Here is a 40,468-nt window from a genome sequence, read left to right on the forward strand (position 1 = left end):
CAAGGTGAAGAACGCGTCGATAGCGAAAGCGATCGGGACGAATCTCAAACGGGCCTCACGATTCCTTGAATCGGAGGCCCAGCGGAAGCAATCGGCGGAATAAACAGGCAGAGAATCGGTTTTTGTCGATGTAGCGGATGGAGAGCGAAGCATTTGGCCTGCGTATGAAACCACTGTTGGAGATGAGCTAGACATCTTGTTCGGGGTGTTCCCGGCGGAACACCCCTTTCTCCTGCGCCCTCAGAGGATGTAATCACCAGTCACAGCACGAGGACAAGGTGGAGTACACCGAGTAGAGACGCGCCGAAAATCCAGACCCTCGAGAACCAGCTATCGAACGCAATCAGCGAGTGGTTCCGGAGACCGAAGTGCAAGACCCCGTGGACGATTGCAAACGAATCGATGACCAGCCGAAACGCTGACGACTCCAGGTATACCAGTACGACGACGAACAACGGCGCGTGCAAAGTGGTGAATATCCGATACGCGGTTTCGTCACGGACCGTCACCGGTGCGAAAAAGAACCGCCACTCGCGCTGGCGTATCGCATCGAGCTCGTGTACCAACAGGAACGAGACCACACCCAGGAACAGGATCTCCGGCGTCGTTACCATGGCATGGTCTTCCGATACCGGATACGAAATGATTTTGGAGACTACCGACAGCGGTTCCCATTTCCGCTTTCGCGCGTCGTGTTCGCACGACCGGTGTAAACCTGTCCCCGGCTGGGAATTTCGACATAGCCACCCTTCAACCGTTATTATCGACCGGTGCGTCGTTCACGGGTATGACGACTGTTTCGGACCGCTGGGGCGGTGAAGGCGACACTCACACGGTCCGGCGCGGGAGCGTCGTCGCCGGCGTCGGGATACTCCTGTTTACTGCGCTGGCCCTGTACGGAGACTTCGTCGTATTGGGTGGAATCGTGACTCCCGGTGATGCCAGCCAGACGGCCGACGCAGTCACGAACGCAGAGGGGACGTTCCACATCGGCGTCTTGAGTCTGTTCCTGGTGGCTATCCTCGACGTGTTCGTCGCGTGGGGGCTCTATCTGGTCTTCTCGCCGGAGAGCCGACGCCTCTCGCAGTTGGCGGCGTGGTTTCGAATCGTCTACGCCGGCATCTTCGTGGTCGCCATCAGTAATCTCCTCAGTGTCGTCCGCCTGCTGAATCGCCCCGAGTACCTGACCGTGTACAGTGACCAGCAACTCCAGGCCCTGGCGCTCCAGCGGTACGAGACGTTCAACGACGTCTGGAGCGCCGGGCTCCTGGTGTTCGGCGTCCACCTGGTCGTGCTCGGGTACCTGGCGTATCGTGCTGACTACGTCCCGACTGTCCTGGGCGCGCTGCTCGTCATCGCGGGGCTCGGCTACGCATTCGATTCGGTCGTGGACGCGCTGGCCCTCGGCCTCCCCTTCCAGGTCTCGTTGATTACCTTCGTCGGCGAGATCGCGTTGCTCGGCTGGTTGCTGCTCCGCGGTCGTCGCATCGAACTTGACGCAGAGGAGACCGCGGCGGCGGGGTGATCGCCCGGGAACGGCGGACACAAGTTCATTTTCATCTTCTACTCCGGGATCATTCCAGTGAAGTATCGAGGATGTCATCTCCTGGTCGATTCGCGCCCTCTCTTCAGCACGAGCAGCGAAACCCCCCACCGTCTGATAATTTCGACGGAGCCGACTACTCTGCCATTCGGCAAGCCTAAACACTTCCAGTCCGAACCGTCGGTCATGAGCGTCGACGCAAAACCGGAGACGAGCGACGAGCAGGCCGTCCCCGAACGATTGGCGACCGAACTCGGCGAGGCGATAGCGGAGATGGCCGAATACCAGCAGTTCGAGGAGGCGAAATCGGCGGTCGAGAGCGACGAGACCGCACAGGAGAAGGTTCGGGAGTTCGAGCAACTCAGACAGGAGTTCATGCTCGCACGACAGACCGGCGAGGCCACCCAGGAAGACGTGGCGAAAGTACAGGACGCCCAGCAGGAACTCCACTCGCTCCCCGTCATGGAAGAGTACCTCGAAGCGCAGGACGCGCTTTCGGCCCGACTCGAAGACCTCAATCGCGCCGTCTCCGACCCCCTGGCCGTGGACTTCGGCCAGCAGGCGGGCGGTTGCTGTCAGGACGAGTAGTCCGACCTCACTCTCGAAATCCGCTTTCGAAACGCGACGACCCCGACGAGCGTTCGGTCAGCCACCCGATTCCACCCAAGCAGTGAAGGGGCTCGCAGTCGTGCGTGGTCTATGGTCGATACGGGCTGTGTCGCGGTGGTTCACTTCGTCGGCCGTCTCGAAGACGGGTCGACGTTCGACACGACGGACGTGGACGTGGCGCTCGACGAGGGCATCTATCACGACCACCGCGATTACAAGCCACTGGAGTTCAGGGTGGGGGAGGACAAGGTCATCCCCGGACTCGACGAGGCGGTACAGGAGATGGACGTCGGCGAGACGCGTACCGTCGAGGTCGAACCGAAACGAGCGTTCGGCGAGCATCGAGACGAGCAGGTGGTTGAACTTCCCCGCGACGAACTGGAGGCACGGAGCGACGTGACCGCCGAGGAAGGCGAACTCGTGCAGAGCGAGACGGGCGAGACGGGATGGATAGTCGACGTCGCCGACGAGACGGTGACGGTCGATTTCAACCACGAACTCGCCGGCGAGCAGATAGAACTCGAGATTCGCGTGCTGGAAGCTCACGGCGGTGGTGGCGACAGCGGAGCGGACAGAAAGGAAGCGAGCGACGATTAGGAACCGCTAGTTGCTACCGTCGGTCGTGGTCGTCCCGCTGGTCGTTTCGGTCGTCCCGCTCGTCGTTTCGGTCGTCGTGGTGGTCGTCCCGCTGGTCGTTTCGGTCGTCGTCCCGCCCTGGCCGCCGCCGCCGTCACCCTGCTGGACGGTGACGGTCACCCCCAGCGGTTCGTAGGCCGTCGCGCCGTACCCGTCGACGTTCCACGGATACTTGTCGTCGGTGATGGCCTGGAGCCCTTCTTCGGGGTTCGAGATGGTCGCCGGTTGCGTGCGGTCCTGCTCGTCCGTCGCCCGCGAGTAGACGGTGTACTCGCCCGGACTCGGATTCTGCCAGACGTAACGGAACTGCCGCCACGAGAACGGCCCCATCGCCGGGCCGAAGAACTCGGCGTCGTTCCACGACTCGCCGCCATCGGTCGACACCTCGACGGACTCCACGCGGTCGTCGCCCGCCCAGGCGACGCCGACGACCTCTATCTGGTTCCCGGCGCCCGGTGAGACGGTCGCGCCCTCGCCCGGATAACCGATGATGGATTTCACCATCTGGTCGTACAGGTATGGTTGTCCGATCTCCTCGACGTCCATCTGGTCTTGTGTGTCGAAGGTGTCGATGGTTCTGTTCTGTTGGAGGTCTTCGTCCTCCGGAATGATGCGGTAGGAGTACTGTTGCCAGTGGGTGTACAGTTGCTGGTCGCCTTCCTCCCACTCGTCGCCGAACACCATCATCTCCATGACGTGCATCCGGTCGACCCACTTCACGTTGTTGTTGCCGAACCAGCCCGGAACGAGCAGTCTCACCGGGAAGCCGTGGTCGTCGTTCATCGGCCGCCCGTTCATCTCGTAGGCCAACAGGCAGTCTTCCATCACCTTCTGCATCGGAATCGACCGCGTGAAGATGTCCTCACCTTCTGGTGCCTCGCCGCCCATGACCGACAGCCACATCCCATCATCCGTGTTCGCACCGTACCGCTCCAGAATCTCGCTGATGGGCGTCCCCGTCCAGACGGTGTTGCCGACGGCACCGAACGTCCACTGGTTGCCCCCGACCTGCGGGTCGAAGTACGACCGTCCGTTGCCCGAACACTGCATCGTGTGCGTGACCGTCTGCGTCGAGTAGTCGTTGCGTATCTCGTCCATCGACAATTCGACTTCTTCGCCCACCATCCCCGTCAACGAAATCGTCCACTCGCTCTCGTCGATGGTCGGCGTCGGATAGTGGTTGCGGATGTAGTGCTCTTCGCGCGGCGTGACGAAACTCTCGTAGGTGCTGCGACTCGCGGCCTCGGCGTTCTCCGGTTCCGGCGAGAGGATTCGCAAGCCCGGATACTGCTCTTCGAGCGGTGGTTCCCCCTGGCCTCCTTGCTGGGTCGTGGTGGTCGTCTGCTGTGCCCCGGCGTCACCCGAGACCACGCCCACGCCCGCCAGCGTCCCGGCGGCCATCAGGTACCGGCGTCGGCTCAGATAACGGTTCCTCGCAGTGTCTTGTCGTTCCCCATCCCCCGACATACTCGGAGAGAATCGATACGAATTGGCATAAAACTCCGCCTCACGTCGAAACATCGACGTTCTTAATAGAATGATGACGAAAAGGGAACTATTCCGTCACGGTGACGGTACCGACCATCCCCTGGTCGGCGTGCGGTTCGCACACGTACACGTACTCGCCGGGAACCGTGAACGTGTGTTCGTAGGTCGTCCCGACCTCGTTGATGGAGTAGTGGGCGTCGCCTTCGTAGGAACCGAAGGGTTCTGCGTTCTCCGGGATGCTGATTTTCTCGGACGCGCCCGGCTTCGCGGTCACGTTGTGGCCCGCACTCTCGAACGTCCAGCGAACCGTCCCGCCGACGGGTATCTCTACCTCCTCCGGGTCGAACCGTAACCGACCCTGCGGCCCGACGGCCACGTCGACCGTCTCGCCGGACGTTCCGCCGGTCGTCTCTTCTGTCGTCGTCTCGGTGGTCGTCTCCTCTGTCGTCTCTCCAGTCGGTTCCTCCGTCGTCGCGTCGGTCGTCTCGGTGAACGGCCGTTCGGTCGTCTCCTCGTCGACCGGTGCCTCGGGAGCTCCCGGACATCCGGCCAGCGACGTGACTCCTGCGACGCTCGCGTAGGTCAGAAACGTTCGTCTGTGCATTTCCCCACCCGAAAACCTGTTCAGCGTACGGAAGAATAAGAACTCCGACGCGGTTCACGTCGATGGTACGTGAAGAAATCCGGAGTCGATACGGCGTCAACTCGGTGCCACGTCGTCGACCAGTCCCGACGGAGCCGGTTCGGTAACACGGGTCAGTTCAGCCGCCAGAGTTCGTAGTTCAGCAGCGTCGCGAAACTCACCCAGAGGAGGTACGGAACGAGCAGGACGGCGGCCCGGCGGTCGACGCGGGCGAACGCGAAGAGCGTCGCCACGATAGCGACCAGCAGGGCGAAAATGACGACGAGCCCACCTGCGGGCCAGCGCATCCCGAAGAAGACGAGCGTCCACGCCGCGTTGAGCGCGAGTTGCACCGCGAAGACGGCGAGCGCGAACCGGTTTCCACGCCGCCAGACGAGAAAAAGCGCGATACCCATCAACAGGTAGAGCGTCGTCCAGACCGGTCCGAACAGCCACCCTGGTGGCGTGAACGCTGGTTTCGAGAGCGTGGGATACCACGTCGCCACGTCGTTCGCGGTGAGGATGGACGGGACGATACCTGCAAGTTCGCAGACGGCGACACTCGCGAGGAGGGCGGGGAGATCTTCGCGCGAGAACGACGGTCGCTTTACTGTCTCCATAGGTGACCTATGGCCCGAAAAAGCGTCGTCTTTTCGGTGGATTCGCCGTCCGCGTCTCCGGGTCGCTCGGCGGTCGACTCCTCCGAGAATCGGCGGTCGATTACTCCGTGTCGTCTACCTGCACCGTCTCCTCGACGATGAGCGTCGGCCCCGCGTCTACGTCGATGAACTCGGCGGCGTCGGCCATCACGCGCTCGCCCTGTTCCGAGTCGAAGGCGGCTTTCATGTCGGCCGTCGAGTCGAAGTACAGTTCGAGGACGCCGTCGTAGCCCGCTTTCTCGGGGTCTTTCGAGACCGAGGTGACGTACTTGCGCAGGCCGGGGAGGTCTTTGGCGAGTTCCGAGTGTTCGTTCAGCCAGTAGTCTTCGAACTCTTGGTGGCTCGTCCCGTCTTTGCGTACCAGCAGATCGACCATCTTCATCATGGCACCTGAATCCGCGTTCGCTGCCATCTTTGTTGTATCGACTGGCGACCAGCGCGTTTTCCGTGAGAATCGTGGCTCGCTGCTCCGACGGGGTGTGGCGTTCGAACGACGGTTCGTCGGTCGTCAGTTCTGCCTGAACTCCCCCGTGAATCGCGTTCGCCCGAGTCGGATACCACCGATCGCGTCGAAGAGGGCGTCCCTGGTTGCTCCCGCCCCGAGACTCGGACTCCGTTCGAGCAGGTACAGCGTGAACCGATAGGTGTGCGGGCCATCGCCCGTCGGCGGGCACGGGCCGGTGTAGCCAAGATTCCCCGCGTCGTTTTGCCCCTGTCTCGCCCCGCCGAGTTCCTCGATGACCTCCATCTGTGGCACGTCCGGCGGAATCTCCGTCGTGTCCGCAGGCACGTCCCACAGGAGCCAGTGCGTGAAGGTTCCCCCCGGAGCGTCGGGGTCGTCGACGACGACGGCGAGCGATGCTACCTCGTCGGCTACGGCCTCGATTTCGAGGAGCGGCGAGACGTTTCGCCCCTCGCAGGTGAACCGTGACGGAATCCGCGCCCCGTCCTCGAACGCGGGCGTGCCGAAAGCAGCCGCGGTCTCTCTCGTGGTCGTTTCTGTCTGTATCTCTTTCCCCTGGAACGTCGCACACCCCGACACCCCGACGCTACCCCCACCTATCACCCGGAGGAACGTTCGTCTCCCGAGCATCCCGTGACGGTTCGACGTGCGCAGTAAAATGCCCTGTTGCCGTTTACTTAAGTAGCTTCACGCCTTTCTCTCTCCTCGATGGCGGAACTCAACCGGCCCGACCGACGGCGATGCACGCGGTGTGGACGCGAGGACAAATGGGACGAGCAGAACCACAACTGGACGATTGCTGGCGGCGAAGGCAGACCCTTCTGCATCCACGAGTGGGACATCAACGGGACACACACCCCGATAGTGGAGTGAGATGCCGACGGCGTACATCACCGCGCCGCCGGACGCGGCCGACACGCTCGCGGAACTGCTGGTCGAAACGCGACTGGCAGCCTGTGTGAACCGGTTTCCGTGTACGTCGGTGTATCGCTGGGAGGGCGACGTGGTTCGGGACGAGGAGGTCGTCTTGCTGGCGAAAACGACCGACGAGCGGTGGGACGAGTTGGTCGCGCGAGTCGAGACGGAACATCCCTACGAGGTGCCCTGTATCGAACGGTTCGACGAGACCACGGCACTAGAATCGTTCGACGCGTGGCTCCGCGAGGTGGTCGACTAATGAAACGAGAGGACGACGGCCGACGAGACGAGGCGAAACGGCAGAACGACCGACAGACTGGTCCCTGGGCGGTGGCGCTCGGCGTGCTGGCAATCGGTGTCGGTGCAGTGCTCCGTGAGGTACGACGGAATCGAGGCGAGAGATCGCCCGAGAAGACTGGCGGAGACGGCGCGAGCGAGGAAGACGACGCCTGATTCGGTCGGCATCTTCCAGTTCGTTTTTCGGTCGAACGGTACCCTCGACCGTCACACATCGAGGCGACCGACTGCGGGCACCACAGCCGTCAGTCCTCGGATCGCTCTGCCACGAGCACCCCGACTTGTTCGTGGACGCGCTCTACCGCGGTCAACGAGAAGCCGTTGTCGGTCAACACGTCCGCCAGGTGGCCGACCGTGGAGGGGTCGTCCACTTCGGGGCTGTAGAACGGCTCGTCGGGGTCGGGCGTACCGAAGAACATCACGTCGCCCAGGACGAACTTGCGAGGACCGAGTGCCGCGATGACCTCGATTGCCTCGCGCTTTTCTCCGTCCGAGAGGTGGTGCATGGCGAAATTGGAGACGACGATGTCGACGTCCTCGTCGACGTTCGGGTCCCGAAAGCTCCCGGTCCCGAAGACCACGTTTTCCAGTCCTCGCTCTTTTGCTTTCGTTCGGGCCTGTTCCAGCATGCCCTCGCTGATGTCGCGTCCGACGACGCGCCTGGCGTCCGGGGCGAGCGCCAGGGCGATAGCTCCCGTTCCCGTCCCCAGGTCGAGTACGGTATCGGCCGCAGTCGGGTCGGCGAACTCGATGACGAGACCTGCACAGGCGCGGTACTCCTCGCTGTCCTGTGAGTCGTCGTAATCGCTGGCGATGGCAGAAAAGCGGTCTGCGTGTTCCTCAAGCGTCTTCTTCATACCGTCCACGTTTCACGCCGGGTGCAATGAAATCGTCGGACTGACGCTCCCGATTTCGCTCCGCGAGGCGGCCCCACTCGCGGAGGCCGTCCTCGATTTGTCCGTTCGTGAACCCGATCCTCTCACCCACCGCCAGCAGTTCGCGCGGGCCACGTAACTGGAGGTGCGAGGACGGGTCGGCGCTGACGACGAACGGCGCGTCGTACTTCGTGACGAGTTCGCGGAGCTTTCGGAGGTCCTGGATGGCCTGCACTCGCTGTCCACCGTCGGCCCGAAGGACGCGAGAGAGGTTGAACTCGACCCGAACACCGTTCTCGGCGGCGGCTTTCGCCAACACGTGGTTGAAGTCGCCGCGTCCACGCATGGGGTGGGCGAGCACGTCGATTCGCCCTTCTTCGACCGCGAAGCGATTGAGTTTCGCAGTTCCGCCGTGGAGCAAGAGGATGGTCGTCTTGGGACGGTAGTTACCGACGTGACCACTGGCCTGCGAGGGGTCGTCGGCCCGTATTTCGAGCCCCGCTACGACGTCCACGTCGTACGCCTCACGTACTTTCTCGGCGTCGAACTCGGCCCGCGAATCGCCGTGATTGCGGACGACGATACCGTCGAACCCGTACTCGGCCGCCGTGGCGGCGAAGCGTGCGACGGTGCTCTCCCCGTCGGGGACTGCGTGGACGCTCTCGTGCATCGTTCGTCTTCGAATCGGGTGCCGCGAGACTTGGCGTTTCCGACTCTCGACGTCGCTCTCGGGGAGCACAACAAGTCGGAACAGATTAATCCCTCGACGCAGACACGACAGGTAAGCCCAAGGGGTTTTGCCGATTCAGCCCGAAGAGCCGGAAGGTTCAGTATTAGAATGGATAGCTATCAATCGACTCCTGCGATCACCGACGACCTGTCCCAGGCCGACCTCGACTGGTGTCATCGGGCAGTGCAGGGGGTCTCTCGCACCTTCGCCATCACTATCGACTTACTCGACGAACCGATGGCAGACACGATCTGTGTCGGGTACCTTCTCTGTCGCGTCGCAGATACGATAGAGGATGCGGGACACATCCCGCCCGAAGAACAGGCCGCCCGCCTCCGGCAGTACAACGACGCGCTTGACCCGGACGACCCGACGACCGTCTCCGAGTTTCGTTCGGCCGCCGACGAGTGGATTCCCGCCGACGGTGGCGACGATTGGGCGGTCGTCGCGAACGCTCCCCGCGTAGTCGATACGTTCACCTCGTTCCCACGACACGTTCAGCGAGCAGTCCTCCCGCCCGTCCGCGAACTCGTCGACGGGATGGCGATGTTCGTCGAACGCTACGCCGACACGGGCGGGCTTCGAATCCAGACGCGACCCGAACTGGAAGAGTACTGTTACTACGTCGCCGGGACGGTCGGCGAACTCATCACGAATCTCGTCTGCTCGGACGTCGAGTCGGAGCGTGCCAGGCGCCTTCGGGACACCGCCGAATCGTTCGCGCTCTTGCTCCAACTCGTCAACGTCTCGAAGGACGTGTACGTCGACTACCACGACGAAAACAACGTCTATCTCCCCGAGACGTGGCTCGACGCCGAGGGGGTCCCCCAAGACGAACTCTGTGACCCCGAACACCACGACGAGGTTGCGAACGTCGTCGCCCGGACCGCAGACCACGCCCACAGTTTCGCCGACGACGCACAGGCGTACCTCGAAATGATGCCGCGGGGACGCGGAAACCGACTCGTCGCATGGACCGTCCCCTACCTGCTCGCCGTCGGCACCCTCCGTGAAGTACGCAAACGTCCCGAGGACGCGCTTCGGCGCGCCGGCGTCAAGATTTCTCGCGAGGAAGTACACGCCGTCCTCACGTCGCTCTCGGGTGGCGTCGAGCGCGATACGCTCGGCGACCTGCGACGGACGATCGCGAAGCGTCCCTTTCACCAGGCCTGAGTCGTCTGTCGCCTCGGGCGAGGCGGAAGGAGACGGGTCGGAAGTGAAAGAAAAGAGAACTGTCCGTTCAGTACTCGTAGAATCCTTTCCCGGTCTTCTTGCCCAGGTCACCTGCGTCGACCTTGCGTTTTAGCAGGTAGGCGGGCTTGTATCGGTCGCCTAACTCCTCGAAGAGCGTCTCGCTTGCGTCGAGACAGATGTCCAGGCCGATGTGGTCGGCGAGCGTGAGAGGCCCCATCGGGACGTTCGTACCGAGGGTCATTCCCTTGTCGATGTCCTCTTTGTTCGCCACGCCTTCGTCGTAAGCCCGGATGCCCTCGTTTATCCACGGCATGAGAATGCGGTTGGTGACGAAGCCGGGTTTGTCGTCGGATTCCCACGTCTCCTTGCCGAGTTCTTTCGCGAGGTCGTGTGCGAGGTCGACCACGTCGCGGTCGGTCTTCTCGCCGACGACCAGTTCGACGCCCTTCATCACCGGGACCGGATTCATGAAGTGGAGGCCAACGACGAGTTCTTCGCGGTCGGTCACGCTGGCGATGGTCGTAATCGAGAGCGTACTCGTGTTCGTAGCGAGCACCACGTCCTCGGGGAGGATGTCGTCCAGGTCCTCGAAGATGTCCTGTTTGATGTCCATGTCCTCGACTGCGGCCTCGACCACCAGGTCGCAGTCAGCGAGGTCGGAGAGGTTCGTCGTCCCCGTGATTCGGGAGACGACCGCCTCTGCTTCGTCGTCAGTCATCTTCTCTTTGGCGACGAAGCGGTCGAGGCTGTCCTCGATGATGGCGAACCCGTTCTCGACGAACGATTCTTCGATGTCGCGCATGACAACGTCGAATCCGTTCGCGGCGGCGACCTGCGCGATGCCACTGCCCATGGTGCCTGCGCCGACTACGCCGATAGTGTCGATGTCGTCCAGTGAACGCATGCCTGGCAGTGCTCGGGGACCGATTGTAAGGATAGCGAAGTGGTGGACGAGTCTCGTCGTATAGGCCGAACCTGTCACGAAACGAAACTTCCCTGCGAAAAGTTCAAGAATAACGCGTGTGAGAAAGAAACTAGCCGGTGAGACCGTGACCGAAAACGATACAGATGGGGCGGAACGGGGTGAAGTGCACGCGACCGACGTGCAGTTCGTCGGGCCAGCGACGGCAGCGGTCATCGAGGACGCGACGTTCGACGCAGAGGACATTCTCCGGCGGAACGTCTCCTACGAGATGTTGCGCGAGGCGGGCGTGAATCCGGGGGTCGCGGGACGCCTGCGCAGAGAACACTCTCTGTCGTGGTCGTTCGGTGGGTCGGGCGACGACCTCACCGACCGCTCGAACCAGATTCGTGGCCTCAAAGACGAAGAGCGCGCGTGGATTGCCGCGAGTTCCGGGGACTGGGAGGCCACGTCGGTCACGACGGACGGCAGTGGTGACGCCCAGGCGGAGGAGGCGGCGTGGCGCGAGCGAAGCAGTCCCGACCCCGTGACCGACGTCCCGGAAATCGACGAGGAGTCGGCGTCGAGACTCGCGGAGGGCGGCATCAACTCCGTCCGGAGCATGGCGACCGCCGACCCCGAGCGGGTGGCAGACTCTCTGGGTCTCGACCGCGAACGGGTCACCGAGTGGTGCGACGCCGCCAACGAACTGTTGTAGATTTACTACTATCGTAGTTTTCAAATCGCTCAATAGGACTATCGAGAGCAACGAAAACGGGTGTTTCGACTCACTCGGGACCAGTAGACTCATATATTTCGTCGGTGCAGTTTTGAACGATGATTCCGCTGAGTGACTCACCAGTGACTCGGGACGATAAAGCACTCATTCTCGCGATGGACCACGGGTTGGAACACGGACCGACCGCCGACTTTAGCTCCGTGCCGGACACGCTGAACCCCGAGAAGATATTCAACATCGCCACCCACGACGCGGTGACGTGCCTCGCCGTCCAGAAAGGTGTCGCCGAGACATACTACCCCTCCTACGACGACTCGGTGAACCTGCTCGCCAAGTTGAATGGGACGAGCAACCTCTGGATGGGCGAACCCTACTCGCCGAAGAACTGGACGGTCGATTACGCCGCCGAACTCGGTGCCGACGCGGTCGGATACACCGTCTACTCCGGGTCGAACCACGAGACAAAGATGTACGAGGACTTCCGCGACGTACAGGAGCGAGCACACCGCGAACACGGCCTGCCGGTCGTGATGTGGTCGTACCCGCGCGGGCAGGGTCTCAAAAACGACACCAAAGAGAGCACCATCGCCTACGCGACTCGCATCGCGCTGGAGATCGGCGCGGACATGGCGAAAGTCAAGTACCCCGGCACCCGCGAATCGATGGAGTGGGCCGTCAAATCCGCCGCAGACATGCCAGTCGTCATGAGTGGCGGGTCGAAGACCAGCGACTACGACTTCCTCTCCAGCGTCGAAGCCGTGATGAAAGCAGGCGGTTCCGGACTTGCGGTCGGTCGGAACGTCTGGCAGCGCGAGAACCCCGAGCGAATCCTCGACGCGCTCGAAAAGGTCATCTTCGAGGGCGCAACCGCGGAAGAAGCGCTCGAATGATGGACACCGTCGACCAGATTATCGAGACCGTCGCGTCGGCAGCGCCCGAGATTCGTGGCGGTCTCACGGGTCGCCGCCGGAAAGCAGACGAGGAAAATCCAAGCGGCGAGACCCAGATGGCGGCGGACCTGTGGGCCGACGAACATCTCGAAGCCGAGTTGACGACCATCGACGGCGTCGGCGAGTACGCAAGCGAAGAGCGTGAAGAGAGCGTCGACTGCGGCGACGGCCTCGCGGTCGCTATCGACCCGCTCGATGGCTCGTCGAACCTCACGTCGAACAACTCGATGGGCACCATCGTCGGCGTCTACGACGCTCCCTTGCCCGCCTCGGGACGAGACCTCGTCGCGGCGGCGTACGTCCTGTTCGGACCGATTACGACGATGATGGTCGCCCGCGAGAAGACCGTGACCGAGTACGTCGTGGAAGACGGCGAGATGCGAACCGTCGAGGAGGACGTGTCCCTCCCCGACGACCCCGTCGTCTACGGTTTCGGCGGTCGCGTTCCGAACTGGACGGCGGCGTTCACCGAGTACGCCCGCCAGATCGAAGACGAACTCAAACTTCGGTACGGTGGAGCGATGATCGGCGACGTGAACCAGGTAATGACCTACGGCGGTGTGTTCGCGTATCCGGGACTCCAGTCGCGACCCGAGGGTAAACTCCGCCTGCAGTTCGAGGGCAACCCGATAGCGTACATCGTCGAGTCCGCAGGGGGACGGTCCTCGGACGGCGAGCGCTCGCTTCTCGACGTGGAACCGGAGGGACTCCACCAGCGAGTTCCGCTTCACGTCGGAAACGCAGAGCTCATCGACCGACTGGAATCGACGCTGTAATCGCCTACATTTTGGGTTCGAGCGACCGACCCCGTCGGCGGTGACGCGAACTTACCCAGGCCGTGTCGTTCCGACGGTCGGTAGCCGAATCGTCTCGCCAGCGGTCGTCGTCACCGTCGCTTGCGTCGTGGGGGGTTGTGTCGCCGGTTCCGCCGGCGGTTGTGTCACCGGTTGCGTCGTCATCTGCATCGTCGGCGGTGCGGTCGTCTGTTCGCCGATTTGCTCCTGGTCGATACACGCCTGGACGTCGTCCTGTTCGGCGGTTGCGACGACCTGTCCGTCCGCGTCGAAAATCGTCGCGTTGACGAAGACGAATCCTTCGACGTCGAGGTCGGTCGTATTGTTCGTCCACGTTACATTTCCGTCCGGTGACTGCTCGAAGTCCGCGGCTGGTATCGTCCGTTCCACCAACACCCCCGCTTCCGGGTTCGAAGCGTCGACAAGCAAGGCGGTTACCTGATAGTCGGCCGCTTGCGTCGTTTCGACCGTAATCGCAGTACAGTTCACTTCGGCCGAGAGCGGTGCCGGTCCCGCCGTCGGAGTGGTCGTAGTCGTAGCTGTGGTCGTAGTCGTCGTGGCATTTTCCGTCGTCGCCGGTGGCTGAACCATGGCGTTCTCCGTCGTCGTGGTCTCCGTAGTGACGTTTGCTGTGGTGGTGTTCGGTGTCTCCGGCGGCGTCGTCGCTGGTGGTGTCGTCTCCGTCTCGGTCGGCGGCGCGGTTGGCGTTTCGGGTGTCGTCGTGGGCGTCACCGCGGTGACGTTCGGCGTCGTCGTTGGCGTGACGAGCATCGTCGTGGTCTCCGGCGTGTCCGTCGGGGTAGTGGTCGTCTGGGGTGTGGCCGTGGGTGCCGGCGCAGTCGTCGTCACTGGTGGCTGGGTCGTGGTCGTCGTTGGCGTAATCTCCTCGATTCGTTCGGCCTCGTCCTGTGCGACGGACCGAACCGCCTCTGGTTCGACGTCCTCGTCCGTCGTCAGTCGCTCGGCTGCCTGTGCAGTGCCCTCACGGGCGGCCTGTGTGATCTGGGTCGCGTCGTTCACGTTCTCTCGTGCGGCGGCCTGCGCCGCGCCTGCGGACGCCCCCACCGACGCAGCCTGAACCTGGGTCACGCTGGCCTGCTGAATCTGGGTGATGCTCCCCGCTGCCGCTCCCTGCGAGGCGGCCTGAATCTGGACGATGCTAGCCTGCTGGCTCTGGGCGACTGCACCCGTTGCAGCACCTCGTGTGGCTGCTTGCACCTGCTGAACGTCGGCTCGCTGACGTTGACTCGCTTTCACCCCACCCGTCGCAGCACCCTGGGCGGCGGCCTGCACCTGGGTGACACTCGCCTGCTGGCTCTGGGTGACCGCCCCCGAGGCAGCACCGATACAGGCGACCTGTATCTGCCGGATTCGAACCGTCTGTACCTGCGTGATGCCACCCCGTGCCGCACCCGTCGCCGCGGCCTGCACCTGCCGAACCTCGACGACCTGTTTCTGGACGGCACCCTGCACGGCCCCCTGTGCCGCACCCTGCGCGACGATTTGAATCTGGACGACGTTCACTATCTGAATCTGGACGACGCTCAGCGCGCCGATCGCCGCACCGCGACAGGCCGCCTGCACCTGCCGTATCGTCGCTTGCTGGAACTGTTTGATTCCGCCAGCAGCAGCGCCCTGTGCGGCGACCTGAATCTGGACGATACTCGCCCGCTGAATTTGCGATATCGCACCGGCGGCAGCACCGCGCGTTGCCGCCTGCACCTGTCGAACGTCGACCCGCTGTACCTGTCTCACACCGCCTTTCGCCGCACCCAGTGCCGCGACCTGTACCTGCTTTGCGTTCGCGCGCTGGTTCTTCAGTGCCCCAGTCGCCGCGCCCGCCGCTGCGAACTGCACCTGTCTGATTTCGACGGTCTGGCGGCGGTCGAGTGCCCCGAACGCAGCACCCTGGGCGGCCTCCTGAATCTGTGAGACGCTTACTCTCTGGCTCTGGATGGCCCCTCTCGCCGCCCCTCGTGCTGCGCCGCGCGCCGCGACCTGCAGTTGTCGGACGTTCGCGCGCTGGCGCTGGGCAACTGCGCCGTGTCCGGCCCCGAACGCCGCAGCCTGTACCTGCTCGACGCGTGCTCGCTGGACCTGCGTCGTCGCACCTTTTGTCGCGCCCTGCGTGGCAGTTTGAATCTGGGTGACGCTCGCCTCCTGACTCTGGAGGACGGTTCCGTGTGCCGCCCCGCGGGCAGCGGCCTGGACCTGAGAGACGGTCGCTTGCTGGCGTTGTTCGACCGCTCCGACCGCGCCTCGAATCGCCGCTCGCCTCTGCCGTTGCGTGACGGTGACGCCCTGTCGTTGTGCCAGTGCGACCCCCTGTGCGGCCCCGCGTGCGGCAGCGCGCTCACGCTCGGAGAGACTCTCGTCCTGAAACAGCGGCGCCGCCGGAACGTCGGTTCGTTCACTCGGTGGCAACACCGCTGGCCCGTCCGTCGAAGACTGGTCTGTGGGTCGCACCACCGAGACGATTCCGGTGCTCGTGACGACGACGACGAGTACGAGCACCAGGGCAGTTCGCGCGAATCGTCTCATGACTATCTCTCGCACAGCGGTGACGAGGTTCAACCTTCCACACCGTTCATTTCGTTCGCGGTCGGTGGCGAGACGGTATTGACTCCCGACGTCTGCCGGGCAACTGGATACCGATGGAAATCGAAGCGAACCAGTCCGGTAATCGACGTTTCTCCACCCCACTTTGCCGCTATCGTCAGGTAGTATTATTCAGTGGTTGTCAGCTCGCCAGGGTCGAATCGCCGTCGTGTTGGAATTAGAACTGGTAACGGCGGTGTTTTCACTTCGACTGGCACCTTTCTAGGTATCTAGATTCACCATTCTTTACGGATGCTGGTCTACTGATGATGAGCGTCGCATGAGCAACGAGTCACCATACCGTGACGACTTTGGGAAACGCCCGTCGGCACATCCTCCCCACGTCCTTCGCGCTGAACCGGGAGTGAGTAGGCCATCCTTCGACGACATCTTCGAACTTCTGTCGAAGAAGCGACGACGATACGCCATCCACTATCTCTCCAGAACGCCGGATGGCTCGGCGATGCTTTCTGACCTCGTCGAACAGGTCGTCACGTGGGAAACCGAAACGTCGTCCGACGACGTTCCGGACGACTATCGGAGGCGCGTCGAAGCATCGCTGCATCACATGCATCTTCCGAAACTCGCCGACGCGAACATCATCGATTACGACCCGCGGAGCGAATCGATTCGCTACTGGGGGCAACCGGTCTTGGAAGAGTACGCCGAACACGTCGCGGCGATGGAACTGCCGAAACAGTAGTCTCCTCCGGTCGCTCCCGCGCCACCCCCCGCAGACGCTTCTCTCCTCCTCCGTTCTCGACCCGCCGTCGAATCGGACGCGACCGTTTTACCGTGCGGGAAAGGGAAAATGGTTTGAAATCACCCCACGGACACGCAACCATGAAAGTCCGTATCGGTGAGGGGGCGACAGACGACGAAGCTTCCGCCATCGCCAGCGCGCTCGCCAAACACGTCAGGAGTGAGGTCGAAGTGTACGTCGGCGACGCAGACGAACCGACCGTTACGTGGAACGACCCCGGCGAGCCACCGGAAGAGGACGATTTGGGACCCACGGAACGCGAGGAGGCACTGTGGGAGGAGATAGAAGCCATCGAAGCGGGTGGGCCGGAAAAGTACAAAGAGCGTCTCTCCGAGAAAGGAAAACTGTTCGTCCGTGACCGACTCGACCTCTGGTTCGGCGAAGACGGCCTGAAGTTCGAAGACGGCAAGTTCGCCGAGTTCGACGCCGACGACCAGTTGCCCGCGGACGGACTGCTCACCGGTGCGGCGGAGTTCGAGGGTCGCGACGTCCACTTCATGGCGAACGACTTCACAGTCAAGGCCGGAAGCATGGCCGCGAAGGGCGTCGAGAAGTTCCTCCGCATGCAACAGCGCGCCCTCCAGAGCGGCAACCCCATCCTCTACCTGATGGACTCTTCTGGAGGACGCATCGACCAGCAGTCGGGCTTTTTCGCCAACCGGGAAGGCATCGGGAAGTACTACTACAACCACTCGATGCTCTCCGGGCACGTCCCGCAGATATGTGTCCTCTACGGGCCGTGTATCGCCGGTGCGGCCTACACACCGGTCTTCGCCGACTTCACCATCATGATCGAAGGGATGTCCGCGATGGCGATCGCCTCCCCGCGGATGGTACAGATGGTGACGGGCGAGGACATCAGCATGCAGGACCTCGGCGGAGCGAACATGCACGCCGAGCACTCGGGCAGTGCAGACCTCGTCGCACGCGACGAAGAACACGCGCGGGAACTCGTCGCCAACCTCGTCAGCTATCTCCCCGACAAGGCACACGAGAAACCACCCCGGAGCACGCCACAGGCCCCACAGAAATCACCCGAGGGGATCGATTCGGTCATTCCCCAGAGCCCGAATCGAGCGTACGACATGACCGACCTGATAGAACGCGTCGTGGACGCGGACTCCTACTTCGAACTCAAACCCGACTACGGACCGGAGATACTCACCGCGTTCGCGCGAATCGACGGCCGACCGGTCGGCATCGTCGCCAACCAGCCGTCACAGCGGTCCGGCGCCATTTTCCCGGATGCCGCCGAGAAGGCCGCCGAGTTCATCTGGAAGTGCGACGCCTTCGAGGTACCCCTGCTCTACCTCTGTGACACGCCGGGATTCATGGCCGGGTCGCAGGTCGAGAAGGACGCCATCTTAGAGAAGGGCAAGAAGATGATATACGCCACCTCCTCCGCGACGGTCCCCAAGACGTCCGTCGTCGTGCGGAAGGCGTACGGCGCGGGAATCTACGCCATGTCCGGCCCCGCCTACGACCCCCAGAGCACCATCGCGCTCCCGTCCGGCGAAATCGGTATCATGGGACCGGAAGCCGCCATCAACGCGGTGTACGCGAACAAACTGAATGCCATCGAGGACGACGAGGAACGCGCCCAGCGCGAACAGGAACTCCGCGAGGAGTACCGCGAGGACATCGACGTCCACCGCATGGCGAGCGAGATGGTCATCGACGACATCGTGCCGCCGAGCACGTTGCGGGAAGAACTCGTCCAGCGCTACGAGTTCTACGCCGACCTAGAGAAAGACCTGCCCGACAAGAAACACGGGACGATTCTGTAGTCCGCTCCCGATAGTTCACCGGGTGGAGGTGTTTAGGCAGTCCATTACGCTCGATAAACCGCTGTGTGACATCCACCCGCGCCTCAAGACGCCGGGCTCCCACAAGCCGGTCTTGCTGAGTTGGGATGGTTACGGTTTACACCCCGACGAGGTGCTGGCACTGCCACGGCACCGTTAGTCCTATCCAGCGATGGATTCGGAGGTACCTGGTTATTTTGCGTCGGTCTGCGTGTCCGAGGGCTTACTTATTTGATGAGGCAAACACCGAGTCAACTGCCAGTTGTCGGACTGTCAGTATCCGATGGGGTACCATCGAATCGACAGTGAAGGATACGCACGAAACGCACCTAAGACTGCACCGTGCAGTGAAAGTGAACAAAGACGGCGATTCATCCACGCCCTCAAGGGCATGGTATTCTCGCCTGTAATTCTATAAAGCTACTATCCGCTGTCGGGCTGGGCGACGGGGGGCCCCCCCGCGACACCACCCATGAACCATCGACAGTTTTCGCTCCGACTCCGAGGCACGAACTGGTTCGACGTCGGCAGTGCGGAGAAACTCCTCTGGGTCGTCTTGTTCGCGCCCGTCGGCGATTTGCTCACCACGTACGTCGGCTTGAACGCCGGATTGACCGAATCGAACACGGTGGCACAGAGCGCGCTCGCCCGGTTCGGCTTCGCCTCGCTCGTCGTGTTGAAGGCGTTCGCACTCGCAGTCGGACTCGCTGGCCGAAGACTCATCCCGGCAGAGTACAGTGCGCTCGTCCCGGCGGGACTCGCGCTCCCGTGGACGCTCGCAGTGTTCGTCAACCTCTCCTTGTTCGTCTAGGGCTGTTTGAGCGAGAGGACGGTTCGGTCGAACTCACAGACGAGCGTCTCCTCGTCCCCGCTCACCTCGAACACTTCGACGTGCATGGTGACGACGCCGCGCTCGCCGTCGCTCGTCTCGCGTTTGTCCGTCACCGTTGACTGGGCGCGAATCGTATCCCCGTGGAAAACGGGATGTGGGTGTGAAACGTCGTCGTACGAGAGGTTAGCGACGATGGTTCCGTCCGTCGTGTCGGGGATGGTGAGCCCGACCGCGAGGCTCATCGTGTAGAGGCCGTTGACGAGTCGCTCACCGAACTGCGTGTCGGCAGCGAACTCGGCGTCCAGGTGGAGCGGTTGCTGGTTCATCGTCATATCACAGAACTGCTGGTTGTCTCGCTCGCTCACGGTTCGTCGTTTCTCGTGTTCGATGGTGTCACCGACCTCGAACTCTTCGTAATAGAGACCCGCCATGGCGGAATCTGTGCCGCGTATCCGAAAAATCCTGTCGGTCTGGCCGTGCCAGACCGGCAGTCTGGGACTCATTGTTTCGACCGTTTCACCAGCAGTGGTGGAATGCAACTGGTTCATAACAAAGTAGACACTGTTCAATAGGTGATGTAGCCAGACCGTAGTTAGGTAGGGAGAAAAACATAAAAAGCCGTGATACGCGATACTCTGCGGCGAATCGACGTAGCTTCGAAACGACAGGTTTCCTATTCGAATCCGATAACGTATCGTAATATGACCGTTTCGATATGAACTCGGCCGGCGAGTTCCAGTTCGACCAGGTAGTAACCCGTGGAGAGACGCGCGTCGAGCGGAGCGTCAAGTGGTCGTTCGAGTTCGACTCCACCGCTCGGCAGCGACCCCGGTGTCGAGAATGGCGAGCGGCGCGAACCGACTCTCGGATCGGACCGCGTCCACGCACGCTGGTACGCGCAAGCGGGCGGGCCGGTCGAGACGGCACCGACCGTCCGGAATGGGTCGGTCTACGTCGGAACCGGGAACGGCGTCGTCAGCGCCATCGACCGCCGGACCGGCGTCGCCAACTGGCTGTATCAGGCACCCAACGCGGTCGGGTCGCCGACCGTGGGTGGCCGACTACTGTACGTCGGCGACCGCAGCGGGAACCTGTTCGCGCTCGACGCCGCGAACGGTGAGCGTGAGTGGCAGTTCGAAGCTGAGGCCGGACTGGAGGTCTCGCCGGTCCTGCACGGGAACCGTCTCTACGTCACGGCGCGAGACGGACAGGTAACCGTTTTCGACGCCGAGACCGGCGACGTGCTGGACTCGTATCGAAGTCCGACGCGGGCGCTCACCTCGTTGCAACTCGCAGGCGACACGCTGTACGCGACCGGTCTCGACGGTAGACTGTTCGCCCACGACGTGACCGACGGCAGTGAGCGGTTCCGGTTCGCTCCCTCCCTCGCTATCGCGGGGGCACCGACGGTCGTCGGCGACACCGCCTACGTCGGGACGGTGGACGGCGACCGAGTGTACGCCATCGACTCTCGTACCGGCGAGACGAAGTGGCGATATCGGACCGAGGCGGGTGCCTGGTCGCCGCCCAGCGTCGCGAGTGGTATCGTCTACGTCGGCTGTGCCGACGGTGACGTCTACGCGCTGGACGCCCGCGAGGGAACCGTCCGGTGGCGCGTCCAGACCGATTCACGCGTCTGGGGATCGCCGGTCGTCACCGACGAACTGGTGTTCGCCAGCAACGACGCGGGACAGGTGTTCGCACTCGACCGCACGGACGGACGAGCGCGATGGCGCTTCCGAGCCCAGGACGCGCTGGTGGCATCACCAACGGTCGGAAGCGACTCCGTCTCCGTCGGCGACGTCTCGGGGACCGTGTACGCCTTCTCCCAGTAACTACGGTCGTCCCATCGCCGTCGCGTTCTACCGTCTCGTTTTCCGCCGCGTGAGGTGGTATTGCATATCGCTTCTGTCTCGGATAGCAAGGTCTTTCTCGGCAAGCCGCAGACCACACGGGCAGGCCAGTCGACGGCACAGATATCATGGCAACTACTGGGAAGCAGACGACGGACGAACCCGAAACGGCAGTTGAAACGGCCCGCCGCCAACTCGAACGAGCGGCCGCACATCTCGACATCGACTCCGGCATCATCGAGCGGTTGAAACACCCCGACCAGGTTCATCGCGTGTCGGTTCCACTCCAGTGTGACGACGGCGAGACCGACATCTTCACCGGCTACCGGGCACAGCACGACAGCGTCCGCGGCCCGTTCAAAGGTGGGATGCGCTACCATCCCGGCGTGACCGAAGAGGAGTGTATCGGTCTCTCGATGTGGATGACGTGGAAGTGCGCCGTCATGGACATCCCGTTCGGAGGTGCGAAAGGGGGTATCGTCGTGAACCCGAAGGAACTGAGCACCGAGGAAAAAGAGCGACTCACCCGGCGCTTCGCCGAGGAACTGCGTGATTTCATCGGTCCGATGCGCGACATTCCGGCACCCGACATGGGTACCGACGCGCAGACGATGGCGTGGTTCATGGACGCCTACTCGATGCAGGAAGGCCAGACGCAACCCGGCGTCGTCACCGGCAAACCGCCGGTCGTCGGCGGTTCCTACGGCCGCGAAGAATCGCCGGGGCGCTCGGTCGCCATCGTCGCCCGCGAGGCCTGCGAGTACTACGACTACCCCCTCGAAGAGACGACGGTGGCTATCCAGGGGTTCGGGAGCGTCGGCGCAAACGCCGCACGGGCTCTCCACGAGTGGGGCGTGAACGTCGTCGCCGTCTCCGACGTGAACGGCGCGATATACGACCCAGACGGACTGGATATCGACGACATCCCGACACACGAAGAAGAACCCGAGGCGGTCACGACCTACGACGCGCCGAACCACCTGTCGAACGAGGAACTGCTCGAACTGGACGTCGACGTACTCGTCCCGGCCGCAATCGGCAACGTCATCACCGAGGCGAACGCCAGCGACGTGAAGGCTGACATCGTGGTCGAGGGTGCGAACGGACCGATGACGACCACCGCGGACGAGATTCTGGAAAAGCGCGGCGTCCACGTCATCCCGGACATCCTCGCCAACGCGGGCGGCGTCACAGTGTCGTACTTCGAGTGGTTACAGGACATCAACCGCCGCCAGTGGTCGATAGAACGGGTCAACGAAGAACTCGAATCCGAGATGTTAGAGGCGTGGAACGACGTTCGCGCAGAAGTCGAAGCACGCGACGTGACGTGGCGCGACGCCACGTACATCGTCGGTCTCTCGCGCATCGCGGAGGCCCACCAGGCACGCGGGCTCTGGCCCTGACTCGGGATTCCCGGCGGTCACGATTTTCCGACGAGTTCACCGCCTCGACAGACTGACACCGATGGCGGCCCCCAGCGCGACGCCGATAGCGATACCCAGCGCGACGTTATCCAGCGCGACGCCGACGCCCGCGCCGAGCGCGATGCCGACGGCGATTCCAGTTCCCATCCCTTCTGTTTCGACGTCGTCGGTCATGGTGTCTCGTTGGGGGGATACCACATAGTTCCCGGTGGGTTGAAATCGAACCCGCTCGTCGGGGCGGATATGCCACGACGAAGCGTCATGTTCACGCCGGGCGACCGCCCGGAGATGCTACGCAAAGCGCCCGACGCCGGGGCGGACGTCATCGTGTTCGACCTGGAGGACGCAGTCGCCCCGGAACGAAAGGCAAAAGCGCGCGAGGCGGTCTGCGACGTCCTCACCGACTCCACGTTCGACCCGGACTGTGAGGTGTGCGTGCGAGTCAACCCGACCGGCATCGCAGCGGACGACGACCTCCGGGGAATCGCGGCGGGCGCGGATTCGCTGGATTCGGTCATGCTCCCGAAGACGAGATCGGCGAGGGACGTCGAAACGTTGTCCCAACTGCTCTCCGAACACGACTGTACGGTCCCCATCCTCGCGCTGGTCGAAACCGCCAACGGCGTACTCAACGCGCAGGCGGTCGCAGCGGTGGCGGCGACCGACGCCCTCGTCTTCGGTGCGGAAGACCTCTCGGCGGACATTGGCGCGACTCGAACCGACGAGGGAACGGAGGTACTCTACGCCCGCGAGCACGTCGTGTTGGCCGCGAGTGCGGGCGGCGTGGACGCTATCGACACAGTCTTCACCGACTTCGGCGACACCGATGGGTTACGCGGGGAGACCGAGTTCGCCATCGAACTGGGCTACGACGGGAAGATGGCGATTCATCCGGCACAGGTAGCACCCATCAACGAGGCGTTCACCCCGGACCCGGAACGCGTCGAGTGGGCAGAGAAAGTGCTCGACGCGAAAGCGCGCGCCGACGAGGAGGGGCGCGGGGTCTTCCGCGTCGATGGGGAGATGATAGACGCACCGCTCGTCACTCAGGCAAAACGTATTATCGAATACGCAGACGCAGACGATGTGAAAACACCTTAAATCCAATTTAAGGCTACTAGTTCACACCCGTTTCGCCACGCTTAACAGTCGGTGGCTGAGATTTCCAAGGGATGTCCGAACAAGCCAACCCGTTCGAAAGTCTGCAGGAGCAGATCGATGACGCGGCCGAGTACATCGACGTGCCCGACGACGTTCTCGAACGGATCAAAAACCCTGAACGAATCCTCGAAACGAACCTGTCCGTCGAGATGGACGACGGGTCTATCGAGGTCTTCCGGGCGTTCCGTTCGCAGTTCAACGGTGACCGTGGCCCCTACAAGGGCGGTATTCGCTACCACCCCGGCGTCACGCGCGACGAAGTGAAAGCCCTCTCCGGTTGGATGGTCTACAAGACGGCCACAGTCGACATCCCCTACGGTGGCGGAAAGGGCGGAATCGTCATCGAACCCGCCGAGTACAGCGAGACGGAACTGGAGCGTGTGACGCGCTCGTTCGCCAAGGAACTCCGTCCGTTCATCGGCGTCGACCGCGACATCCCCGCGCCGGACGTGAACACCGGCCAGCAGGAGATGAACTGGATCAAAGACACCTACGAGAAGCTAGAGAACACCACGGCTCCGGGTGTCATCACCGGCAAGGCGCTCGAAAGCGGTGGCAGTGAAGGTCGCGTCGAGGCGACGGGTCGCTCGACCATGCTCACCGCCCGCGAGGCGTTCGACTACCTCGGCAAGGAGATGGAGGGCGCGACGGTGGCCGTGCAGGGCTACGGGAACGCCGGTTGGGTTGCAGCGAAGCTCATCGAGAATCTCGGTGCGAAAATCGTCGCCGTCTCCGACTCCAGCGGCGGCGTCTACAGCGAAGAAGGTCTCCACGCCCGCGACGTGAAAGACCACAAGAACGAGACGGGCAGCGTCGTCGGCTACGCTGGCGCGGACGAGGAACTCACCAACGAAGAACTCCTCACGCTCGACGTCGACCTCCTCGTGCCAGCGGCACTGGAGAACGCTATCGACGGCGACCTCGCACAGGACGTGCAGGCTGACGTGGTCGTCGAAGCCGCCAACGGCCCCCTCACGCCCGACGCAGACGACGTGCTTACCGAGCGCGGTATCCACGTCTTCCCGGACATCCTCGCCAACGCGGGCGGCGTCACGGTGTCGTACTTCGAGTGGGTCCAGAACCGCCAGCGCTTCTACTGGTCGGAAGAGCGCGTCAACGACGAACTCGAAGACATCATCGTCGACGCCTTCGACGGCCTAACGAGCGCCTACGAGCAACACGACCTGCCGAACTTCCGTACCGCGGCGTACGTCGTCGCTATCCAGCGCGTCGTCGATGCCTACGACGAAGGCGGCAACTGGCCCTAGATTCGGTCGCGTCGAAGGACGATTCGAATCGATTTTTCACGGAGACGAGTGTTCGATGGCGTTCCCTCGCCTAAATTGGGCCGTACCGAAGAGAACCGCGGCTCGCTGGCATCACGAGAAACCGTCGATTGCTCTCTCGCGGTCACTGGTCGATGACACCGGATGCACGTTCGACCGGCGTACAGCTTCGTATTTCACGGTTCGAGAGACCGACGCCACCCGAATATCGTTTCGAGAAACATATAGCCCCGGCACCCCGAATCCCGGTTATGAACCGCCGAGCGTTTCTGGCCGGCGTGGTCGGCACGGCGTCAGCGAGTGTGGCAGGCTGTACCAGTGTCTTGAACCCCGGAAGCACGAACTCCTCTGGAGGGGACTTCGACGTCGGAATGAGCGCGAGTGCCTTCCACCCCCGCGAACTCGAGGTGAAAGCCGGAACGACCGTCGTCTGGAAGAACACCGGGATGCGGCGACACACCGTCACCGCCTACGAGGACGGGATTCCTGGCGGGGCGGACTTTTTCGCATCCGGTGGTTTCGACTCGGAGGAAGCGGCCCGCACGGCCTGGCGAAAGGGGAAGGGTGCGGTAAATCAGGGGGCGACTTTCGAATACATCTTCGAGGTCCCCGGAAGCTACGCCTACTTCTGTATCCCCCACGAGGCCGCAGGCATGTCCGGTACCGTCGTCGTCACCGAGTAGTCTCCACGACGAAGTAATCACTTCCGCAGAGTAGCGACCCCGTGTCGCGACGAGTCTACGACACGCCAGCGAGGTAGCGACTCGGGACGAACTGCCGTCTGCTCAAAAAAGAACCGCTTCGGTCAGGCTTCGACGTCTTCTTCGACATCCACGTCTTCTTCGTCCACGTCCACGGAGGTCTCTTCTTCCTCTGCGACCTCTTCGGGGTGAGCTTCCAACGTCGCCTTCTGAATCTCTACCCGGCGAAGCGGGTAGATGGTCTTCGACTCGCCGTAGATAGCGCTGGAGAGTCGTCCCTCGACGACGCTATCGACGAGGTCGTCGAACGTGCGGTCCTGTGCGGCATCCCTGACGAGGTCGATCATCGTCCGGCGGATTGCCTTCTCCTGGCTGTGGTCTGCCTTCTTCGTCGTGAACGCGACGGGCTGAATCTGGACGCGGTAGTCGTCCGCGGTCAGCACTGTGATGTACGCCTCGATTTTCGAGGCACCGCGTCGCACGAGACTGCGCAGATAATCGCGGGTGAGTTCGTGCTTGACGAACTCCGTGTACGCCGCGTCGCTCCCGACGTCGTTGATCTTGAATGTCAGTTTCGTGTTGTTCTCGCTGGCGTTGTTCGTCAATTCGCCGAGCGTCGTTTCGATGGTGCGACCGAGCACCTTGTCCGGTTCGTCTGCGGGGGTCGTTCCTAGCTCCTCTCGGTCGAACTGCTCCGGAGCGTGGACGGTGTACCACCGCTTTTGCTGTGACTTCTTCGAGACTGATCGTTCACTCATGGTTCGTGTTTCTGTAATGGTTCGCTGTCTGTACTGTCTGTGCTGCCACCGAGAGATTCACGACGTAGTCGTCCACGGTCGACTGGAGTCCGCCAGTCGTCTCGCGTTCGATGTGCGTCACGACTGTCCCGTCTTCCACGCTCGTCTCGATTTCGGGCGTGTTGTCGGGCACGAGTGACGCCGCGACGACGTCGGCGTCCGCCAGTTCCGTGCGAATCGTCGCTCGTCTCATACTGCCTCCCTGAACGCCGTGAGAAACTCCTTTGCCTCCGCGTCGAACCGCGCGTACCCGCAGGACGTCCGTCCCGTTCCGTCGCCACCGAGTTCGGTCGCCGCAGCGACCATCGCGTCGCCCAGGTCGGGGGTCGGCCCGGTGGATTCCGACGCTGGCTCGTCCACCGCGACTGCGGCGGCTTCGGTGTCCGTCACCACCAACGCAATCGGCTCCGGTGAACAGAAGTTCGCCAGAAGTCGGGCCGCCGTCTCGACCGGTGCGTTCTCCGCCCGGGCGACGAACAGGCCGTCGTACCGTCCGGTCGTCGCCTCGTGGAGCACCGCGTGTGCTTCCTTCGCGTGTTCGCGCCACGCGTCCAGGGCGGGCGCACGAACATCGTGCCCGAGCGCCAGCGCGATACCCGTTCCGGGTTGTTCGCGTGCCACGACGTCGAGTACGTCGGCGTAGCCGCCGAGCGTCGCAAACGGGCCATCGACGAGTTCGTACGGGTGGAGTGCGCGCTCTACGGCGCGGCCTGCCCGCGGCGTCGCGTGCTCCGGTCCTGCGACCGAGAGCGCGACGAGCGAGGCGACCCGCCGGTGGGCACCGTCGTCGAGTTCGACCGGTAGACTGAGTTCCGCGAGTTCGGCCTGCACCGCGTCCGGTCTGCCGGAGAACCCCGCGTGAATCAGCGTCGAGTGTGCCAACCCATCCGCGAGGTCGTTCGTGGGCGTCGAAACGCCGGGTCTGCGGGATAGACGGTCGTCCGCCGCGTCCAACAGGGTCGCGCTCTCGCCACCCGGCAGGCCGTCAGCCGCGACGACGCCGGCGAGTGCGAGCACCGGGTCCGGCCGTCCACCGAGTTCCTTCGCGGCCTCGTAGGCCACGGCACTCGCGGGACGGCCACGGAGCGCCACGTCCCCACCATCGGCACCGACGGTCACGACGAAATCGTCACCGTCGGCACGCTGGGCGGGGAACTGCGTGACGCTCACCTGAAACGGGATGCCGGCGTGCGCACACGCACGGGCGAGGACGCCACTGGCCGCGAGAGCGTCGCCATCGGCCTGCGCGACGAACCGAACGAAGTCGGCATCGCGGAGGGCCACGGCGACGTCGCTCGCGGTGGGTGCGTCCTCGGCGGCGGTTCGACCGGAGGCTGACATCTATAGGAGTTCTTTCGCGTTGTCGTAGGAGTACTTGAAGTCCGCGTCGACTTCGTCGCCACGGTAGTAGTTCACGAGGCGGCGAACTTTCGACTCGGTGTTCTGAAGCGCACGCTTGTTCTGTTTGTCCTGTGGGTTCGCCTCGACGTGCTCGCGCAGTCGCACGGCGCGTTCCATCAGGTTCCGGAGGTCTTCGGGCAGTTCTGGGTCTGCGTCCTTTTCCTCCAGAATCTCGGTCACTTTCTTGCCGGTGACCAGTTTTACGTTCGGGACGGGCGTGCCGGTCACGCCTTCGTCGCGGAGCTTTAGCCCGATTTCGCTGGGGCTGTGTCCTTGCTCTGCGAGTTCGACGACGCGGTCTTCCACGTCGCCTTCGTCTACGTCGCTCCACTCCGGTGGTTCGTCTGCCACGGGGCGGTCCGAGCCGGACGACCCGCGGCGTCGTGTGTGCATTCTTGCCATTGTTCGAGGATAGGAACTGCACGAGCCGCTAGAGTGCTGGCGGTGGGTTCCGCCAGTCGTGGCCGAGGCCACGTTGCACGTCCGCAATCCCAGAGCCGTGAAATCTCACGACGAGTCGGATTTGCGGCTGTGCCGTTCCCTACCGATGGCTTCCCTTCTCAGCCGTTAAAGGGTTTCCATTCAGGAATGGGGGTTGGTTTCTCTGAGGTTACGAGTATTCAGGTGCAGACTTCGAAAGTCCCCGTCCCGTCGCGTTGAGTTCGAGTTCGGTGTGAATTTCGAGTTACAGAAAGTACAGAGTCGCAGACTTGGAAAGCCCCCGGACGCTCGCGGTCACTCGTCGACATCTCTCCGTCGGCGAAACGACTACGCGGAAAATCGAATTGCGTGAATTGTCACCTTCGTCTCCGGCGCGTGCGGTCGCGGGGTGGGACTGAAAGGGGCCGGGCGGTCGCGTTCATCGTGGTTGGTTCAGCGACCCCTCTCGGTGAGTCGCGCAGTTTGCGCCGAACCGAGATGTTGCTGAACCGACCGCGACCGTCCGGGGGCTTTCGAAGTCGTCGTCGCAGTAGTTCCAACCAAAGTCGGCCAGGGACGTCGAAGCGAGCGCATCGGTCGCGTGCTACACTTCGGCGAGGGTGCGCGGATTTCGAGAGGTTTATCAATGGTCGCAGGGAAGAATTGGATGCAGACGCGGGCTCGTAGATCAGTGGTAGATCACTCCCTTGGCATGGGAGAGGCCCCGGGTTCAAATCCCGGCGAGTCCACTACCAATTCTCCGTCATCCCAAGGGTTCCACACCGCAAGGTACGAACACTGAGACGGACGGATTCGCCATTTTTGGGCTGAAGAGTACTCCCTCGCGGAAGGGAGTTCAACAGAATTGCAAGCGTGAGTTAGCGCCTGCTGGCGATTCTGTGAGGGAACGGAGGTGGTTGACGTGAGCGTTCACCCGAACGCCGTTAGCCGAGCTTCGCCCATCTGCGAGTTCTGTGGCTGCGAAATCGACTGTCCGGACAAGCGCTGCTCGGCGCTTGAGGACGGGAGGTGTCGACCGTGACGCAAAAGCCGAAGCAGAGGGCCTCCAACTGTTCCAAGGTTCAGGCCCTCGTCGGCTCGCAACCCCGACCGACGGAGGTGGTCGGGCGTGCATGATGAGTCGGCCAACCGAGTTGAGCGTTTCGCCGGAACCCGCGGTGGTTCTGGCGCTCGGTTATGCCCGCTCGGTTTCGATACTACCGCAGCATCCAGTAATCGGCTTGGATCGCCGATTCGGTTCAGACGCCGTAGGCACACGTATACGCCCAATCAGTTGGTGTACGTGATGAATCGGGGGCGGTCGGTATGACCGGCTACGTCGAGCCGGCCCCCCATGAGTTCGTAGCGAACTACCTCTTCGACGCGAACGGGCTGGCTCCGTTCTTCGCCGCCGACTCGCAAGTGAAGGCTGGTGGGGGAAGCCAGCGCTCGGAGTTCTACGACCAGGGAGAGCAATGGATGGTCACGTTGTACTACCAAGACAGCAACGTCGTTCATCCCGGTTCTCGGCTCCCAACCGGCACCGAGTGGCGACTCGACGAAATGCGCGAGTTCCGGCTGAAAGTCAAGCGTTACGGGGAAGAGGACCCGGTCGGACAGCAGAGCTTCAACGCCCACATCACGCCCCGGTGGCAGGGTATGAAAGTCGAGAAGCGTGACGGGACGGTTTCCGACTACTCGGTCCCGGACGGGATTCACGAAGCGGTCAACGTGAAAATCCAGGGGTCGAACATCGACTTCCACCGCTATCTGCACCTGCTTCAGTCGGCTGCGTTAGCGGTCGGAATCCGTGCCGACTACTTCGAGGAGCCGCACGAGTACAGCAATGTTCAAGACGCCGAGCGATACGTGCGCGTCCACGAGGACGCCAGTGGCCCGGTACACGCTCGTGATGGTCCGATAGCCTCGATGGGCCATCTACTCGAATCCGACCGGCAAGGCTACCGTAAGCTGGTTCAGAACGATGACGATGATCACTGTAGAAATCTACCGGGATATTATCACACCGTCACGCTTGATTCGCGACGGATCCGCGAAGCCTTTCCCGACCATTCGCTGCCGAAAGAGATCAAGCACTACTACGCGAGAGAGGCCCTTAGTCAAGAGGGGGATTCACCCCTCGCCCATCCGAAGGTCGGAGTGTCGTACCAAGTGAACCGGTGGGATGAAAAGTTAGGTGTGACCCCGGAAGAGCTAAACAAACTGGAGCGGGAACTCGATCAGACTGTCTTGTCCGTTCTCGCAGATGCTGGCCTCGACGTAGCACCGTCTCAGGGAACCAGCCCATTCGTTGCAGATGCGTACTTCGAAGCTAAGACGACTGACGATGGCCCCGATCCGATAGGACTCGACCTTACACACATCCGATCCACCCAGGAGAGCGTGGTCATTCGCCACCTTGCCGATGGTCTCAGTCCCGTCCAGTGGGAGAGCATCCAGACGCTCGTCACGGACGGTGGCGAAGTTTCCCCTGCGGACATCGCTGATGAACACAGTCGACATGTAGAAAGCGTCAGACGGGCGCTGCGAGGCATCGACGACCTTGTGGTTCGCGAGTATGCGAAGGTGAGCCTCCGATCGAACTACGTCGCTGAGCTTGTCCATGATGCCGTTCAGGAAGCACAAGAGGCCGTCAAACGTGCAGCTGAAACGGGTGCCAAAGCAATCCGAGCTGCAGAACAGGGCATGGAAAAGACGATGAGCGCCTTCATCGCGTGGGCTGCTCGTCACGGCGTTGACGTTGACGATGCGCTGAGTCGAAGAGATGCACGAATGAAGCTTCGGTTTGGTGAGCCTGGAAGAGAGACACGCCGGGCGATCCAAGAAGGATTCCGTATCTGGAAGGAGGCCGATCTCCCGGCCGAACGATTCCGGATGGCTCAAATCCGATTTAGTGATGGCGGATTTGCGGATGCGTGGCAGTACCTGAACCCCGGATAGCCGGGGTGGTCGAGAGTGGCAACACTATCTGAGCACTCTACTCCCGGTGTTTTTTGCCGGCAAATGGCTGGTCAGCATTCTTTTTTTACTCTTCGACATTGATTCCTGCGTTCCTTGGGACTACCGCTCGACTGGAATCCAACCCGAGGGGTTTAGATTCCAGTTAGGGGTGTGCCTAAGGGCACTGGCGAAAAAATATACCCCGCACCTGCACCGCGACGTTCCAGTCGAAGCACTCGAAACGGGGGTCAAGTAGTGGTATTCCGAAACAATATGTTCTATTATTATCTACTTCAGAGCAACATGGTGCGCCCCCGCTGGTAGAGACAAACGGTCCGACAAACAGTACGTATGAACTCGCCGAGCTACTAAACCGCGCCTTCGAAATTGAGCGCAGTCAAGCGTCCTTTGGGTACAGACCCAGTATGTTGTTAGCCTCGTTCCGCGACGGACAGGTAAAGCGCATAATTGTCTGTCAATTCCTTCGTGTCTCGGTCTTCAGTTTGTTTGAGATTTATTTCTAACCGAGTATCTTCTCTCTCGAACTCTAAGAGCGGTTTGAACAGGCTTCCGACTGCTTCGACAAATTCCGATGATCCAGTTACCCGAATATCAGAGATTTCAGTCGGATATTTGCTCCCAGTGAAGCCATTGGGTTTCTCGACAACAGACTCTCGAATCTCCTGTTCAGATGCCTCATTCAGACCACTTAGCCATTCGACTGCGTGCCGCTTCACTACATGCCCAGAATCGGTCGTGGGGAGTTGCTCTAACTGAGTCACACTACCGAGTTCCGCGTGATAGTATTTGAACCTCAGTGCCTTATGGCCCGACTACTCCTGCCCCTTCAAGTACATCCCTGCGACGACGTGCGGAGGCTCTTCCTGCTCCTCCGCCCATTCCTGCCGCTCGTCGTACTTTTCTTGTAGATTGTACCGAGAGATAATCTCCCGAACAGCCGTCACCAGCTCTTCACCCGTGACCTCCTCGTTACGTAGGTCCCTGAACTCGTCGAGGATCTGATCTGCCGACACGGTCTCAACAATGTCCTGGAATTGTGCCAGTGTCCGCTGTTGATCAGTGTTTTCGACGGACGATGCCACCTCTCCGAGCTCATCAACGACATACTCCCGATCAATACTCGCGCCTTGACGAGCTTCTCGCTGGAACTGCCGACGCTTGCCCATGTCATCTCCGAATTCCGTCCGCGCAACCTGCACCGCCCGTTCGTACCTGGTGTCGAATGTCTGTGCATCAACCGACGCAACCGGCTCGTCAATGGAACAGGAGATGGTTTGTACGATGGTGTCTTTTTCCTGTGATGCGAGGTCTTGACCGCCTTCGTCCGGGAATGTAACGAGGTATGGAGTCGTGTAGTCCCCTTGCCGGTAGACAATGACGACTCCATCGTACTCTCGGTCCCACTCCATAGCACTCCGAATCCCGTCTCGGTCTTCTAACCAACTGAGGAGGTCCGGATACTTCTGCTTGAGATCCTGGAGACTACTAGTGGGGCCGATAAGATCGTCACTGCCGATGATCTCATTCACGTCGTCTTCGACCTTTTCGATGTCCTCCTCGGCGTAAATGTCCTCCATATACGACCGGTTCACATTATCTTCTGGACTCAGTATCTCTCCATCTTCGCCGAGGATGTTACTAATCTCTTGGACACGGGATCCAACTCGGTCAACGATTCCGAGTTCTTCTTCGAGTTCTGTTTCCGGCAGGAAATTGAGCGCATAGATGTGGTCGTGTCCGCTCCCGAGGCGGTCAACACGACCGATCCGCTGAATTAGACGCAGCGGGTTCCAATGCAAGTCGTAGTTGATTACTAAATTCGCATCCTGGAGATTGACCCCCTCCCCAGCAACATCAGTGGCAAACAACACATCAATCTCTTCACTCGGGTCAATTTTATTACGCACATCATTCGCTTCAGGGGCGAAGCGTTGGATGATTCCCTCCACGTTCGAGGTGTCACTCGTCGCACTTGCAAACCGAACGCCATCAGAGAGCAGCCCCCGGTCTTGGAACTGTTCGAACGCAGCTTCCAGATACTTCACCGTGTCAGTAAACTGTGTAAACACGATAAGCTTCTCAGAGCGGTCACCGCGCTCAAGGAGATCGTGAGACCCGACACGGAGATTTCCGAGCAGTTGTCGGAGTTGTTCGACCTTGTCATCCATCGCGTAGTCGTCTTGGATGTCTTGATGGAACGGCTCCAGCGTGGCTTGTAGATCTGAAAGAAGCTGGATGTCTGTCTCAAGATCGCGTTTCAATTCGTTGAGATAGAAGGCTTCCGTTTGATACGTCGCGTACTCTCCATCCTCAACCATCCCATCGATCTCCTCAAGAATATAATCAATCTGCTCCCCACTATTGATGAGTTCGGAAACATCGCTCCCGACAGCCACAGTCCCCTCGTCAAGGAGATCCCGGAACATCCGGTAACTCCGAAGCATCCGAGTGAGAGACGTATAGAAGGCATGGACACTGCTTTCCAGCCGCTTGAGAAGATTAGACTTCATCAAGCCGCGAATGCTCCTCCCCATCGAAGAGAGGTTCTGATACGGATCCTGATTCGCGTATCCAGTCTTCAGGTACTCCTCCTGTCCCAGCGAGTACCTAGCGAATGTGAGATCCTCCAGCGTCTCCACAATCGAATCGTACAGTGAATCGTTGACGCCGTCCGCCGTTGAGTACGTCTCGTGCAGATTGTAATCAACAGTCTGTAAGTGCCGATCCGGGAGATACCGACGTTCACCACCCATCTGGAGGTACAGTCGGCCATCTTCGTCTTCTTCGCCGTATTGGTCGATGATGTCCTGGCGAGTCCGACGCACCATCACGTGACTCAGAAGATTCGAGAGGTCAGTCTCGTCGTTATCCGCCATCTTCGTGAAGTCATAGAGGTTCGGCGGCGTAATCGGGATCTGCGTCAGGTCCTCAATGTGGAAGAGCTTGATCTGATTGTACACGTCCCACGCGCTCTTCGTGTACGGCGTCGCAGTCAGGAGGATCGTCTGATTGACCGTCGGGAGGAACGCCTGCAGATTGTTGTACCGATGCGTGTCGTCATTCCTGAAGTGATGCGCTTCGTCAACGAGACACACTGACGCATCGTCATGTTCTTCCAGAAGCGTCTCGTGGAAATCCTCCTTCGATACCATCCCCAGGCTGATCACTTCCGCGTTGAAGTTGTACCGCTTGTTGACCATCCGCTTCCACATCGGCTGGAGATGCTTCGGCGAGATGATCAGCATCTTTCCCTTGTTCCCATGGAGCCGATTCCGCGCATGGAAGTGCTCAAGGAGGCCGAGGCCGACGAACGTCTTCCCCATCCCGACCACGTCGGAGACGAGGACCCCGTCGTATTTGTTGGCGATTCGGATGCCCCGATTCACTGCCCACTGCTGGAACTCATAGAGGTCCTCGTACACGTCGAACGACTGGAGATAGTCCTCAGCAGTCTCCAACGTCTCCTTGTAAAGCTCATAGAGGATCTTCGTGTACACCAAGTACGGTGCTGGGAGACCCGTACCGCTGCTGACCTCACGGAGCGTCTCAGTCGTGTCGTCTGGGAGTGAATCGCCTGGAAGCGCTGGAGGTTCGTCGTCGGTTGAAACGTGGCCCGGGTTGTTCGAGACCCACGACTCTTCGAACGTATCTAGGAGATCCCCATCAAACTCAACGGCTTCGGCCCACAAGTCATCAAACCACTCCTTCAGTTGTGTAACCTTCTCGTTGTAAACTGGCGCGTTGAGTTCCGTGTTACTGTGGAGGCCACTGAGACTGAGATTCGATGAACCGACGACGCCGACGTCCTTGGGAGTGAAGATGTCTCCTTCGTCCTTCTCGAAGAGGTAGGCCTTCGCGTGGAACCGCTCCTGAAGATACAGCTTCGGCTGGATACGGCCCTGTTCCAGCCAGTCAATTAGTTTAGTAAAGAACGCCTGATTCTCAGCGGTAGGATCTTCGTAGAGGAGTTGGTGTGAGTAATTGTCCGCAGTTTCAGCGCGGATCTCCGTGCGCTCGCTCCACTTGACGTTTTGCGACTGTTTGAATTTCGTCCCCGCAAGACGGAGGTTCTGATGAGCCTCTATGAGTTCGTCCAACCCCTGCTGGTCGGGATTTCCCATCAGAACCTGGAGTGTGCCACCATTGTCGAGGAATTCATCCAACTCCGGACGGAGTCGCTTCAGGCCGCTCATGTAGAGATACCCAACGGCGATTCGAATCCGGTCCACTCCATCGCTTTCGAGCCCAGACTTCAGGACTTCGTCGAGATGCGAATAGCGCCTGTTATCGATTATTCCGATATTGTTTTGTCCACTCATCAGGATTCACTGTGAGTAGTCGTACTGCGGATTATGTTCAGCGATGGTTTCGCATAGAGAGGGGTTTTCGTCGGGTTGTCGCATGAGACGATTCCGAACCATCGTTACGACTTCATGATATAGGTCTAGCTGCTCATCGTCTGAGTATCCAATCTGGTTGAAAAACACTTTGTCAAGTTCTCTCCGATCAGATTTCACAGAGTCAAGAGTGACGTTATCTGGGTTATACGCACCTAGCTCCTCAAAGACATCTCCCAAGTCACGTTCCATAACCTCATTTAGTAGCTCCTCCGTTTCTTCTTGGATCTCGTTGTCCGCATCCATGAGAGGGAACCGTTGGTATTCTGGTTTGTCGTATCGAAGTGTGTTAGTCCATGAGCGCCCAGTATTCTCGGCGAAGAACCAGCCGATAGTAGAGTTCATAAACGCCGCAACATGACCTGCAGACAACTCGTCATCTACATCTGCGTAGAAGAAATTCTTAGATACTTCAAACCCGCACGGGTTATAGTGATATTGATATTTTGCATTCACAGACAGCGGAAGAAGGATGTACGGCTCAGAGACCGTTGGCTGATCGTACCAAGGGTCCCTACTATTGAACGAAGAGCGGTTTGACAAGGCCTTATTACCGCTTCTTCCCCATCGCATCTCCTCCCCGAAGTCTATGTATTCTTTTGTGTCTGAGTCTAGAGTAGACTTATAATCCGTGATTCGTAGGTGAATGTTTGAGAGCTGTTCTGGCATCAACGGACTTGTTTTCAACTCACGATTCCGTTGCAAGACATAATTCGGAACCCAAACCTCGCCTTGGGAATCCGTGTATGAAATCTCAAACTCGCTCCTGCAGAGTTCGGGAAATGACGACTTCTTCCGCATCCAATACCGATGGCGGATTTTAAATCGGCGGTCAGTGTCAGAATGGGTCAGAACCAGCTGGCCTGTCTGTGGATTCCAGTCCGATTCATAGTGTGTATTGCTCTCCCCGGGAGCAGGCACTACGAAGTACTTCGTAGCTCCATACATCAATCCGCTACTGGGATCCGCATGATCTCCGAGTAGCGAGAATCTATCTCCGTGGTCACGCCAGAGTTCAAAATACAACATTGGGGCAGTGACAAATCGGCCCCACATACCGTCATCATACGACCCAGTTGGTAGATACGCATTCTCACCAGAGAATGAATCAAGGTCTGACTGATTGTTTACTAACCCAACCTCTTCGGAGAAGACTCTTCCAACACTATCCTCTCCCAATTTTTTGGTTGTTCCCCCACCAAGTCGCCAAAGACTATCTTGGCCAACCGAAACTGTTCTCAGCCCATTTTCAGATGAAACACGTAGTTCCTCCTCATCCAATTCAACTGAGTCTGCATTGTCCGTCGAGTCGATAATGAATGAACCAAAGTCATCGGCATAGTCGTAGTCGAAAAACGGCTTCTGGAAGTTCACAAAGTCAGTACGTCCCGCGAGGATCTTTTCTTGTCTCCTATTTGCGACCGTGATATAGGTATTCACGTCCGCATCCTCGAACGATTTCTCGCTAGTATTCCCAAATATGTACGAGAGGTCCGTGAGCTTCAGTAGGCCTTCATGTAGTCGTTTCCCGTATCCGATATCCAACCATGAGTTGGAAGTAATGAATGATAGTGTACCGTTTTCTCGTAGCAGATCGATTCCCTTGAAGTAGAAATACACGTAGATGTCACTCCTCTTGTAGGGCTTAATATCAAATGTCTCTTCGACAAACTCTACGAGGTCATTCTTGTACTGCTTCTTCAGGTTCCGAACCTCGCTGCTGTCCATCTCGTCAAGGCGTTCTGGGTGAATCCCCTGGTCAATGATGTCCTCTTGGCGGACGTACGGTGGATTTCCTATGACGATATCGAATCCACCTTCGACCATCACGTCGGAGAAATCGATGTCCCACATGAAGAACCCAGCAGCACCAGCTTCGTCAATCGCGTCACGAGTCTCTTTGAGCTCTTTAATTCGTTCCTCGATGTCGTCATCGATTTGGTCGTCCTTTGTGTCCCCAAAGAGAGTTTGCTGAGAACCTTCCTTAGAGAGATTGTCGATGAGACCATCGATATGATTTTTCAGGAGTTCTACCTGCTTCTCCTCGATTTCCTGCGTCCTGTCGGCCTCTCCTTCAAAGTGTTCGCGCTTTCGCTCTTTTAGCTCCGAGAGGAGGCCACCAGTATCTCCATCAAGCGTTCGAGTGAGCGTATCCAGTGAAACGAACTCTCCATCGAGCTTCTGAATCAGGCTGTCCCCGACCTTGAGCTTGAAGGAGAAATTCGGCAGTACTGGGCGCTGATCTGGAAGTTGTTCCTCGCCTTCAACGAGCGAAAGCCAGAGCCGGAACTCCGCGACCCGGACTGCCCAGTCCTTGATATCGACGCCGTACAGGTTCTCGTTGATGATTTGCTCTTTCAGGTGATAGTCCGGGGTCGTACCGAGCTTTCGGTAAAGTTCGGTGACCACTTGCTTCATTCCCACCAGGAACGCACCACTACCACAGGCGGGGTCAACGATACGCAGTTCGTGGAGGATGCTCTCCAGTTGCTCTGTTTTCCCGCTGCTCTCCGCATCCCAGTCCTGTGGCTCACTAAAGATGAACTCGACAATCTGCTGTTTTCCTTCAGCATCGAGATCGTTTGCGTGGTCACAGAACTGTTCGTACAGTGCCATCCGGCACATCAGATCCACCTCAACACGAGGCGTGTAGAAGATCCCAGCTTCACCCCGTTCCTGCTCGGCAATCAGGGACTCGTAGATCTTCCCGAGCATCGCGGGATCGACGGCGACGTCGATATCGTAGGGGCTCTCCTCGGTGACGGTGAAGTTGTACTGTTCAAGGAACTCTTCGATCACCGACTTCAGCGCGGAGTCAGACAGGAAGGTGTTGCTTTCGTCCTCCTCAGTTGGCTGGAAGAGCCCACCGTTCATGTACGGAAGTCCAGCGATTTCAGACTCCACATCGGACGGTAGATCTGCATCGATCTCTCCACCTACCGGGCTGTTCATGCCGTCGAAGAACAGCGCCGAGAGCCACTTCTCGTGGAACACGTCCTCCTCGTCGGACTGTTTATACTGCTCGTGGAACCACCGGACGAAGTCTTTCCGGTCTCCAATCCAGCCCTTCTTCTGGAGGTAGTAGAAGAACATCAACCGGTTGAGCGTCGTGTGTGCGTACCGGTCTGCGTCCTCAATCTCCAGTCCCTTGCGGCGAAGTTCCTTACTGAGCGTGTCGAAGGCGCTTTTGTAGTTCTCGTAGAAGTCCTCAGTAACGGGCTTGACTCGGAACGCCTCGTCGATGCGCTCTGCCAGCCGGCCCTTGCTGGCGTCCATACCGGAAAGCGCATTGGCGACGGTGCGGTGGGTCTCACCTTCGCCGAGCGTGTACCTGCGCAGTACGGGTCGACCGGTCGTGATGTCGTCAGTGCCTTCCTCGTAGGGAGTGACAAGGTGCCAGATGTCTTCGTCTGGCGCGTGGAATACAGTCAGGAAAGAACCGTCGATTGCCCACCCACTCGTTCGATCCGTCCGAGTGAGGCTCTGGATAGCGTTCCGTTCAGCTGTCCGAGTTAGCTTCTCCAGCTCAACGTAGATGACGCGGAAGTTCCCCGATTCGGCGAAGAGACGGGCAACGTTCGCCCGAGCTGTGTTCGGCCACTCGTGGACAGGAATGTCCTGCCAGGTTGCGTCACCCAGAGGCGACGTCGTTTCTTCGAAGTTGAGTACTTGAACAAAGAGGTCCTGGAAGAATTGGGTTGCTGCCTCCCCGGTGGATCGGTAATCACGTTCAAATTCGTCTAAGGAGAGATCCTCGTCTAAACGCTGGCGAATTTCCTTCGTTTGCTCGTCAGTCATTGATATTGAGTTTAGTGAAGATGTTTGATTGTACGAGACAAATGACCATACGGCACTATGCTCATTCACCCGACTTAAATATTGGCTTGAATCAAAGAACCCTGATATCCTGGCCGTGTCCTAAACTCGTCTAGAGTAACCCCGTGAAGGTGGGCACACCCAAGTTACCCATACACGCCACAAGTGACACGCAGTTCATAGTTGGCCTTGGGCAAGACAAAACGCTACCGGGAAGTTGGTACACGACCGCCCGTTCGCTTCTACGTCCCAGTCAACTGTTCGGTTGATCCTCGTCCAACCTGGTCGACACGGGACGTTGGAGATTCTGGTCTCTTCCAAACCTGATTCGGATATTTCGGTGGGCGAAAAAGACGGTTTTACCGACAGAAGGGATGACGGTATCCGACACCAAGAGTCGATTTTGAGCGACGCTTGAGTAAGTCTCGACCAACTATCAGCCTCATTGGAACCATCTCCGACCATTTCTAACCGGGTTAATAAGTGGCGATCCCATACCCTTACAATCGAATATGGGCTTTTCGCCCGGCGAAAATAACGGTTTAGCCGACAGCGTTTGATACTGAAGAGCGTGTCATAGAAAGCGTCACGTACGAAGCAGCAGGGTGCGGAAAGTGTGTCCAATACAACCGCAACCCTGCAAGACGTCGCTTCGGTTGACGACTTCTTGAAGGCAGCGGCTACCGAAACAGTACCGCTGCTCGAATATCTTGAATTCGAGTTTCTGTTGGAGTACGACGTGTTCGCCCCCGCTCGCCGGGGGCGAACACGAGTTCACCAGTCGCCAGATCTGTTTCGGGGCTTTCTCCACTGC

The 40,468-nt window shown here is 60.3% G+C and carries 37 protein-coding genes, 1 tRNA gene and 1 pseudogene; 21 read left to right on the top strand and 18 right to left on the bottom strand.

Annotated features, from left to right (window positions below):
* Positions 1-260 precede the first annotated feature (260 nt).
* Positions 261-614 (bottom strand): DUF6713 family protein, encoded by a 354-nt coding sequence (locus ACR3FF_RS15355; protein WP_458188964.1) that lies wholly within the window; start codon positions 612-614, stop codon positions 261-263.
* Between the two features lie 173 nt (positions 615-787).
* On the opposite strand from ACR3FF_RS15355, the gene ACR3FF_RS15360 reads away from it, so the two are divergent.
* From ACR3FF_RS15360 to ACR3FF_RS15370, 3 genes are all read left to right on the top strand, one after another.
* Positions 788-1,525 carry a DUF4386 domain-containing protein gene (locus ACR3FF_RS15360; RefSeq protein ID WP_458188965.1) on the top strand — a complete coding sequence of 246 codons (738 nt, stop codon included), beginning with the start codon at positions 788-790 and terminating at the stop codon, positions 1,523-1,525.
* Positions 1,526-1,729: 204 nt separating this feature from the next.
* Positions 1,730-2,131, top strand: coding sequence for a YlbF/YmcA family competence regulator (locus ACR3FF_RS15365; protein ID WP_458188966.1), 402 nt, complete (start codon positions 1,730-1,732; stop codon positions 2,129-2,131).
* Positions 2,132-2,242: 111 nt separating this feature from the next.
* The gene (locus ACR3FF_RS15370) at positions 2,243-2,749 is read left to right on the top strand and encodes an FKBP-type peptidyl-prolyl cis-trans isomerase (protein ID WP_458188967.1); all 507 of its coding nucleotides are present in this window, start codon (positions 2,243-2,245) and stop codon (positions 2,747-2,749) included.
* A 6-nt stretch (positions 2,750-2,755) separates the two neighbouring features.
* On the opposite strand, the gene ACR3FF_RS15375 is transcribed toward ACR3FF_RS15370, so the two are convergent.
* The 5 genes from ACR3FF_RS15375 to ACR3FF_RS15395 form a co-directional block, all read right to left on the bottom strand.
* Positions 2,756-4,255: a sulfite oxidase gene (locus tag ACR3FF_RS15375; RefSeq protein ID WP_458188968.1), complete on the bottom strand. Its 1,500-nt coding sequence runs from the start codon at positions 4,253-4,255 to the stop codon at positions 2,756-2,758.
* A gap of 88 nt (positions 4,256-4,343) precedes the next feature.
* Complete coding sequence (locus ACR3FF_RS15380) at positions 4,344-4,880, bottom strand: plastocyanin/azurin family copper-binding protein (RefSeq protein ID WP_458188969.1); 537 nt, start codon at positions 4,878-4,880, stop codon at positions 4,344-4,346.
* A gap of 152 nt (positions 4,881-5,032) precedes the next feature.
* A complete protein-coding gene (locus ACR3FF_RS15385) occupies positions 5,033-5,518 on the bottom strand; it encodes a TspO/MBR family protein (RefSeq protein WP_458188970.1) in 486 nt (161 codons plus the stop codon).
* Positions 5,519-5,618: 100 nt separating this feature from the next.
* Entirely contained in the window at positions 5,619-5,942 is a 324-nt protein-coding gene (locus ACR3FF_RS15390) for an EthD family reductase (RefSeq protein ID WP_458189002.1), read from the bottom strand.
* 123 nt (positions 5,943-6,065) lie between these two features.
* The gene (locus tag ACR3FF_RS15395; RefSeq protein WP_458188971.1) at positions 6,066-6,650 is read right to left on the bottom strand and encodes a YbhB/YbcL family Raf kinase inhibitor-like protein; all 585 of its coding nucleotides are present in this window, start codon (positions 6,648-6,650) and stop codon (positions 6,066-6,068) included.
* A 78-nt stretch (positions 6,651-6,728) separates the two neighbouring features.
* On the opposite strand from ACR3FF_RS15395, the gene ACR3FF_RS15400 reads away from it, so the two are divergent.
* Genes ACR3FF_RS15400 through ACR3FF_RS15410 form a run of 3 tightly spaced genes read left to right on the top strand, consistent with a single transcriptional unit; the run spans position 6,729 to position 7,391 of the window.
* Complete coding sequence (locus tag ACR3FF_RS15400; protein ID WP_458188972.1) at positions 6,729-6,893, top strand: HEWD family protein; 165 nt, start codon at positions 6,729-6,731, stop codon at positions 6,891-6,893.
* A gap of 1 nt (position 6,894) precedes the next feature.
* Entirely contained in the window at positions 6,895-7,197 is a 303-nt protein-coding gene (gene cutA, locus ACR3FF_RS15405) for a divalent-cation tolerance protein CutA (RefSeq protein ID WP_458188973.1), read from the top strand.
* Positions 7,197-7,391 carry a hypothetical protein gene (locus ACR3FF_RS15410; protein WP_458188974.1) on the top strand — a complete coding sequence of 65 codons (195 nt, stop codon included), beginning with the start codon at positions 7,197-7,199 and terminating at the stop codon, positions 7,389-7,391. Before cutA ends, ACR3FF_RS15410 begins: the two co-directional genes overlap by 1 nt.
* Positions 7,392-7,480: 89 nt before the next feature.
* On the opposite strand, the gene ACR3FF_RS15415 is transcribed toward ACR3FF_RS15410, so the two are convergent.
* Together ACR3FF_RS15415 and ACR3FF_RS15420 are read right to left on the bottom strand one after the other, a co-directional pair.
* Positions 7,481-8,092, bottom strand: a complete 612-nt coding sequence (locus ACR3FF_RS15415; RefSeq protein ID WP_458188975.1) for a class I SAM-dependent methyltransferase — start codon at positions 8,090-8,092, stop codon at positions 7,481-7,483.
* A complete protein-coding gene (locus ACR3FF_RS15420) occupies positions 8,076-8,780 on the bottom strand; it encodes an RNase P subunit p30 family protein (protein WP_458188977.1) in 705 nt (234 codons plus the stop codon). Before ACR3FF_RS15420 ends, ACR3FF_RS15415 begins: the two co-directional genes overlap by 17 nt.
* A gap of 168 nt (positions 8,781-8,948) precedes the next feature.
* On the opposite strand from ACR3FF_RS15420, the gene ACR3FF_RS15425 reads away from it, so the two are divergent.
* Positions 8,949-10,013 (top strand): phytoene/squalene synthase family protein, encoded by a 1,065-nt coding sequence (locus ACR3FF_RS15425; RefSeq protein ID WP_458188978.1) that lies wholly within the window; start codon positions 8,949-8,951, stop codon positions 10,011-10,013.
* A gap of 67 nt (positions 10,014-10,080) precedes the next feature.
* Here ACR3FF_RS15425 and ACR3FF_RS15430 read toward each other — a convergent pair whose 3' ends face one another.
* Complete coding sequence (locus tag ACR3FF_RS15430; RefSeq protein WP_458188979.1) at positions 10,081-10,938, bottom strand: 3-hydroxyacyl-CoA dehydrogenase family protein; 858 nt, start codon at positions 10,936-10,938, stop codon at positions 10,081-10,083.
* Positions 10,939-11,056: 118 nt separating this feature from the next.
* Here ACR3FF_RS15430 and ACR3FF_RS15435 point away from each other — a divergent pair, with 118 nt between their 5' ends.
* The 3 genes from ACR3FF_RS15435 (at position 11,057) to ACR3FF_RS15445 (ending at position 13,400) form a co-directional block, all read left to right on the top strand.
* The gene (locus tag ACR3FF_RS15435; RefSeq protein WP_458188980.1) at positions 11,057-11,653 is read left to right on the top strand and encodes a DUF7409 domain-containing protein; all 597 of its coding nucleotides are present in this window, start codon (positions 11,057-11,059) and stop codon (positions 11,651-11,653) included.
* Positions 11,654-11,772: 119 nt separating this feature from the next.
* Entirely contained in the window at positions 11,773-12,564 is a 792-nt protein-coding gene (locus ACR3FF_RS15440; RefSeq protein WP_458188981.1) for a class I fructose-bisphosphate aldolase, read from the top strand.
* Positions 12,564-13,400, top strand: a complete 837-nt coding sequence (locus ACR3FF_RS15445) for a class 1 fructose-bisphosphatase (RefSeq protein WP_458189004.1) — start codon at positions 12,564-12,566, stop codon at positions 13,398-13,400. The genes ACR3FF_RS15440 and ACR3FF_RS15445 overlap by 1 nt, the downstream gene beginning before the upstream one ends.
* A 51-nt stretch (positions 13,401-13,451) precedes the next feature.
* Here the strand turns inward: ACR3FF_RS15445 and ACR3FF_RS15450 are convergent, their stop codons facing one another.
* Positions 13,452-15,959: a hypothetical protein gene (locus tag ACR3FF_RS15450; protein WP_458188983.1), complete on the bottom strand. Its 2,508-nt coding sequence runs from the start codon at positions 15,957-15,959 to the stop codon at positions 13,452-13,454.
* Between the two features lie 337 nt (positions 15,960-16,296).
* Here ACR3FF_RS15450 and ACR3FF_RS15455 point away from each other — a divergent pair, with 337 nt between their 5' ends.
* The 3 genes from ACR3FF_RS15455 (at position 16,297) to ACR3FF_RS15465 (ending at position 19,395) form a co-directional block, all read left to right on the top strand.
* On the top strand, positions 16,297-16,719 hold the full coding sequence (locus tag ACR3FF_RS15455) for a DUF7344 domain-containing protein (RefSeq protein WP_458188984.1): 423 nt from the start codon (positions 16,297-16,299) through the stop codon (positions 16,717-16,719).
* 140 nt (positions 16,720-16,859) lie between these two features.
* The gene (locus ACR3FF_RS15460; RefSeq protein WP_458188986.1) at positions 16,860-18,566 is read left to right on the top strand and encodes an acyl-CoA carboxylase subunit beta; all 1,707 of its coding nucleotides are present in this window, start codon (positions 16,860-16,862) and stop codon (positions 18,564-18,566) included.
* 490 nt (positions 18,567-19,056) lie between these two features.
* Positions 19,057-19,395, top strand: coding sequence for a DUF5658 family protein (locus ACR3FF_RS15465; protein WP_458188987.1), 339 nt, complete (start codon positions 19,057-19,059; stop codon positions 19,393-19,395).
* Here the strand turns inward: ACR3FF_RS15465 and ACR3FF_RS15470 are convergent.
* On the bottom strand, positions 19,392-19,847 hold the full coding sequence (locus ACR3FF_RS15470; protein ID WP_458188988.1) for a MaoC family dehydratase: 456 nt from the start codon (positions 19,845-19,847) through the stop codon (positions 19,392-19,394). The genes ACR3FF_RS15465 and ACR3FF_RS15470 overlap by 4 nt on opposite strands.
* 327 nt (positions 19,848-20,174) lie before the next feature.
* On the opposite strand from ACR3FF_RS15470, the gene ACR3FF_RS15475 reads away from it, so the two are divergent.
* Both ACR3FF_RS15475 and gdhB read left to right on the top strand, forming a co-directional pair.
* Positions 20,175-21,251 (top strand): outer membrane protein assembly factor BamB family protein, encoded by a 1,077-nt coding sequence (locus tag ACR3FF_RS15475; protein ID WP_458188989.1) that lies wholly within the window; start codon positions 20,175-20,177, stop codon positions 21,249-21,251.
* A 146-nt stretch (positions 21,252-21,397) separates the two neighbouring features.
* Positions 21,398-22,672 (top strand): glutamate dehydrogenase GdhB, encoded by a 1,275-nt coding sequence (gdhB, locus tag ACR3FF_RS15480; RefSeq protein ID WP_458188990.1) that lies wholly within the window; start codon positions 21,398-21,400, stop codon positions 22,670-22,672.
* Between the two features lie 36 nt (positions 22,673-22,708).
* On the opposite strand, the gene ACR3FF_RS15485 is transcribed toward gdhB, so the two are convergent.
* A complete protein-coding gene (locus ACR3FF_RS15485) occupies positions 22,709-22,867 on the bottom strand; it encodes a glycine zipper domain-containing protein (RefSeq protein ID WP_458188991.1) in 159 nt (52 codons plus the stop codon).
* A gap of 69 nt (positions 22,868-22,936) precedes the next feature.
* Here ACR3FF_RS15485 and ACR3FF_RS15490 point away from each other — a divergent pair, with 69 nt between their 5' ends.
* From ACR3FF_RS15490 to ACR3FF_RS15500, 3 genes are all read left to right on the top strand, one after another.
* Positions 22,937-23,794 (top strand): HpcH/HpaI aldolase/citrate lyase family protein, encoded by an 858-nt coding sequence (locus tag ACR3FF_RS15490; RefSeq protein ID WP_458188992.1) that lies wholly within the window; start codon positions 22,937-22,939, stop codon positions 23,792-23,794.
* A 71-nt stretch (positions 23,795-23,865) separates the two neighbouring features.
* Positions 23,866-25,122, top strand: coding sequence for a Glu/Leu/Phe/Val family dehydrogenase (locus ACR3FF_RS15495; RefSeq protein ID WP_458188993.1), 1,257 nt, complete (start codon positions 23,866-23,868; stop codon positions 25,120-25,122).
* 269 nt (positions 25,123-25,391) lie between these two features.
* The gene (locus ACR3FF_RS15500) at positions 25,392-25,823 is read left to right on the top strand and encodes a plastocyanin/azurin family copper-binding protein (protein WP_458188994.1); all 432 of its coding nucleotides are present in this window, start codon (positions 25,392-25,394) and stop codon (positions 25,821-25,823) included.
* Positions 25,824-25,945: 122 nt separating this feature from the next.
* On the opposite strand, the gene ACR3FF_RS15505 is transcribed toward ACR3FF_RS15500, so the two are convergent.
* Genes ACR3FF_RS15505 through ACR3FF_RS15520 form a run of 4 tightly spaced genes read right to left on the bottom strand, consistent with a single transcriptional unit; the run spans position 25,946 to position 28,441 of the window.
* On the bottom strand, positions 25,946-26,599 hold the full coding sequence (locus ACR3FF_RS15505) for a 30S ribosomal protein S3ae (protein WP_458188995.1): 654 nt from the start codon (positions 26,597-26,599) through the stop codon (positions 25,946-25,948).
* A complete protein-coding gene (locus tag ACR3FF_RS15510; protein ID WP_458188996.1) occupies positions 26,592-26,831 on the bottom strand; it encodes a KEOPS complex subunit Pcc1 in 240 nt (79 codons plus the stop codon). The genes ACR3FF_RS15505 and ACR3FF_RS15510 overlap by 8 nt, the downstream gene beginning before the upstream one ends.
* The gene (locus tag ACR3FF_RS15515) at positions 26,828-27,979 is read right to left on the bottom strand and encodes an exonuclease RecJ (protein ID WP_458188997.1); all 1,152 of its coding nucleotides are present in this window, start codon (positions 27,977-27,979) and stop codon (positions 26,828-26,830) included. The genes ACR3FF_RS15510 and ACR3FF_RS15515 overlap by 4 nt, the downstream gene beginning before the upstream one ends.
* On the bottom strand, positions 27,980-28,441 hold the full coding sequence (locus tag ACR3FF_RS15520) for a 30S ribosomal protein S15 (RefSeq protein WP_458188998.1): 462 nt from the start codon (positions 28,439-28,441) through the stop codon (positions 27,980-27,982).
* Positions 28,442-29,136: 695 nt separating this feature from the next.
* Between ACR3FF_RS15520 and ACR3FF_RS15525 the strand changes: the two genes are divergently transcribed.
* A tRNA-Ala gene (locus tag ACR3FF_RS15525) sits at positions 29,137-29,208 on the top strand.
* 577 nt (positions 29,209-29,785) lie between these two features.
* Positions 29,786-31,420, top strand: coding sequence for a DUF7845 domain-containing protein (locus ACR3FF_RS15530; RefSeq protein ID WP_458188999.1), 1,635 nt, complete (start codon positions 29,786-29,788; stop codon positions 31,418-31,420).
* Positions 31,421-32,253: 833 nt separating this feature from the next.
* Here the strand turns inward: ACR3FF_RS15530 and ACR3FF_RS15535 are convergent.
* Both ACR3FF_RS15535 and ACR3FF_RS15540 read right to left on the bottom strand, forming a co-directional pair.
* Complete coding sequence (locus tag ACR3FF_RS15535; RefSeq protein WP_458189000.1) at positions 32,254-35,760, bottom strand: helicase-related protein; 3,507 nt, start codon at positions 35,758-35,760, stop codon at positions 32,254-32,256.
* A 6-nt stretch (positions 35,761-35,766) separates the two neighbouring features.
* Entirely contained in the window at positions 35,767-39,636 is a 3,870-nt protein-coding gene (locus ACR3FF_RS15540; RefSeq protein ID WP_458189001.1) for an Eco57I restriction-modification methylase domain-containing protein, read from the bottom strand.
* Between the two features lie 634 nt (positions 39,637-40,270).
* Here ACR3FF_RS15540 and ACR3FF_RS15545 point away from each other — a divergent pair.
* Positions 40,271-40,468 (top strand): annotated as a pseudogene (locus ACR3FF_RS15545) (IS5/IS1182 family transposase); the annotation flags it as partial.

The organism is Haladaptatus ordinarius (assembly GCF_054177595.1).

Coding starts and splice junctions, on each gene's coding strand:
- ACR3FF_RS15355 (WP_458188964.1), bottom strand. CDS start 614: ATGGTAACGACGCCGGAGATCCTGTTCCTGGGTGTGGTCTCGTTCCTG.
- ACR3FF_RS15360 (WP_458188965.1), top strand. CDS start 788: ATGACGACTGTTTCGGACCGCTGGGGCGGTGAAGGCGACACTCACACG.
- ACR3FF_RS15365 (WP_458188966.1), top strand. CDS start 1,730: ATGAGCGTCGACGCAAAACCGGAGACGAGCGACGAGCAGGCCGTCCCC.
- ACR3FF_RS15370 (WP_458188967.1), top strand. CDS start 2,243: ATGGTCGATACGGGCTGTGTCGCGGTGGTTCACTTCGTCGGCCGTCTC.
- ACR3FF_RS15375 (WP_458188968.1), bottom strand. CDS start 4,255: ATGTCGGGGGATGGGGAACGACAAGACACTGCGAGGAACCGTTATCTG.
- ACR3FF_RS15380 (WP_458188969.1), bottom strand. CDS start 4,880: ATGCACAGACGAACGTTTCTGACCTACGCGAGCGTCGCAGGAGTCACG.
- ACR3FF_RS15385 (WP_458188970.1), bottom strand. CDS start 5,518: ATGGAGACAGTAAAGCGACCGTCGTTCTCGCGCGAAGATCTCCCCGCC.
- ACR3FF_RS15390 (WP_458189002.1), bottom strand. CDS start 5,942: ATGATGAAGATGGTCGATCTGCTGGTACGCAAAGACGGGACGAGCCAC.
- ACR3FF_RS15395 (WP_458188971.1), bottom strand. CDS start 6,650: ATGCTCGGGAGACGAACGTTCCTCCGGGTGATAGGTGGGGGTAGCGTC.
- ACR3FF_RS15400 (WP_458188972.1), top strand. CDS start 6,729: ATGGCGGAACTCAACCGGCCCGACCGACGGCGATGCACGCGGTGTGGA.
- cutA (WP_458188973.1), top strand. CDS start 6,895: ATGCCGACGGCGTACATCACCGCGCCGCCGGACGCGGCCGACACGCTC.
- ACR3FF_RS15410 (WP_458188974.1), top strand. CDS start 7,197: ATGAAACGAGAGGACGACGGCCGACGAGACGAGGCGAAACGGCAGAAC.
- ACR3FF_RS15415 (WP_458188975.1), bottom strand. CDS start 8,092: ATGAAGAAGACGCTTGAGGAACACGCAGACCGCTTTTCTGCCATCGCC.
- ACR3FF_RS15420 (WP_458188977.1), bottom strand. CDS start 8,780: ATGCACGAGAGCGTCCACGCAGTCCCCGACGGGGAGAGCACCGTCGCA.
- ACR3FF_RS15425 (WP_458188978.1), top strand. CDS start 8,949: ATGGATAGCTATCAATCGACTCCTGCGATCACCGACGACCTGTCCCAG.
- ACR3FF_RS15430 (WP_458188979.1), bottom strand. CDS start 10,938: ATGCGTTCACTGGACGACATCGACACTATCGGCGTAGTCGGCGCAGGC.
- ACR3FF_RS15440 (WP_458188981.1), top strand. CDS start 11,773: ATGATTCCGCTGAGTGACTCACCAGTGACTCGGGACGATAAAGCACTC.
- ACR3FF_RS15445 (WP_458189004.1), top strand. CDS start 12,564: ATGGACACCGTCGACCAGATTATCGAGACCGTCGCGTCGGCAGCGCCC.
- ACR3FF_RS15450 (WP_458188983.1), bottom strand. CDS start 15,959: ATGAGACGATTCGCGCGAACTGCCCTGGTGCTCGTACTCGTCGTCGTC.
- ACR3FF_RS15455 (WP_458188984.1), top strand. CDS start 16,297: ATGAGCAACGAGTCACCATACCGTGACGACTTTGGGAAACGCCCGTCG.
- ACR3FF_RS15460 (WP_458188986.1), top strand. CDS start 16,860: ATGAAAGTCCGTATCGGTGAGGGGGCGACAGACGACGAAGCTTCCGCC.
- ACR3FF_RS15465 (WP_458188987.1), top strand. CDS start 19,057: ATGAACCATCGACAGTTTTCGCTCCGACTCCGAGGCACGAACTGGTTC.
- ACR3FF_RS15470 (WP_458188988.1), bottom strand. CDS start 19,847: ATGGCGGGTCTCTATTACGAAGAGTTCGAGGTCGGTGACACCATCGAA.
- gdhB (WP_458188990.1), top strand. CDS start 21,398: ATGGCAACTACTGGGAAGCAGACGACGGACGAACCCGAAACGGCAGTT.
- ACR3FF_RS15485 (WP_458188991.1), bottom strand. CDS start 22,867: ATGACCGACGACGTCGAAACAGAAGGGATGGGAACTGGAATCGCCGTC.
- ACR3FF_RS15490 (WP_458188992.1), top strand. CDS start 22,937: ATGCCACGACGAAGCGTCATGTTCACGCCGGGCGACCGCCCGGAGATG.
- ACR3FF_RS15495 (WP_458188993.1), top strand. CDS start 23,866: ATGTCCGAACAAGCCAACCCGTTCGAAAGTCTGCAGGAGCAGATCGAT.
- ACR3FF_RS15500 (WP_458188994.1), top strand. CDS start 25,392: ATGAACCGCCGAGCGTTTCTGGCCGGCGTGGTCGGCACGGCGTCAGCG.
- ACR3FF_RS15505 (WP_458188995.1), bottom strand. CDS start 26,599: ATGAGTGAACGATCAGTCTCGAAGAAGTCACAGCAAAAGCGGTGGTAC.
- ACR3FF_RS15510 (WP_458188996.1), bottom strand. CDS start 26,831: ATGAGACGAGCGACGATTCGCACGGAACTGGCGGACGCCGACGTCGTC.
- ACR3FF_RS15515 (WP_458188997.1), bottom strand. CDS start 27,979: ATGTCAGCCTCCGGTCGAACCGCCGCCGAGGACGCACCCACCGCGAGC.
- ACR3FF_RS15520 (WP_458188998.1), bottom strand. CDS start 28,441: ATGGCAAGAATGCACACACGACGCCGCGGGTCGTCCGGCTCGGACCGC.
- ACR3FF_RS15530 (WP_458188999.1), top strand. CDS start 29,786: ATGACCGGCTACGTCGAGCCGGCCCCCCATGAGTTCGTAGCGAACTAC.
- ACR3FF_RS15535 (WP_458189000.1), bottom strand. CDS start 35,760: ATGAGTGGACAAAACAATATCGGAATAATCGATAACAGGCGCTATTCG.
- ACR3FF_RS15540 (WP_458189001.1), bottom strand. CDS start 39,636: ATGACTGACGAGCAAACGAAGGAAATTCGCCAGCGTTTAGACGAGGAT.